Source organism: Citrobacter sp. KH_055_1, from assembly GCF_057838705.1.
Window position 1 is genome coordinate 2,240,117 of sequence record NZ_CM174473.1, and the last position, 57,671, is coordinate 2,297,787.

A 57,671-nucleotide genomic window follows, 5' to 3' on the forward strand; every position below is an offset into this window, starting at 1 on the left:
GGGGAATACCAGTCAACCCGATCGCCATTATCATTGACTTGCGGGATCGCCAGACAATCGGCCATGGCCTGCTGTTTTCGCAGACGAAGCGTTTCACGAATTTGCAATGCTGAATCAAAAACGGCCTGACCACCGCCGCCCACGGCCTGATAGTCATCCAAATTGCCGCTGCGCAAGAGAGTTTTTGCCACGTTGTTATCCCTTAGACTTCTTCACACATCTACTTTACGGCTTATAAACGCGAGCAAACGGTGGAAGAGAGGCAAAAAGGGGCGAATTTTCATGGCATAGAGCACGGGGAAAAATCTTGACGTTTTGAAAAAGACTTAAGGGAAATTATTTCACCGGTGCTGTCGAATTAATCAGCGAAAACCACCGGATAAGAATAACCTGATAGTGATTTGTTATTAGTCAGTTTTTGTCAGCTATGCTCTGATAATGAGATGAATAATAAAATAAGAAGGCATACAACAATGATTGCAAGGAAAACGTTGCTCGCGCTGGCGCTCAGCGCGGGATTACCAACCGGCGCTGTATTTGCTGCCAATACCGACACCCTTATCTACTGCTCTGAAGCGTCTCCCGAATCCTTTAACCCGCAAATCGCCAGCTCCGGTCCGTCGTTTGTGGCCAGTTCTCAGGTGCTGTATAACCGACTGATTAACTTTGATCCGGTGAAAAATACCCCGGTGCCGTCTCTGGCTACCGACTGGACGATATCCCCGGATGGCTTGACGTATACCTTTACCCTGCGTCAGGGCGTGAAGTTCAACAGCAATAAATTCTTCAAACCGACCCGTGATTTCAACGCGGATGACGTTCTGTTCTCGGTATTACGTCAGAAAGATGCCGATCATCCGTACCATAACGTCTCGCAGGGTAACTATGAGTACTTCAACGATGTCGGGTTGGACAAGCTGATCAAAGAGGTGAAGAAGGTTGATGATTATCATGTCCAGTTTGTGCTGAACGAACCTAATGCGGCGTTTCTGGCCGACTGGGGGATGGACTTCGCGTCCATTCTCTCTGCGGAATATGCCGACCAGATGCTGAAAAAAGGTACGCCGGAAAACGTCGATACCTGGCCGATTGGCACCGGACCTTACGTGCTGCAACAGTATAAGCAGGATTCACAGATCCGCTATCTGGCCAACCCGAACTACTGGGATGGTGACGTTCCGACCAAACACCTGATCTTCGCCATTACGCCAAACGTGCAAACGCGACTGGCAAAACTGCAAACCAATGAGTGCCAGATAATTCCCGCGCCTGCGCCGGTGCAGTTTGAGGAAATCAAGAAAAACAACGACCTGACGCTGCATTCGGTCGACGCACTGAACGTCGGTTATCTGGCGTTTAATACTGAGAAAAAACCGTTTGATAACGTATTGGTACGTCAGGCGCTGAATTACGCGACCGATAAAAAAGCGATCATTAACGCCGTCTTCTTAGGTTCAGGCACGGTGGCGAAATCACCGATTCCACCGAATATGCTGGGCTTCAACAACGATCTGAAAGACTACGATTTCGACCCGCAAAAAGCGAAAGAACTGCTGAAGAAAGCTGGGCTGGAGAACGGTTTTGAGGCGACGCTATGGTCGATGCCGGTTCAACGTCCGTACAACCCGAACTCCCGTCGGATCGCTGAGATGATCCAAAGTGACTGGGCGAAGGTTGGCGTGAAGGCGAAAATCGTTTCCTGGGAGTGGGGTGAGTACCTCTCCGGAATGCGTAAGGGCGAGCACGACACCGCGCTGTTTGGCTGGATGTCTGACAACGGCGATCCGGATAACTTCGCTGATGTCCTGCTGGGCTGCAACAGCATTAAAACCGGATCCAACGCCGCACGCTGGTGCGATAAAGCGTATAATGCGCTGGTGCAAAAGGCGAAACAGGTGAGCAAGCCGCAAGAACGTGCCGCGCTTTACCAGCAGTCGCAAGAGATTTTCTACCAGCAGGCGCCGTGGATCGCGCTGGCAAACGGCAAAACGTTTTATGCCACACGCAGTAACGTCAGCGGATACAGCGTTAGCCTGATGGGCAGTGATTTTTCAAAAGCTAAATTAAATTAATCAGTTAAGGAGAAAGTATGTCGCACCTGGATGAGGTCAGCGCCCGCGTCGACGCCGCCATTGAAGAGAGCGTCATTACGCATATGAACGAACTGCTGATTGCGCTCAGCGATGATGCAGAACTGAGCCGGGAAGATCGCTACACCCAGCAACAGCGTCTGCGCACGGCGATTGCGCATCATGGTCGTCAGTATAAAGAGGATATGGAGGCCCGCCGCGAGCAGCTCACCAAAGGTGGCACTATTCTCTGATATTTCCTTGCCGGATGGCGGTGCTCACACCTTATCCGGCCTACAGGCATATTCCGTTGGCCTGATAAGCAAAGCGCCATCAGGCAGTTAAAACGCGCGTCTGGCCACCAGCCAGGCGCCGATTACCAGCAACACCGCGCCACAAACTGGCCCCACCAGCGCACGCAGCGGTACGCCGTTGCTTCGCAAGATATCCAGTAGCAGACCGCCAATCAACTGACTGGCAACCAGCACCGCAATGGTGGTGGCAGCCCCCACATTTTGATAGCCGCTAATACTGGCGAAGACAAAAAACGAACCCAATAAACCGGGAATTAACGTCCACCAGCGTACGCTGGAAACCAGCTCACCAAACCCCGCCATACCTTGCTTAAACCACAGAATGCTGACAAACAGCACAATACCCACCAGCGAATTGAGCAGCATGGCAATCAGAATGGTTGAAGAGGTCTGAGTAATACGTACCATTAAGGTGTTCTGCACCACCAGACCGATGCCGGCGGCAATCAGAAAGGAGAGGGTTAGCGTCGAGTTCATCCGCGTGCGTCCGGATCGCTGCGATCGTCCAGTTGTAGCTGCATAAAGGTCAGATCCAGCCAGCGGCCAAACTTCGTCCCCACCTGCGGCATTTGCGCGGTTAAGACAAAACCGAGCGTGCTGTGCAGGTGCAACGATGCCTGATTCTGCGACTCAATGCCCGCGACCATCACATGCTTACCGCACCTGCGGGCCTCATCAATCAACCGGCTGAGTAATGCGCGCCCCAGGCCTTTGCCTTGATGATCCGGATGCACATACACCGAATGCTCAACGGTATGACGAAAACCATCAAAATTACGCCAGTCGCCGAAAGACGCATACCCGGTGACCACGTCATTCTCTTCACTCACCAGCACCGGATACCCCAGTATTTGCCGGGCTTCGTACCAGGAGATACGGTTTTCGGCATCGACAGTTTGATCGTTCCAGATAGCCGCCGTATGCAGCACCGCGTGATTATAGATTTCTGCAATGGCGGCGCAGTCTTCTTTACTGGCAAAGCGAATTGACATGTTGAACCTCTGGTATTGTTCACTATAGTATTACAATATGAATACTATTGAAGACAGCATAAATCAACGGATCGGTGCAAGAATTCGCATAGAACGGGAATCTCGCGGCTGGTCGCTGACGGAACTTGCCGAGCGCGCGGGCGTGTCGCGGGCCATGATCCATAAAATTGAGCGTGGCGAGAGTAGTCCAACGGCAACGCTGCTGGGGCGGCTTTCCGGGGCATTTGGCATCAGCATGTCAACGCTGATGGCGCGGGCTGAAATGCAGGAGGGCAAGCTGCTGCGCTTCGCCAACCAGCCAGTCTGGCACGATCCGCAAAGCCATTATCTGCGCCGCCACGTCTCCCCGCGCAGCGATCTGCCCATCGATCTGGTGCAGATAGAACTGCCAGCCGGGAGCGACATTCCCATGCCCGCTTCGTCCTACGTGCAGGCCAGACAGCTTATCTGGCTGCAGCAGGGGGAGTTAGTGTTTGTCGAAGGGGACACGCGCCACGAAATGAAGGCCGGTGATTGTCTGGAACTCGGCCCGCCGAATGACTGCCGATTTATTAATGAAACCGCGCAACCCTGTGTTTATCTGGTTGTGCGGTTAAACGCCGTCGGCAATTAATGTGAAAGCATCGCTAGCGCGGGGCGTCTACTATTGATGGATTCATGCCAAAAGCAGAGGAGAACATCAATGAGTCAACAACTGCAACGCAATCGCCGCTGGGTACTGGCTTCACGCCCCCATGGCGCTCCGGTACTCAGTAATTTCCATCTGGAAGAGGGTGCTGTCGCCACTCCTGGGGAAGGGCAAGTTTTACTGCGTAACGTGTATCTGTCTCTCGATCCCTATATGCGCGGTCGCATGAGCGATGAGCCTTCATATTCTCCCCCGGTGGAGATTGGCGCGGTGATGGTCGGCGGTACCGTCAGCCGGGTGATGGCATCAAATCATCCTGATTATCACGTTGGTGAATGGGTTCTGAGCTACAGCGGCTGGCAGGATTTCGACATTTCTGATGGTAGCGGGCTGGTAAAATTAGGCGATAACCCTGAACATCCATCCTGGGCGTTAGGTCTGTTGGGCATGCCGGGCTTTACCGCGTATATGGGGCTGCTGGATATCGGCCAACCTAAAGCCGGAGAGACGTTGGTGGTGGCAGCAGCCACCGGGCCGGTAGGCGCAACCGTCGGGCAAATTGGCAAACTCAAAGGGTGTCGGGTAGTCGGCGTGGCCGGTGGAGCGCAAAAATGCCGTCATGCCACCGAGGTGCTCGGCTTTGATCTTTGCCTCGATCACCATGCGCCTGATTTCGCGCAACAGCTGGCGCAGGCTTGTCCGCAGGGGATCGACATCTATTATGAAAACGTTGGCGGCAAAGTCTTCGACGCGGTGCTGCCGTTACTCAACACCTCTGCGCGCATTCCGGTGTGTGGGCTGGTCAGCGGTTATAACGCCACGGCGTTACCGGCAGGTCCCGACCGCTTACCGCTGCTGATGGCCACCATACTGAAAAAGCGCATCCGGATGCAGGGCTTTATTATTGGTCAGGATTACGGTCATCGCATTCATGAGTTCCAGCAGGAGATGGGACGCTGGGTCAAAGAAGGCAAAATCCAGTACCGGGAACAGATTACGGAGGGGCTGGAGAATGCTCCGGCAGCCTTTATTGGTCTGCTGACCGGGAAAAACTTTGGCAAGGTTGTGATCCGGCTCGCTGAAGATTAATCGCGAAAATCCGCTGTGCCGCTCTGTTTGTGAGCGGCACGTTAAGCATTTATGGAGAAAATAAGAAGGTTGTTGCCAGAAAGCGAATAAACACTCCACTTTGAGATAAATAATGATTACTATTCTCATTCTTAAAAAGGCAAAACCATGATTTTGCTGATTGAAGCATTGTGAAGCAGTAACAAATGAATTTATCAAAGGGAGTCGTCATGTCTTTACGTCATCTGTTTTCACCGCGTCTGCGTTATTCTTTACTGTTAGGTTCACTGCTTGTTGCATCCTCTTTTAGTACGCAGGCTGCGGAAGAACTGCTGCGCAAAGCGGTAGGCAAAGGCGCCTACGAAATGGCGTACAGCCAACAGGAAAACGCGCTGTGGCTTGCCACCTCCCAGAGTCGTAAGCTGGATAAGGGCGGGGTGGTTTACCGTCTCGATCCGATCACGCTGGAAGTGACTCAGGCGATTCATAACGACCTGAAACCGTTTGGCGCCACCATCAATAATGCGACACAGACCCTGTGGTTTGGTAATACTGTCAACAGTGCAGTCACCGCGATGGATGCTAAAACCGGCGACGTAAAAGGCCGTCTGGTACTGGATGCGCGTAAACGTTCGGAAGATGTCCGTCCGCTGCAGCCGCGTCAGCTGGTAGCCGATGACGCCACCAACACGGTCTACATCAGCGGGATTGGTAAAGAGAGCGTGATCTGGGTGGTCGACGGTGAAACCATCAAACTGAAAACCACCATTGCTAACACCGGTAAAATGAGCACCGGTCTGGCTGTCGACAGCAAGGCTAAACGCTTGTACACCACCAATGCTGACGGTGAGTTTATTACCATCGATACCGCAGACAATAAAATTCTCAGCCGCAAAAAGCTGCTGGATGACGGCAAAGAGCATTTCTTTATCAACCTGAGCCTGGATACCGCTGGTAACCGCGCGTTTATTACCGATTCTAAAGCGGCAGAAGTGCTGGTGATTGATACCCGTGACGGCAAAGTACTGGCGAAAGTCGCCGCGCCGGAATCTCTGGCTGTGCTGTTCAACCCTGCGCGCAATGAAGCCTACGTGACGCATCGTCAGGCCGGTAAGGTCAGCGTGATTGACGCGAAAAGCTATAAAGTCGTCAAAACATTCGACACCCCGACGTTCCCGAACAGCCTGGCGCTCTCCGCTGATGGCAAAACCCTGTATGTTAGCGTGAAACAAAAATCTTCACGTGAGCAGGAAGCCACACAGCCGGATGATGTGATTCGCATCGCGCTGTAATTTACCCGGAGGGGGAAACCCCTCCTGTTATTTATCCATACCCCACGATACGCCTCGTTACACCCCATCGCTGGCCTGATAAACATCAGGGACTTACACTAGGTCCTTATCGGCTCATTGCATAACACAGGAATATCATGAAAAAGCCATTTATCTGCCTTTGCGCAGGCGTAATGCTGTTTACTCTGGCAGGTTGTTCAACGGATTACGTCATGACCACGAAAAGTGGGCAAACTATCGTCACCCAGGGCAAACCGCAGTTGGATAAAGACACCGGGATGACCAGCTATACCGATCAGGATGGCAACGCGCGGGAAATTAACAGCAATGATGTTGCGCAGTTAATCGAAGCCAACTAAGAAAGCAGGCCTGACGGGGATACGCTGTCAGGCCTGAATGCGATTACGGCGCGGTGCGCTGGATTTCCGCCACGCGTTTACGCACGCCAAACCATCCGGCAACCAGCAGAATAGCAATCAACGGTAACGACGCGATGGTGTAGGTGCCGTTCGGATAATCAAAGGCCATCAGCACCAGCACGCTTAGCAGGAACAGCAACGTTAACCATGAGGTAAACGGCGCGCCCGGTAGCTTGAAGCTGACGTCTGCCGCTTTGCCGTCTTTAATGGCCCGACGCAAACGCATCTGGCACACCACGATAAATCCCCACGACGCAATAATTCCTAACGACGCGAAGTTCAGCACGATCTCAAACACCTGCGAAGGCACCAGATAGTTGAGGAAAACGCCGACCACATACACCACCAGCGTGGCGAGGATCCCAGCCCATGGGACCTGCTGACGGCTCATTTTCGCCATAAATTTGGGGGCTGAACCGCCCATCGACATCGAACGTAAAATTCGCCCGGTGCAATACAACCCCGAGTTGAGGCTGGAAAGGGCGGCGGTCAGCACCACAATGTTCATGATACTGCCGATATACGGCACGCCGAGTTTCGAGAAGAAGGTCACAAACGGACTTTGGCCCGCTTGATAGGCGTTCCATGGCAGCAGCAGCACCAGCAGTACGACGGAGCCAACGTAGAAAAGGCCAATGCGCCAAATCACGCTGTTGATCGCTTTTGGCACCATGGTTTGCGGATCTTTGCATTCTCCGGCGGCCGTACCCACCAGTTCAATAGAGGCAAAAGCAAAGACCACACCTTGTACCAGCACCAGCGCGGGTAACAGACCGTGCGGGAAGAAGCCACCGTTATCGGTGATCAGATGAAACCCGGTGGTGTTACCGTCCAGTGGTTGTCCGGTACCTAAAAAGACCGTACCAACCACCAGAAAAATCACGATTGCCAACACTTTGACCAGCGCAAACCAGAACTCCATCTCGGCGAACCATTTCACGCCAATCATGTTCATGGTACCAACAATCGCCAGCGCACCAAGGGCAAACACCCACTGTGGCACATCGCCAAACGCCCCCCAGTAGTGCATGTACAGCGCGACAGCAGTGATATCGACGATCCCGGTCATCGCCCAGTTGATAAAGTACATCCAGCCAGCCACATAGGCCGCTTTCTCTCCCAGGAACTCACGGGCGTAGGAGACAAAACTGCCGCTGGAAGGGCGGTGCAGAACCAGTTCTCCGAGCGCACGAAGAATAAAGAATGAAAAAATACCGCATACCAGATACACCAGCGCTAAAGCGGGTCCAGCCATTTGTAAACGTGCCCCGGCCCCTAAAAACAACCCGGTACCAATCGCGCCGCCGATGGCGATCATCTGTACCTGTCGGTTGCCCATCGCTTTGTGATACCCCTCTTCGTGAGCATTCAGCCAGCGTCGTTTCGCCGCATGTTGTTCTGCGGCTTGCGTGTTGTGTGTGTTCATTGCGTTTCCTGTTGGCCTGACAAATTAACAAAATCCTTTTTGCCGCCCGTGCAGCGGCGAAAACAGCGTTACCCTTCATTGTGTTAGAGGGGAAAACTGTCGGCCGAGCATCCTACAGTCAATTAATCAGTGACGCAAAGCCTGCATTATGCCGATACGCCAAAGACCTGAACGGCCTGCTGCAGTCGTGAGGAACGCTGAGTTAAATCGGCGGTGGCATCAGTGACACGTTCCACCATCTCGGCGTTAGTGTGGGTCATGGTGCCGACGCGTGAAATCGAGTCATTGATCAGATCCAGCGCCTGGGTTTGTTCCCGCGTCGCGAGGCTGATGTCTTTAATCATCATCGACATCTGCAATACGTCACCGATCATGCCCGTGAGATGCGTTTCCGTCTGCTCCACCATTTTTACGCCGGAGTTGACGTTCGCGACGTTCTTCTCAATTAGCTGCTTGATCTCTTTGGCGGCTGAGGCGGAGTGCTGCGCCAGGTTGCGTACTTCCGCCGCCACAACGGCAAAACCACGACCGGACTCCCCGGCGCGTGCGGCCTCGACGGCAGCATTCAGCGCCAGAATATTGGTCTGAAAGGCGATACTGTCGATAACACCGATGATGTCGACGATCTGACTGTTATCACGCGAGATAGCCTGCATCATGCCGATGGTCTGTTTCATGATATCGCCGCCTTCCGTCGCGTTGACGCTGGTTTTATCGGCCATGGTCATCGTTTGTGCGGCGGTATCGGCGGTTTGTTGCACCGCGCTGCCAATTTCTTCAATGGCGGCAGCGGTTTGCTGCAGGTCAGCGGAGGTTTCTTCGGAACGTGTATGCAGTGCAACGCCTTCTTTTGATACCCGTTGACTGATTTCGCGGATCCCGGCGATTTGTGTACTGACATCATCCACCAGAGAATTTAGATTCAGCCCGGATTGATTAACCAGTCGCATCAGCATCCCGATTTCATCTACGCGATTTAAATGACAGTTATCGGGTTTACGGCCGGAGACAACCTTTTTCATTTGACTGAGCAGCGTATTAACTGGCTGACAAATTTGGCACTTAAGGTAAATACCAAATAGCAGAAATAGCACGATCATTCCGCCAGCCTGAATAAATGAATTCACCGGTGCGAGTGTTAATAATACGCAGAGCAGGGCTACTACCCCTAAAGCATAATTGACGCGCTGACTTATGCTTAACCATTTAAACGCAGAGGTCCATGCCAGTATGCCACGACGAATAATAATGCCTTTAAAAAGTCGGAAACCTTTAAATTGCTGGCTATTTATTTTTTCATACAGCTGCTCACTCTGGGCTATTTCTTCTCGTGATGGAACGGTACGCACAGAGATGTAGCCGGTTAATTTTTCGCGGTGCCAGACGGGGGTGACATTGGCGCGAACCCAGTAATGGTCACCATTTTCCCGGCGATTTTTCACCATCCCGGTCCAGCTGTCACCCTGCTGGAGAGTGTGCCACATGTCGGCGAAGGCGGCAGAGGGCATATCGGGATGGCGAATAATATTGTGGGGTTCGCCCATGAGCTGGGTTTCATTAAAGCCGCTGGCTTCAATAAAAGCCGTGTTGGCATAGGTAATATGGCTCTCTTTATCCGTCGTCGACAGCAGCGTCGCTTTCGCGTTAAGTGTGTGCTCAACTTGTGTAACGGGCATGTTACTTTTCATAGCGGTCCCTGGTGGTATGTTCAAGTCATACAAAAATCCCCGGAATAATACCAGGGGATATTAAAAAGCTGTTTTAAACCATTTTTAATAAGAAACGCTGCATTCTCTACTAATCATTAGCCTGACGAAAGTATTTCAAATAAAATTTTTGTTGTATGCAGTTTGTTAATGGTCATAAATATGAAACAATAAATACAAGTGTATAACCTAAAGAGATGCTTCAGCTGACTTAAATTAAATTCAGCATAAATATAGTGCGCAAAAATAAAACTACCGCAAAATGATATTGTTGGGTTTCTGGCATAAACAGTAACCCTATTATATTTTGTAGGGTATGTTTTTTCTGCTTCTTATACCTGCCCAGGAGAGACCTTACCCGTAGTAGAAGTAAGGTTGGTTAGCGATTTTTTAGCTGAGTAAATGTGAATTAAATGTTTCTGAATGGTTGTTTGATAATTTAATAATGACGACATGTTAACAATCGTGAGCCTGTAACATGTCATATCGCCTGAGTATTCTCGATAAAAGCCCCGTAGGGGAAACCGAAACTGCTGCCATTGCGCTTGCCCGTACGCTACAGCTGGCACAGCAGGCAGAGGCGTGGGGATACCACCGCTTTTGGATAGCGGAGCATCACAATACGCCGCAGCTAGCCAGTCCGTCACCGGAGCTGGTGATCGCCTGGATCCTTGGCCAAACACAACGTATCCGCGTTGGCTCTGGTGGCGTTATGCTGCAACATTACAGCCCGTATAAAGTAGCGGAAAACTTCAATTTACTGGCATCACTGGCCCCAGGGCGCGTTGATCTCGGCGTGGGGAAAGCCCCAGGCGGTCTACCGCTGTCAACGCAGGCGCTCCAGCAGGGGCTACATCAGAGTGAAAAGGGCAGCTTTGCCGAGCAGCTTTCGCAGCTCGATGCCTGGCTGGCATTGACCGGGACGGAAACCGGGCACGCGGTATTTCCGACGCCGATCCCGCCCTCTCCGCCGCAAAGATTCGTGTTGGGGGCCAGCGTGCCAAGCGCACAGTTGGCGGCCGAGTCTGACTGGAATTTCATCTTTGCCGCGCACCTGAACGGTGATCCGGCGCTGCTACGCGATGTTCTGACTTACTGGCAAGCCAGCAGTGTGCGCCCGACGATTGTCGCCGTGCAGGTGATTGTGGCGAACAATCCGGAGACTGCCGCGCAATTGGCGGAGAACGTACAAATATGGGGCGTTGAGCTGGAAGATGGTCAACGCGTGACGGTGGCCAGTGAAGAGCAGGCGTTGGCATTCGCCGCACAGGCGGGTAGCGTGCCACGAAAAATTGCCCGTCGAGCGCAGGCGTTGTTGCACGGAACGGCCGAAGATGTGGCCGCAAAGCTGAACAGCCTGCACGCGCAGTACGGCATTGATGAATTTATTATCGATACCCCGCTAGCAGAAGGTCATGCGCGTCTGACATCGCTGCATTTGTTGGCGCAGGCCCATTCCGCTGTGGAGGTCGTCTGATGTCATTGGCCTCGACGCTTATCGGCTGGCGCCGTGAACTGCACCAGTATCCGGAGCTGTCCTTACAGGAGGTGGCGACTACAGCACGTATTCGCGACTGGTTGCGTGCTGCCGACGTCAACATTTTGCCCTTTGAACTGAGCACCGGTCTGGTGGCTGAGGTTGGGCGAGGAGACGATGTTATCGCCCTGCGGGCCGATATCGACGCCTTACCGATAGAAGAGAATGCCGATGTGGCGTTTCGCTCCGTTACGCCGGGGGTCATGCACGCCTGCGGACACGACGTGCATACCAGCGTCATGCTCGGTGCTGCGCTGTTGTTGAAACAGCAAGAAAGCGCATTACCGGGGCGGGTTCGTATCCTGTTTCAGCCTGCGGAAGAAAACTTTGGTGGCGCGAAAGCGTTAATCCGCGCCGGGGCGCTACAAAACGTAGCGGCGATTTTCGGTATGCACAACGAGCCTGGCTTACCAGTGGGTGAGTTTGCCACGCGTGGCGGCGCATTTTATGCCAACGTCGATCGTGTCGTGCTGCGTATCCATGGCAAAGGCGCACATGCCGCTCGGCCACATGAAGGCAAAGATGCCATTCTGCTTGCCAGCCAACTGGTGACGGTGTTGCAAGGCGTGGCCAGCCGGGAGGTTAACACGCTGGATTCAGTGGTGTTGAGCGTGACCCGTATTCAGGGCGGCAACACGTGGAACGTGCTGCCAGAATCCGTTGAGCTGGAAGGGACGCTCAGAACCCATCGCACAGTCGTTCAGCAGCAGGTCAAATCACGGGTGAATGACATCGCCGCCGGATTTGCCCACGCCTTTGGCGCACAAATTGATGTTATCTGGCACGCGGGCCCCACGGCGCTGGTCAACGATTCGCGCTGGGCAGAGATTGCCACCGAGGTGGCAAAAACCTCCGGGTACACGACGCACTATGCCGATCTGCATATGGGGGGAGAGGATTTTGCCGTCTATCTGCAAAATACGCCCGGGGCATTTGTCAGTATTGGCAGCGCCAGCGAATACGGATTACACCATCCGGGATTTAATCCTGACGAACGATTAATTGAACCCGCCGCGCAGTACTTTACGCATTTAGCGAAAACGGCATTCACACACCTTTAATTTTACCTGTTGGGTAGGGGGTACTATGGCTAAAAAAAGGCAATTACGGTTGGGCACTATTCTGCATGGTGCCTCCGGAAATATGTCAGCATGGCGTCATCCGGCAGCACTTGCCGATGCCAGTATTAATTTTGAGTTTGTCAAAGACACTGCATTAATTGCCGAGAAAGGCAAACTGGATTTTATTTTTGTTGCCGATGGTTTGTATATCAATGAGAAATCCATCCCACATTTTTTAAATCGCTTTGAACCGCTAACGGTATTGTCGGCACTGGCGAGCATCACCAACAATCTGGGACTGGTGGGCACGGTTTCAACGTCATACAGCGAACCGTTTACCACCGCGAGACAGTTTGCCAGCCTCGATCATCTCAGCCAGGGGCGCGCTGGATGGAATGTGGTGACATCGCCCCTGGAAGGTTCAGCAAAGAACTATTCGCGCGCGCAGCACCCGGAACATGCTCAACGCTACCGTATTGCCGATGAATATTTGCAGGTGGTCAAAGGGTTGTGGGATTCGTGGGAAGAGGATGCGTTTACCCGCAATAAAACGAGCGGTGAATTCTTTAATCCGCAGAAACTGCATACGCTCAATCATCATGGCGATTATTTCCAGGTTGCCGGCCCCTTAAATATTGCCCGTACACCACAAGGACGGCCGATTATATTTCAGGCTGGCGCTTCTGAGGATGGCAAGAAATTAGCAGCAACACACGCTGACGCCATTTTCACCCATCAGGAATCACTGTCAGAGGCCAAAGCTTTTTATCAGGATGTGAAAAGCCAGTTAGAAATAGCGGGGCGGGGTGACGATGACCTGCATATTTTCCAGGGCGTCAGCGTCATTGTGGGTGACAGCGAGCAGGATGCTGAACAGCAATATCAAACCACCGCAGCGCTGGTTTCCATTAACGACGCGCTGAATTACCTCGGCCGCTATTTTGAACATCACGATTTCGCGCAATATTCCCTTGATGCGCCGTTCCCGGAGCTCGGCGATCTCGGGCAAAACAGTTTTCGCAGCACCACCGATGAAATCAAGCGCAATGCACGTGAGCGCGGGTTAACCCTGCGCCAGGCTGCGCTGGAAGCGGCCAGCCCACGCCCCCGCTTTAGCGGTACGCCGGAACAGGTGGCTGACGGCCTGCAGCAGTGGTTCGATGAGAGAGCCGCCGACGGATTTATCATTCAGAGCGGCACGCCGGACACCTTCCCACGCTTTGTTGAACAGGTGATCCCGTTACTTCAGGCGCGCGGTCTGTTCCGTCTTGACTACCCCGGCACGACTTTGCGTGCCAGCCTTGGCTTAGCGACACCTGCCAATCAATTCACACAATAAGAGACAAATACGATGCAGAAAAAATCATTACTTTTGGCGCTGTCCCTGGCTTTCAGCGCTTCCGTCTGGGCAAACGATGTCACCATCAACGGCACGGGCGTAAGCCTGGAGGCCAATAAAACGCCGATTAACACGGTGAAAAACGCGCAGGCGATCGCGCAGTTGCCCGCCAGGCTGCAGCTGGCCGTACCGGGTAAATTCACGGTGGCGATTGCCGGACTGAGCCAGCCGCCGCTGACGGTGTTTGCAGATGACAATAAAACGCTGATCGGCAGCGAGGCGGATATCGCCCGTCTGGTGGCCGACAGTCTGGGGCTGGAGCTGAACGTGGTGCCAACGTCATGGGAAGACTGGCCGTTGGGCGTAGCTTCCGGCAAATATGATGCTGCGATCAGCAATATTACCGTCACCAAAGCGCGCAAAGAAAAGTTCGACTTCGCCACGTATCGTAAAGATTCACTCGGTTTTTACGTCAAAACCGGCAGTAAGTTGACCAAAATTGAACAGGCAAAAGATATCGCCGGGCTGCGCATTATTGTCGGCTCCGGGACCAACCAGGAAGCCATTCTTCTGGCATGGAATGAAGAGAACCTGAAGAAAGGGTTACCGGCGTTTACGCCAGTCTATACCAAGGATGATGCCGCCCAGACGCTGGCGCTACAGTCAGGCCGCGCCGATGCCTATTTTGGCCCTAACGTTATCGGCGCGTGGAAAGCAGCGCTCAATGGAAAAACGCAACTCGTGGGTAGCGTCGACGGTGGTTGGCCAAAGGCCGCGCATATCGCCGTAACGCTGAAAAAAGACAGCGGATTGGTACAGCCGGTGCAAACCGCGCTTAACGGTGTGATCGCCAACGGTGACTACGACAAAGTCTTGAATCGCTGGGGAGAGGGGGTGGAACGCATTCCACAATCTGAAATCAACCCGGCCGGTTTAGGCGACTAAGGAGGTAACGTGAGCGATCAATTCCGCGTGGTCTCGCCGGAGGCGGCAGAACTGCAGCCGATTCTGAACGGTCTGTTTGCTGAATATGCCGCGCGCTATGGCGATTATTTTTCCCGTGATGCTGAAGTTGAATTGACTGAATGGTATCTGGCGCCGCAGGGGATCTTTGTGGTGCTGGAGCGCGACGGCGAGATTATCGCCACCGGGGCCTACAAACCTTACGACAAAGACACGGCTGAGATTAAACGCATCTGGACCCAAAGCACCCTGCGTAAGCAGGGGCTGGCGGCGCACGTGGTACAGGAACTGGAACGACGGGCGCTACTGGCGGGCTACAGCCGTATCTACCTGACGACAGGGTTTCGCCAACCGGAGGCCGTTCAGCTCTATTTGCGTCAGGGGTACGATCCACAATTTGATATTGCACGTAACCCGGAAGAGTACAGCCTGCCGCCGTTTGACGGTCGGCTGCGCTTTACCAAACTGTTGACCATCGCAGGTCAGGCAAAAATTGCCTGAGGAGAAAAAATGAAAACGACGGAAACCATCAAAGTCGTCCCGGCACGCTATCCGATGCGCACGGCAGGTGCGATAGTCGCGCTGTTTGTGCTGGCGGTGATTATCCAGTCGGTGGCGTTTAATCCGCGTTGGGAGTGGGGCGTGTTTGCCCGCTGGTTCTTCGACCCGGTGATTTTGTCCGGTCTGGGGCAAACGTTGCTGCTGACCCTTATCGGCACACTGTTGAGTGTGGTGTTCGGTGGATTGCTGGCACTGGCACGTCTCTCATCATCGTGGCTGCTGAATAGCCTGGCCTGGGGATACATCTGGCTGTTTCGCTCGCTGCCGCTGATCGTGGTGCTGATAATCTTATACAACTTCTCGTATCTGTACGACACGCTGACGATTGGCATTCCTTTCACCCACGTTCAGTGGGGCAGCTTCGCGACCATCAATGTACTGGGTCAGTTTTCTACCGCGGTAGTGGGTTTGACGCTGGTGCAAAGCGCCTATACCGCCGAGATTATTCGTGGCGGATTTCTCGGTGTCGATCACGGCCAGTATGAGGCTGCGGCAGCGCTGGGTTTACCTGCCTGGCGACGCACGCTGCGCATTATCCTGCCGCAGGCGCTGCGCACCATTTTGCCTGCCGGCTTCAATGAAATTATTAGCCTGGCGAAAGGCACGGCGATGGTTTACGTGCTGGCGATGCCGGAGCTGTTTTACACCATCCAGATGATCTACAACCGTACCCAGGAGGTGATCCCGTTGCTGATGGTTGGGGCGGTGTGGTATCTGGCGATCACCAGCGTTCTGTCGCTGATTCAACACCTGGTTGAACGCGCGCTGGCCCGCAGCGAACGGCGCTCAGCCATCAATACCACCCGCGTCAGCCGCGCAGTTAAAGGTCGCCGTCAACTTACGCCTCAGGAGGTCGTCCATGTCCCACTCGCCTGAAGGCCATATTTCCATTACTGGCGTCAGCAAGTCCTTCGGCCGCCATAAAGCGCTGGATGACGTGTCGCTGGAGATCCCGCCTGGTACGGTAACGGTTATTCTCGGGCCATCGGGTTCGGGAAAATCCACGTTACTGCGGGCAATCAACCATCTGGAGCGCGTCGATGAAGGCTTCATTCAGATCGACGGCGACTATATAGGTTATCGCCGACAGGGAGACAAACTGTATGAACTGAAAGAGGCGGATATTCTGCGCCAGCGCATTAATGTGGGCTATGTGTTTCAGAACTTTAATCTCTTCCCGCACTTAACGGTACTGGAGAACCTGATTGAAGCGCCAGTGGTTCACGGACTCGCGTCACGGAAATCCGCTACCGAGCGGGCATTAACCCTGCTGGATGCGGTAGGCTTGCGGCATAAAGCCGATGCCTGGTCACGCCATTTATCTGGCGGGCAGCAGCAGCGTATCGCCATCGCTCGTGCGCTGGCGTTGAACCCGCGTGTGATGCTGTTTGATGAACCGACATCCGCGCTTGATCCTGAACTGGTGGGCGAAGTGCTGGATGTCATTAAAGGCCTGGCAAAGTCCGGTACCACGTTAGTGGTGGTGACGCACGAGATTGGTTTTGCCCGGGAGGTGGCGGATCAGGTAGTGTTTATGGTTGATGGTAAAATCGTCGAGCAGGGCAGCAGCGAGCAGGTACTGAATCATCCGCGTCATACGCGCACGCAGCAGTTTTTGTCGAAGGTGCTGTGAACCGGGACGCGCTATGTGCCGCGGGAAAATGGCTAACCTCGATGCAGCGAGCGCTGAGCAAATCCTAGCCGTAAAAAAACGCTGTTCCGCAGGAGTGCAAGTCCCGGAACAGCGGGCGAAATATCGCCATACGGTTAAATCACGCGACGGACGGCGTCAGGGTAATCCGATCCAACGGTCCGACGACAAACAGATACGAACACAGCCCAATCAGCCCCATCGAGCCGACGTATAAAATGGCGTAATCAAACGACTGGGTATTGGCAAGGATGACGCCGATAACCAGTGGGGTGATGATACTGGCCATGTTGCCGCACATATTGAACACACCTCCGGCAATGCCCAACACTTCTTTTGGTGAGGTATCGCTGAGTACGCACCAGCCCAGATTGCCAAAACCTTTGGCGAAAAATGCCAGGCTCATGGCGGCAATCACCACAAATTCTGAAGAGGTGTAGTTGGCGATAACAATCACGCAGGAAAGCAGCATCCCGCAGATGACCGGCAGCTTGCGGGCAACCGTCAGGCTGTAGCCGCGTTTCAATAACCAGTCAGAGAATACGCCACCTAACAATCCACCGATAAAACCGGCAATCGCAGGAATACTGGCGACAAACCCGACCTTGAGAATCGACATTCCCTTAGCCTGGTACAGATAAGTCGGAAACCAGGTCAGGAAGAACCAGGTAATGGATGTGACACAGAACTGCCCGATATAAACACCGATCATCATCCTGTTGACGCAAACGCTTTTAATCTGCGCAAAGGTGATTTTTTGTGGTTCTTTCTTATTTCCCAACGATGGTTCGCCACCGCCATCACGAATGTAGTCAAGTTCCTGCTGGTTAACTTTCGGGTGATGCATCGGATCTCTGATCTTAACCAGCCAGAATATACCCAGAATAACGCCAATTGCCCCGATATAATAAAAGACAAAATGCCAGCTCAAATTATGCAATATGATGGTCATCAGCGGCGTAATAATGCCTAGCGAGATATATTGCGCTGCCTGATAAACCGAGGTGACAAACCCGCGCTCGTTATTAGGAAACCACTGTACACTCAGGCGACTGTTGGCGGGGAAGGCGGGGGCTTCGATAGCGCCCATCATCAGACGTAAGATAATCAATACGATCAGCGGACTGGCGTACAGATAAATGGTGCCCTGAAACATGGTCACCAGCGACCAGCCGATCAGCGCGCAGCCGTACACCAGGCGAGAGCCGTAGCGGTCCAGTAACCAGCCGCCTGGCAATTGCATAATGACGTATGAAATACCAAATGCAGAAAAGGCCAGCCCCATTGCTTCAGGGTCAAAACCCAACTCTTTACTCATAATCGGTGCGACAACGGATAACGTTGCACGATCGGCATAATTAAATACGGTGGCCAGAAACAGAAATATCAAAATACTGTAACGCACTTTAGTGCGCTTTATTATTGTGTTCATCACCCACTCCTGTTATTAGGTTTGAGAGCGTTTCTGTAGGGAAAGAGGGCGGGTATTATTCCCCGCCAGATACGTTAAGGGCGCTTGCCAAATTCACAGCTTAACTGCGTCCAGCGGCGTGCCTGTTCGCTAATACTGAATCCCAGACCATGGCGATCTGAAACCCACATCCGACCATCGCGCAGTTCCAGTTGTTCATTGAATAACGGGTTCAGCCATTCAAAATGCTCCAGCCACGGTTCAAGTGGGTAAGCGGCGGACAGATGCAGGTGCACTTCCATGGCAAAGTGCGGAGCCAGCTTGCGCCCGTGTTTTGCCGCCAGGTCCATAATTTTAAGGAATGGAGAAATACCGCCCACGCGTGGGGCGTCGGGCTGCACAAAATCACTGGCGTTGCCGAGGATCAACTGCTCGTGCTCGCGGAAACTGGTCAGCATTTCGCCGGTGGCAATCGGTGTATCAAGCGCAGCAGCCAGTTGAGCGTGGCCTTCAATGTCATAGGCATCCAGCGGCTCTTCAATCCAGATCAGATTGAACTGTTCCATTTTGCGGCCCATGCGAATGGCGGTTTCCCGATCCCACTGCTGATTGGCGTCAACCATCAGCGGGAAGTCATCGCCCAGCGCTTCACGCACCGCGGTTAAGCGACGAATATCTTCGGCGCAGTTTGGCTGACCGACTTTCAGTTTGATGCCGCCAATGCCGTTTTCGCGGGAGATAACCACGTTTTTGAGCACCTGATCCAGCGGCGTATGCAGGAATCCTCCGGAGGTGTTATAGCACTGAACGGAGTCGCGATGTGCGCCCAGCAGTTTTGCCAGCGGCAGGCCCGCGCGCTTGGCCTTCATATCCCACAGGGCGATGTCGAGAGGGGAGATGGCCTGGACCGCCATCCCGCTGCGGCCAACGGAAGCGCCGGCCCACAGCAATTTGGTGTAGATCTTGTCTATATCGTTCGGATCTTCGCCAAGCAGATTATCGGCGATCTCTTTGGCATGCGCATAAATACCCTGACCGCCTGCGCGCTTCGAGTAGCTAAATCCCACCCCTTCAAATCCGTCACGGCTGCGGATCTCAGCGATGATAATGGCGACTTCAGTTAACGGTTTCTGGCGACCGGTGAGCACTTTAGCATCGCTGACTGGCGTTGCCAGCGGCAGAAAGGCCAGAGACAGTTTTACCCACTCAATACGGTCGCCTGTTTCAGCCGCTGTTTTTGCGTTGGCCGTTTTGGCATAAGTTACGGCATCGGAATTCGCACTTAGTGACATCTTGTTCTCTCCTGGTGGTTATAAAATGATTGCGCTAACATTTTTAATGATGGCGCAATCATTACGCCAGTAAATTGCTTCTGATTTGAACAATCGATCACAAATGCGGAGATAAAAGGGGCTGTTTTTATAAACAGCATCACATTCCAATGCATTGTGTGAAAATGCACAAATCATTATGATGGCGCTAACATTTCACATGGTGTTATTTCACTAAGCTGCTGTTTTCTCTGCGTTATGTACCAGGGATGCTGGCAATGGCTGAAATCATGATGAATAATGCACAAATCCATCGGCGATTTTTACAAAGGCATCAACCGTGAAAAATTCCAGACCTCCCCGCGCACCAACGCTGGAAGATGTTGCCCGCACCGCGGGATTATCGCCAATGACCGTAAGCAGGGCGCTGAATACCCCGCAAATGGTGCGCCCGAAAACAGTAGAAAAGGTGATGCAGGCCGTTCGCGCCACCGGATATATTCCCAACGCACTGGCGGGGGGGTTGGCCTCACGTCGCAGCAAACTGATTGCGGTAGTGGTCCCACAAATTAACAACAATATGTTTGTCGATACCATTCAGTCGCTGAGCGACGAACTGGCTGAACGTGGGTATCACATCTTGCTGTGCGTGGCTGGGTATACGCAGCAAACCGAAGCCGAGCTGGTAGCGACGCTGCTTTCTCGTCGACCGGACGGCGTGGTGCTCACGGGTATCCACCACACCGTTGAGCTGAAAAAAGTGATCCTCAACGCCGCCATCCCGGTGGTGGAAATCTGGGATTTGACGCCAACCCCCATCGATATGCTGGTGGGGTTCTCGCACGAAAAAGTTGGGCAGGCGGTGGCTGACTATCTCCTTGCAAAAGGTTATCGTCGCCCGGGCCTGTTATGGACCGCCGATCGCCGCGCAGGTCAGCGTAAACACGGACTCTGTGATGTGTTGAGTCGCCATGGCATTACCACGGTGCCGCAGGTGGATGTGCCGCTTCCGGCTTCGCTGGCGTTGGGACGCAGTGGCTTGACGCAGCTTTTTGCCGAAAGCGAATTTGATGTGATTGTCTGTAGCTCGGATACCCTCGCGCAGGGGGCAATTATGGAGGCGGAAAGCCGTGGTTTGGCGGTACCACACGATTTAGCAGTGGTGGGCTTTGGCGATCTTGATTTTGCCGCTAGCAATCGCCCGGCAATTACCACCGTCAGCGTAGACCGCCGCGCCATTGGACAGCGTGCCGCCTCGCTGCTCGCCGACAGAATTGAGCACATTCCTCGTGAAGACGATATTATCGATGTCGGATTTCATCTTATCGTACGCGAGTCCGCGTAAAGACAATAATAAGGAACCTGCTATGCCGCACGTTGATATTAAATGTTTTCCCCGCGATTTGAATGACGAACAAAAATCCGCGCTGGCGGCGGAGATTACCGAGGTGATCGTTCGCCATCTGCAAAGTAAAGACAGCTCGGTGAGCGTCGCGCTCAATGAGGTTGACCCAAAAGCCTGGCAGCAGGTGTGGGATAGGGAAATCGCACCGCACATGGATACGCTGATTAAAAAACCGGGTTACAGTATGTGAGAGAAAACGGGCGGATAATCCGCCCGTTGTACGTTATGTTTAAGGGGTAACGATATTGAACCAGAACTCGAATTTATCCATGTAGCCCAGCATAGAATCAAGTTTAGCGCCGTCACCGGTCACCTTCACATCGCCACTCTGTTCAGCCTGTTTCAGCGTCACTTCCTTAAGGATGATTTTGTTCAACGTGTCACGGTTGAGCGTGATAGTTGCGTCTGCGTCTTTGGCTTCAGAATTGGCGGTGTGGTTTAGCACGCCGTTTTCCAGCTCCAGCTTGTATTTACCGCCGTCGCTACCGAGGTCGATGTTGAATACCGATTTCGCGTCGCCCGCTTTCTGCCCGTTAATATGCACGGCCAGATAGTCAAAGAACATTTCTGGCGTCATCGCGCGGACGGTATCCGGGCTGGCGGTATTCGGGGTTGGCCCTTTGATCACGCCGTTACGCAACTCTTGTGCGCCGGTGAGGTAGAAGTTACGCCACGGTCCGGATTCAGCCTGGTAGCCTAATTGTTCCAGCGCATCGGCTTCCAGATTACGCGCGGCCTGGTTGTTCGGATCGGCAAACACCACTTTGCTCACGACCTGCGCCACCCAGCGGTAGTTACCCTGGTCATAGTCGGCTTTCGCTTTTTGCAAAATAGCATCGGCACCGCCCATATAGTCGACGAATTTCTTCGCGGCTTCTTCCGGTGGCAATTCATCAAGCGTTGCCGGGTTGCCGTCAAACCAGCCGAGATACAGCACGTAGGTGGCTTTCACATCGTGGCTAACAGAGCCATAGTAGCCCCGGTTGGCCCAGGTATGTGCCAGCGAGTCCGGCAGTTTAAAGTTCGCGGCGATCTCGTCACGGGTCAGACCTTCGTTGGCCATACGTAACGTTTGATCGTTGATGTAACGGTACAAGTCACGCTGGCTTTTCAGCAGTGTCATGACCTTGTCGTTACCCCAGGTTGGCCAGTGGTGCTGCGCCATCAGGATTTCAGCTTTGTCCCCCCAGCGCACAATCGCTTCGTTGATGTATTTTGACCACGGCAGCGGTTCACGGATTTTAGCGCCGCGCAGCGAGTAGGTGTTGTGCAGGGTATGGGTGACATCTTCGGCAGATTCAATCAGCTTTTTCTCTTCGATGTACCACAGCATTTCCGACGGGGCTTCAGAGCCTGGTGCCAACATGAAATCATAGGTCAGACCGTCGATAACTTCTTTTTGCCCATCTTTCTCAATGATATTGGTGGGTGCAATCAGAGTAACCGTGCCCGCAGAGGTGGTGGTGCCGAGTCCCGCGCCGACCTGGCCTTTGGCGTCCGGTTTTAGCAGGTTACCGTACATATAGCTGGCGCGACGGCTCATGACGTTACCGGCCATGATATTTTCTGCCACCGCGGCTTCCATAAAGCCAGCTGGCGCATAAATCTTCACCTTGCCCGCTTTCACGTCGGCTTCATCAACAACGCCGCGTACGCCGCCATAATGGTCAACGTGGCTGTGGGTGTAAATTACCGCTACAACCGGTTTGTTACCCCGGTTTTTAAAGTAAAGATCCATCCCTACTTTAGCTGTTTCAGCAGAGACCAGCGGATCAACCACGGTGATGCCTTCTTTACCTTCGATAATCGTCATGTTCGACAAATCGAGGTTACGGATCTGGTAGACGCCATCCGTTACTTCAAACAGTCCGCTGATGTTGATTAGCTGAGCCTGTCGCCACAGGCTTGGGTTAACCGAATCCGGTGATTTATCACCTTCTTTAATAAAGGCGTACTGTTGCGGGTTCCAGACCACGTTACCTTGCTCACCTTTAATCACCTCCTGAGGAATCGGGGCGATAAAGCCTTTATGGGCGTCAGTAAAGTCGGTGTTATCAGAGAAGGGCAGTTGATTGTATAGCGCATTGTTGGCCTGTTGCGTGGCGGCAGTGGCGTCTTTTGGCGCTTCAGCAGCCATAACAGGGACGGCAAACGATGTTAATAACCCAGCCAGGAGTAAACTTTGTGCGATTCTATTAAGTTGCATCGTAAATCCTCTCAGAGACTTCAGGACGTGCGGTGTCTACGGATAGCGTTTTGGTTAAATATTTGAATTAGAGCAAACTTAACTATAATTCACATGAATGAATCGGCAAGGTCACGGTGGCTGTTTTATCCAATTGTTTTTTTTGGAAGTTTTAAGAAAAAGTAGAATAAAAAAACGTGGATGACAGGGGGGCTGTCATCCGTTCCGATCACTCACCTGCAGTAATGCGTTTTCCGCTGGTGATAAAGGTGCCCGCACCGAGATGATGCAGGGTGTTGAGTTTGTCATCATCGAACTGCCAGCGTCCGTCGACAAAGACGCGATCGTCCGCTGCAGCGGAAACAACCTGGCCGAACAGGGTGTCATACTTCTCTTGCGCAGATGTTGCAGGCAGCAGGCGACACTCCATCCACGCCAGGCATTTAGCCTCTATCAGCGGTAAGCTCAGCACCGGACCTTTGACTACCGGAATACCGTAGCAGTTAAATTTATCTTCCACGCGACCAGAAACGCTGCCCACCGCGTAGGTCCAGTTAGTTGCCGCCACGCCGGGAATGACAATGCCAAACATGCCGCTACGTTCAATGAGTTCACGCGACCAGGCGGTCTTATCCACCACAATGGCAATACGCGGCGGGTCAAACTCAACGGGCATGGACCACGCCGCCGCCATCACATTTCGCCGCTGCGTATTTTCATCACGACTGGTTATCAAGACCGTTGGACCGTGATTTAACAGTCGGCTGGCATGGTGTAATTCAACCGGACGGAAATGACTCATGGTGGATCCTCAGTTGAGTGGATAGTGCACACAATTAATATAGATATTAACGGGATTAGCGATTTTGTCGCCCGGCATACGGCGGGAGCGCACAAAATCGACGGCGGAAAATGAAAAATGCGTTATAAGTACAACATTCAACGCACAGGGATCCGGTATGACGCCTTTTTTAACCGCTTATTTTTCCCGTATTGGCTGGTCAGGTACGGCTAACGTCAACATTGACACTTTGCAGGCGCTGCATTTACTGCACAACGGTGCGATTCCGTTTGAAAATCTCGATGTGCTGCTGCCGCGAGAAATGCAGCTCGACGCGCAGTCGCTGGAAGAGAAACTGGTGGGCGCGCGTCGCGGCGGCTATTGCTTTGAGCAGAATGGGGTATTTGAGCGTGCGCTGCGGGAGATTGGCTTTACCGTGCGCAGTTTACTTGGGCGGGTGGTGCTGGCAAATCCGCCCAGCTTGCCGCCGCGCACGCATCGACTGTTACTGGTCGAATTGCAAGGTGAAGCGTGGATTGCCGATGTTGGTTTTGGCGGACAAACGCTAACCGCGCCGATTCGTCTGCAGGCCGACATTGAACAGCAGACACCGCACGGTGAATATCGGCTGATTCGGGAAGACGAGGACTGGATCCTGCAGTTCCGTCATCATGAGCACTGGCAATCGATGTACCACTTCGATCTGGTCACTCAGCATCAGAGCGATCATCTGATAGGTAACTTCTGGTCCGCGCATTGGCCACAGTCGCATTTTCGCCATCACTTGCTGATGTGTCGTCATCTGCCAGACGGCGGTAAGCTGACCCTGACCAACTTCCATTTTACGCACTATGAAGCGGGCCATGCGGTAGAGCAGATTAACTTACCTGACGTCGCGAGCCTGTATGCCCTGTTACAGGACCGCTTTGGTCTGGGAGTTGATGATGCCAAACACGGCTTTACCGAGGCGGAACTGGCAACGGTGATGGCGGCGTTTGATACGCATCCGGAGGCGGGTAAATAGGGTGATGATTTGCCGGATAGCGACGCGATGCGTCTTATCCGGCCTACCGACTCAATTAAAATCTATCGCCCATTCGGCATGAAACAGGATCACCGCCGCACCGGTAATCGTCACTTTTTGCGGCTGATTGTCCTGGATTGCCACCGTCACCTCGACAATGCCGTCGCGTCCCAGCGCACGGCCTTGATGCCCCTGAACATGCAAGATTTTTCCGTCATGAGCCATTAGGTTGTGGTGCACCAGCCATGCGCCCATTGGACCATTGGCATTGCCGGTGACCGGATCCTCCACAATGCCAATCGCCGGTGAAAACATCCGACCATCAGTGGCATTTTCCCCTGATCGAATCTGAAACGGGAAGAAGCCGTTGCAGCCAATGTGCTGGCTGATCGCGATTAATGCCGACAGGTCCGGGGACAGGGCGTCGAGGTCGACCTCCGGTTTCAACGGGATCATCACTTTCGAATGCCCGGTCGAGGCAATCTGGAGCGGCAGTCCCGGCAGTATATCGTCTTCGGTCAGATGCAGGGCGGCGATGATGGCTGCACGCGTGGGTCCCTCCAGCGGCGGCTCAAAAGTCGGCGTACCCTGTTCCAGACTGATGCGATAGCCGTTATCTTCAGCATGAATATCAACGCGGTGACGCCCGGCCAACGACGTTTGCCAGACGGTCGTAGTGCCCAGTCCAAGCACGCTGGCGCGAACATAGTGTGCGGCGACGGTGGCGTGCCCACAGATAGGTACTTCGACCGTTGGCGTGAAATAGCGAATACGCACGTCACTGTCGTCGCTGGTGAGCAGAAAAGCGGTTTCAGAATGACGCAGTTCACGCGCAATCAGCTGCATCTGCGCCTCACTCAGTCCGTCAGCATGCAGCACAACGCCTGCGGAATTGCCGCGAAATGGGTGTGGAGTAAAGGCATCGACGTGGTAAACCTGTGGTTTCATTGGCGTTCTCCCTGGAGTGGAGAAGCATCATAACGTGCAAAATGCTGGATGGCGACGCTCTGCGTCTTATCCGGCCTACGGAATCTCCCTGTAGGCCGGATTTGGCAATACAACGCGAATTTATCGGCGAGAACGGACGATCTGGTTACGACGGGTGAAATATTCGACCGGCGCGCTCCACACGTGGACCAGACGGGTGAACGGGAACAGCAGGAAGATGGTCATCCCCAGAACCAGATGGACGCGGAAAATTAGCGCCACGCCATCCAGATGCGCAGACGCGCCGCCCTGGAAGGTCACCACCGACTGCGCCCAGCCCACCAGTTTCAGCATTTCACTGCCGTCCGGATGTTGTGCTGAGAACGGAATGGTGGTCAGACCGAGGATACACTGAACCAGCAGAACACACAGGATCAGAATATCAGCGGTAGAGGATGTCGCGCGAATTCGCGAATTCGTCAGACGACGAACCAGCAAACCCGCGCCGCCTACCAGCGTCAGCACGCCGCAAATCCCGCCCGCAATCATCGCCATTTGCTGCTTCACTGCGATAGGCAGGAACCAGGCGTACATCCAGTGCGGGGTTAACATGCCAAACAGATGGCCGAAGAAAATCCCCAAAATGCCGATGTGGAACAGGTTTGACCACAACACCATGCCGCGTTTGTCCAGCATCTGGCTGGAGGAGGCGCGCCAGGTGTACTGGCCGTAGTCGTAGCGTAGCCAGCTGCCGAGGATAAACACTGTCCCGCACAGATACGGGTAGATGTCGTAAAAAAAGACGTTCAGGTACTGTATCATTTCGGGCCTCCCGAGCTGACGTCAACATACTGTGGCGCCACGTCCTGGCTAAAGCGCCGTTGGTAGCTTTGCAACGGTGAACTGTCACAGGCGGTGGCGTTATCCTCAATGAACTTCACCTGTTCCTCTTCCCATACAGCGTCGAGCGCCTGGCGGGTATCGTCACGGGTTTCTGCGCCGACCTGCTTCGTGACACTGTCACTTGAAAGCGGACTGCCCGCCAGCATGAGAAGGGCGTCAAACAGCTGATACCATGGGGTATCACGCTGCTTTAAGCGCCCGCCAAGCAGCGCCAGTATCGGCGCGACATTTTGCAATCCCTCTTTAGCCTCTGCCTCCGGCAGCACGCTCAAATACTCCAGATACAGCGGCAGGTGATCAGGCAGCTCACGGCAGGCGAGCTGTAACCCGACCTTTTCGTACTGAGCCAGCAGGTCAACCATCGCCTGACCGCGATCGCGTGATTCCGCATGAACATGTTCAAACAGCAGCAGCGAGGTGGCGCGCCCCCGGTCAAACACCTCGCACCATTCGGCTTGCTTATCCAGCAGCGGGGCATTTAACAATTCGCGGGTGAATTCGCTCAGCATCGGTGCATCACTGGCGACCAGCGCCAGCGCATCGTCCTTACATTCCCACAGCAATTCATCCGGATACTCCATCAACAGCCCGATAACCTTGAGGATCTGCATTATTCACCCTCCGCTTTATCGCGCACTTCGGTGATGTCGATAGCATCAATGCGGCTGCTGTTGAACAGGTTGAATTTGGTATCTGAACCGTGGCAGCCATCGCCGAAGGTAAAGCCGCAGCCGTTTTTCTCCGGGAAGGCATCACGGGCCATTTCGCGGTGGCTGGTCGGGATCACGAAGCGGTCTTCGTAGTTGGCAATCGCCAGATAGCGATACATCTCTTCGACCTGCTCCACGCTCAACCCGACTTCGTCGATAGCGCGGGTATCGGTGACACCTTCAACGGTTTGCGAGCGCATGTAGTGGCGCATCGCCATCATACGTTTCAGCGCGCGCAGCACCGGGCCGGTATCGCCCGCGCTGAGCATGTTGGCGAGGTATTGCACTGGAATACGCAGCGATTCTACCGCGGGCAGGATATTGCCATTGTGCGGCAGGCCACCGGCGTCGGCGATCGACTGAATCGGTGACAACGGCGGCACATACCAGACCATTGGTAGGGTGCGATACTCCGGATGCAGCGGCAGAGCCAGCTTCCAGTCCATTGCCATTTTGTAGACCGGCGAGCGCTGGGCGGCGTCAATCACGTTTTGCGGAATACCCTGTTTCAGCGCTTCTTCAATGACCGCTGGATCGTTCGGGTTGAGGAACACGTCGCACTGGCGCTCGTAGAGATCGGTTTCATGCTCGGTGCTGGCCGCTTCTTCAATGCGGTCAGCGTCGTACAGCAGGACGCCGAGATAGCGAATGCGCCCGACGCAGGTTTCTGAACACACCGTCGGCTGGCCGGATTCAATGCGCGGATAGCAGAAAATACATTTTTCCGACTTGCCGCTCTTCCAGTTAAAGTAGATTTTCTTATACGGGCAACCGCTGATACACAAACGCCAGCCGCGGCATTTATCCTGGTCGATCAACACAATGCCGTCTTCTTCACGCTTGTAGATGGCACCGCTCGGGCAGGTCGCCACACAGCTCGGGTTCAGGCAGTGTTCACACAGGCGCGGCAGATACATCATGAAGGTGTTTTCGAACTGGCCGTACATCTCCTTTTGCATCTTCTCGAAGTTACGGTCGCGTGCGCGCTTAGAAAACTCGCCGCCGAGCAGTTCTTCCCAGTTTGGCCCCCAGATAATCTTGTCCATCCGTTTGCCATCAATCAGCGAACGCGGACGGGCGGTGGGCTGATGTTTGCCTTCCGGTGCGCTATGCAGATGCTGGTAATCGTAGGTGAACGGCTCGTAGTAATCATCAATTTGCGGGATCACCGGGTTGGCAAAAATTTTGGTGATCACGCCCATTTTGCCGCCCAGGCGCGGTCTGATTTTACCGTTAACGTCGCGAACCCAGCCGCCTTGCCACTCTTCCTGATCTTCCCAGTTTTTGGGGTAACCAATCCCCGGTTTGGTTTCGACGTTGTTAAACCATGCGTATTCCATACCTTCACGTCCGGTCCAGACGTTTTTACAGGTGACGGAGCAGGTGTGGCAGCCGATGCACTTATCCAGATTAAGAACCATGCCTACCTGTGAGCGTATTTTCATTTTTTCGCCTCCTGTACCTGATCGCGACCTTCATCATCCAGCCAGTCAATATTTTTCATTTTTCTAATCATGATGAATTCATCGCGGTTAGAGCCGACGGTGCCGTAGTAGTTAAAGCTGTAGGACAGCTGCGCATAGCCGCCGATCATGTGCGTCGGTTTCGGACACACGCGGGTCACTGAGTTGTGAATACCACCGCGCATGCCGGTAACTTCAGAACCGGGGATATTCATGATTCGCTCCTGCGCGTGATACATCATGGTCATTCCCGGCGGTACACGCTGGCTGACCACCGCACGGGCGGTCAACGCGCCGTTGGCATTGAAGGCTTCGATCCAGTCGTTATCCTCGATCCCCAGCTCTTTGGCGTCGGTTTCACTGATCCAGACAATCGGCCCGCCGCGCGACAGCGTCAGCATCAGCAGGTTTTCGCTGTACGTGGAGTGAATGCCCCATTTCTGGTGCGGCGTCAGGAAGTTCAGCGCTTTTTCCGGGAAGCCGTTCGGTGGAACCTCACGCATTTCCGTCACGCTACGGGTATCGATTGGCGGTCGATAAGCCACCAGGCTTTCGCCAAAGGCTCGCATCCACGCGTGATCCTGATACAGCTGCTGGCGACCGGACAGGGTGCGCCATGGGATCAGTTCGTGCACATTGGTATAGCCGGCGTTGTAGGAGACATGCTCGCTTTCAAGACCCGACCAGGTTGGGCTGGAGATGATTTTGCGCGGCTGTGCCTGAATATCGCGAAAACGAATCTTCTCGTCTTCTTTGTTCAGAGCCAGATGCGTGTGATCACGCCCGGTCATCGCCCCCAGGGCTTGCCAGGCTTTCACCGCCACCTGACCGTTGGTTTCCGGTGCCAGCGCGAGGATCACTTCAGACGCGTCCAACGCGGTGTCGATCAGCGGTCGGCCTTTCGCCGGGCCTTCTCGCTTGGTGTAGTTCAGCTTACCGAGGAAATCGACTTCAGCCTGGGTGTTCCACGAAATGCCTTTCCCGCCGTTACCCAGTTTATCCATTAGCGGACCGAGCGAGGTAAAGCGTTCGTAAGTGGCAGGGTAGTCGCGTTCGACAACCGTAATATTGGGCGCCGTTTTACCGGCAATGAGGTCACATTCACCCTTGCGCCAGTCCTGAATATCAAACGGCTGTGACAGCTCTGCCGGAGAGTCATGCTGGAGCGGTTGCAGCACCACATCGGTTTCCTGACCCAGATGCCCCACGCAGACCTCGGAGAACACTTTGGCAATGCCCTTGTAAATCTCCCAGTCGCTTTTGGATTCCCAGGCCGGATCAACCGCCGCTGACAGGGGGTGAATAAACGGATGCATATCCGAGGTATTCATGTCGTCTTTTTCATACCAGGTGGCGGTCGGCAACACGATATCGGAGAACAGGCAGGTGCTGGACATACGGAAATCAAGCGTGACCAGCAGGTCAAGCTTGCCTTCGATGGCCGCCGTTTGCCATTCCACCTCTTCAGGTTTAATGCCCTCGCTTTCGCCCAGTGCTTCACCCTGAATACCGCTTTCGGTACCCAGCAAATATTTGAGCATGTATTCATGCCCTTTGCCGGAGGAGCCAAGCAGGTTCGAACGCCAGACAAACAGGTTACGCGGGTGGTTACTGCCGTTGTCCGGTTGCTCACAGGCCATGCGGATATCACCGGACTTCAGCGCCTGCGCGGTGTATTCCGCTGGAGATAATCCCGCCTGTTCCGCTCGGGCTTTAACGGTTAATGGGTTCAGGTTGAGCTGTGGGGCAGAAGGCAGCCAGCCCATACGCTCGGCACGGACGTTGAAATCGATCAGATGTCCGGTAAATTTCGACGCGTCAGCCAGCGGAGAGAGCAACTCCTGGGCGGTGACTTTTTCATAGCGCCACTGGCTGGAATGGTTGTAGAAAAACGAGGTGCTGTTCATCTGACGCGGAGGGCGGTTCCAGTCCAGCGCAAAGGCCAACGGTAACCAGCCGGTCTGCGGGCGCAGTTTTTCCTGTCCGACATAGTGCGCCCAGCCGCCGCCGCTTTGACCGACACAGCCACAGAACACCAGGATGTTAATCATCCCACGGTAGTTCATGTCCATGTGGTACCAGTGGTTGACGCCTGCCCCGAGGATGATCATCGAACGACCATGGGTTTTGTGCGCGGTATCGGCAAATTCACGGGCAATTTGTTCAATATGACGGCGAGGCACGCCGGTGATTTGTTCGCCCCAGGCCGGGGTGTAGGCTTTAATCTCACTGTAATCACGGGCCGCGAGGTCATCATCGAGTCCGCGATCGAGCCCGTAATTCGCCAGGACTAAATCGTAAACGCTGACCACCGGACAACGGCGGCCATCAGCGAGGGTAAGGTGCTTAACCGGTAGTTTACGCACCAGCACCGGCTCCTGCTTCACGCTGCGAAAATGCGGATTTTCGTTACCACCAAAATAGGGGAACGCCACACCCGCCACCTCATCATGCTGGCCGAGTAACGACAGGGACAGTTCTGTTTCCGTGCCGGCAGCCAGCGACTCGAGGTTCCATTTGCCTTTTTCGCCCCAGCGAAAACCAATAGAACCATTCGGTACCACCAGTTCACCGGCGCTGTTGAAGGCCACGGTTTTCCATTCAGGGTTATTACTTTCACCCAGTCCGTCTACGAGGTCCGAGGCGCGCATCATCCGTCCTGGTACAAAGCTACCGTCTTCCCGGGCATCTAGCAGCACCAGCATCGGCATATCGGTATAACGGCGGCAATAGTTGATGAAGTAGTCGCTGGGCTTATCAAGGTGGAACTCTTTGAGGATAACGTGACCCATGGCCATCGCCAGCGCGCTGTCAGTGCCTTGCTTCGGTGCCAGCCACTGATCGCACAGCTTGGCAACTTCCGAGTAGTCCGGCGTAATAGCGATGGTCTTGGTGCCTTTATAGCGGACTTCGGTAAAGAAGTGAGCATCTGGCGTACGGGTCTGTGGAACGTTTGAGCCCCAGGCAATGATATAGCTGGAGTTATACCAGTCGGCGGATTCCGGCACGTCAGTCTGCTCGCCCCAGGTCATAGGTGAGGCTGGAGGCAAGTCACAGTACCAGTCATAGAAGCTCAGGCAGGTGCCGCCGAGCAGCGACAGATAGCGTGTCCCCGCTGCGTAGGAGACCATCGACATGGCAGGGATGGGGGAGAATCCGGCTACGCGATCCGGGCCGTAGGTTTTCACCGTCCAGACGTTAGCGGCGGCGATCAGTTGATTTAACTCTTTCCAGTTGGAACGGATAAATCCGCCACGTCCGCGTACCTGTTTGTAGCTCTGGCACTTTTGCGGATCGTGCATAATGGATTCCCACGCCAGCACCGGGTCGGGCTGGCGGGAAAGGGCGTCGCGCCACAGTTCGACCAGGCGTTTACGCACCAGCGGGTATTTCAGGCGGTTGGCGCTGTAAAGATACCAGGAATAGCTGGCACCGCGCGGGCATCCGCGAGGTTCATGGTTAGGCAGGTCCGGGCGGGTGCGTGGATAGTCAGTTTGCTGGGTTTCCCAGGTGACCAGGCCGTTTTTAACGTAGATTTTCCAGCTGCATGAGCCGGTACAGTTGACGCCGTGGGTCGAGCGGACAATTTTATCGAACTGCCAGCGTTGACGATAGCTGTCTTCCCAATCCCTATTGGTGTGCATGACTTGCCCGTGCCCGTCGGCAAACGTATCGCCCTTTTGTTTAAAGTAACGAAAGCGATCCAACAGTTTACTCATGACATTTCTCCTGCTCCTAATGGACGCTGCCTACGATCTGCAGGCCAAATAGTTGTTATTTTTTTTGTGATTTGCGGCCATAGACCAGCCAGGTCACCAGCACGCAGACGATGTAAAACACTAAAAATATTTTCATGGCGCCCACTGGTGATCCAGTCAGCGCCAGCGAGGTACCGAAGGCTTTCGGAATAAAGAAACCGCCCACTGCGCCAATGGCCGAGATAAAACCAAGGGCCGCTGCGGTGTCGGTTACCGCTTCGCGCTGGGCCTGTTCTTCCGTACCACCGTGCAATTTCACGCGGTAAATGGTTATTTTGCGAAAGATCACCGCAATCATCTGGAAAGTTGAGCCGCTGCCCAGACCGGCGGTCAGGAACAGTCCCATAAACACCAGGTAGAAGGCGGTGAAGTTTCCAGAACCCGAACCCGGCAAGGTGAGGAACAGCAGGCCGCTAAACAGTGCCATAAACATAAAGTTGATTAACGTCACCCGCACACCGCCAAACTTGTCCGAGATAACGCCGCCCGCTGAGCGCGCCAGTGCGCCGATAAACGGCCCAAAGAACGCCAGCTGCAGAATATTCACGTCAGGAAACTGGGTTTTGGCCAGCATGGCAAACCCGGCGGAAAAACCGATAAATGAACCGAAGGTGGCGAGATACAACAGGCTTAACAGCCACAGATGAAAACGCTTCAGTACCGGCAGCTGTGAGGCGATAGAGGCTTTGGAACTGGCGATATCGTTCATGCCGATGCCCGCTGCCAGAGTGGAGAGCAGCAGCAACGGCACCCAAATCCAGGCGGCGTTGGTCAATGACAGTAACGAACCATCAGGTTGTGGCACGCCCTGGACGCCGAGGAAGGTAAAAATAGGCAGAAAAATCACCAGTGGAGCGATCAATTGCATCACGCTGACACCCAGATTGCCGAGACCCCCGTTAACGCCGAGTGCGCTGCCTTGCTTCGCTTTCGGGAAGAAGAAGCTGATATTGCCCATGCTGGAGGCAAAGTTGGCTCCAGCAAAACCACACATCAGCGCAATAACGATAAATACGCCAAACGGAGTAGCTGTATTTTGCACCGCAAATCCGAGCCACAGGCACGGGATAACAAGAATCGCAGTGCTAAAAACCGTCCAGCGGCGGCCGCCAAATATAGGCACCATAAAGGAGTAGGGGACGCGTAATATTGCACCAGAAAGGGACGGTAATGCGGTTAATAAAAAAAGTTGATCGGTGGTGAAATTAAAACCAATTTTATTTAAGTTTACTGCTACGGCGCTAAATAGCATCCAGACACAGAACGCAAGAAGGAGACAACTAACTGATATCCAGAGGTTTTTTCGGGCAATATGCTTGCCTTTATTTTCCCAAAAGGCGGCATTTTCTGGTTTCCAGTCGGTTAAAAGATAACGATTATTTTTCTCATTTGAAGGTGACATATTATCCTCACATGCGCACGTCGTTCAAGAAATAAACGCATACAGAGCCGTACTGGCCCTGATTAGAAATTATTGAAAAGCGTTAAGAATATTGAATGAAAGGATAGATAAAAAAGCGCAATAGTGCGGAGTGAGTGGAGAATTAAGCGTTGCTTATGTGTTACTAATTGTAAATATAAAAGATACATTATTAATGTATCAATAACATTAACTAAACAGCTCCAGACGAATCATTCGATCCAGATGCCGTGTAAAGGCCGGATCCGCCATTTCTGACATCCCCAGCGCATACATACCGTCGAGGCCACACACGAGACCGATCAAGCGCCAGGCGACGTCGGCGGCATCCGGTTCGGCCAAAAACTCACCTTCTTGCTGGCCGCGAAGAATGATCGCCGTTGTTTCTTCATGCCACATGCGCATGGTCAGTAGGTAGGCGCTTTTGATTTCGGGGTCTTTGTCAGCCAGGATCTGCGCTTCTCGCCAGAGTTTAATGTACGGCTCAAACCCGCCGTCATCACTGCCAAGCATAGCGTGGAGTTGCTCGCGGAAGGTCGCACCTTCGCTGACCTGTTCCGCATCAAGCAGGGTACGAATCAGACGAACAAACGCCTGAGACTTAAGCTCACCGGCTGACGTGAAATGGTGATGCAGTTGGCCGGTCGCCACTTTAGCCTCGGTTGCAATGCGTCGTACCGTCATGGCGCTAAACCCTTCTTCCAGCGCGACGCGCATTGCCGCCTGCAGGATCACTTCCCGACGTTCATCCCGATTCAAATAGCTCATACATCCCCCTCTACCTACGTTGAAAGCAGTCTAACAAAAAGTTGGACATATGTTCAATTTTCCGTAGGATCGTTAAAGCTGGACATGTGTCCAGTTTAAGTTTTGTAGGGAGTTTTATGTTTCGTCAGTGGTTAACGTTAGTGATTATTGTGCTGGTCTACATCCCTGTTGCGATTGATGCAACGGTGCTGCACGTTGCCGCGCCCACGCTGAGTATGACGCTGGGTGCCAGTGGTAACGAGCTGCTGTGGATCATTGATATTTATTCCCTGGTGATGGCAGGGATGGTGCTGCCGATGGGGGCACTGGGCGATCGCATTGGCTTTAAACGCCTGCTGCTGCTGGGCGGAGGCCTGTTTGGTCTAGCCTCGCTGGCTGCAGCCTTTGCCCATACCGCCGGATGGCTTATCGCCACGCGCGCCGTGTTGGCAATTGGTGCGGCAATGATCGTCCCGGCGACGCTGGCCGGTATTCGTGCGACCTTTGCTGAACAGCGCCACCGTAATATGGCGCTTGGCGTCTGGGCGGCGGTCGGTTCCGGCGGGGCAGCATTTGGTCCGCTGGTTGGCGGTATGCTGCTGGAGCACTTCTATTGGGGTTCTGTATTCTTAATCAATGTGCCGATTGTGTTAGTGGTGATGGCATTGACCGCGCGTTACGTTCCGCGCCAAACCGGTCGTCGCGATCAGTCATTAAATTTCGGTCATGCGATTATGCTGATTGTCGCCATTCTGCTGCTGGTGTATAGCGCGAAAACGGCGCTGAAGGGACACACCGCGACGGGCGTGATTGTGCTGACGCTGTTGGTGGGCGCTTTACTGCTGGGGCAGTTCGTGCGCATCCAGCTTGCCGCATCGCGCCCGATGATCGATATGCGACTGTTTACCCATCGCATTATCTTAAGCGGCGTTGTCATGGCAATGACTGCGATGATAACCCTGGTAGGCTTTGAACTATTAATGGCCCAGGAACTGCAGTTTGTGCACGGATTAACACCGTATCAGGCGGGTCTCTTTATGCTGCCAGTGATGCTGGCCAGTGGATTCAGCGGGCCGATTGCCGGGATGCTGGTATCGCGCCTGGGACTACGTTGCGTGGCTACCGCGGGCATGGCGCTGAGTGCCGTCAGCTTCTATGGGCTGGCGATGACTGATTTTAGCACCCAGCAGATCCAGGCCTGGATATTAATGGCCCTGTTGGGCTTCAGTGCCGCCAGCGCGCTGTTAGCCTCCACGGCGGCCATTATGGCGGCGGCACCCGCAGAAAAAGCGGCCGCTGCCGGGGCTATCGAAACCATGGCCTACGAGTTGGGTGCGGGGCTGGGGATCGCGATTTTTGGTTTACTGCTAAGCCGCAGTTTTTCCGCGTCAATTCTGCCGCCTGCAGGACTTAACCCGCAGGAGCTTGAGCGCGCCTCATCATCGATGGGGGAAGCGGTACAGCTGGCGCACTCGCTTCCGCCCTCACTCAGTGAGGCGCTGTTGACGGCCGCCAGAGACGCCTTTACCTGGTCGCATAGCGTGGCATTGAGCAGCGCGGGCAGCATGCTGATCGTCCTGGCGGTAGGAATGTGGTTCAGTCTGGCAAAAGTGAAACAGCAATAACTAGTGGGCTAAATGGCAGGGGTAATCCATCTCTTCGACTTCTTTTCCACTCAGTCGAGCGTATTGCCCCGTCAGTCTCCAGAACGCAGGCTGTGTTTCGGTGTAGATCTCTGCCGCTAAAATCAGGCGGCGGCGGTCTACTTCGTTCAGTTCCAGCAATGTCCACGGAATAAAGTAGCGTTCGCTGTCGGTCAGCGTAAACCACAGCGGGCACCCGCAACCGGAACAGAAGAAACGTTCACCACGATTTGAAGAAGGAAAGTGCGAAGGTTCCGTAGATTCTGGCGACATCAGCGGATGACCGCTGGCTTCCAGATACATGGCGATGCCGCCAGACCACTTCTGGCACAGCGTGCAGTGGCAGGCATAGACATCAAGCATGTCGACGTTAACGGTAAAATGACTTTGTCCGCAAAGACAACGACCTGTGAACGTCTGCACGTCATACTCCTTATGACCGAGTCTACTTCAAGAGAAAAAGCCAGCCCGTAGAGGACTGGCTTTGTATTTCACTTACAACAAAATTAGAACTGGTAGTTCAGGCCAACAGCCACAACGTTGTCGGTGCTTACACCAGCAATACGTGTGAAGTTGTTGTCATCCAGCAGGTTGATTTTGTAATCAACGAAGGTGGACATGTTTTTGTTGAAGTAGTAGGTCGCACCCAGGTCTACGTATTCAACCAGATCCTGGTCGCCGAAGACGGCAATGTCTTTACCTTTGGATTTCAGGTAAGCGATGGACGGACGCAGACCGAAGTCGAACTGGTACTGAGCCACAGCTTCAAAGTTCTGCGCTTTCTCAGCGATACCGGCAACGTTGGAACCATAAGTGGTCATGTTGCGGGTTTCAGAGTATGTGGTTGCCAGGTAGATGTTGTTCGCATCATATTTCAGGCCAGCAGCCCATACTTCAGCGTTTTCACCATTAGCTTTGAAGATGTTGTTACGGTTGTTCTGCTCGTCGGTACGGTCAGATTTCGCATAGGTTGCACCTACACCGAAGCCTTCGTACTCATAAGTGGTAGACAGACCGAAACCGTCGCCATTCGCTTCTTGAACGTCGCTACGGTCATTTTTACCCTGGTACTGCGCGGCAAAGTTCAGACCTTCAACCAGACCGAAGAAGTCGGTGTTACGGTAGGTTGCAACGCCGGTAGCACGCTGGGTCATGAACACGTCAGTCTGGGTCCAGGTATCACCACCGAACTCAGGCAGAACGTCGGTCCATGCGCCGATGTCGTAAGCTACGCCGTAGTTACGGCCGTAGTCGAAAGAACCGTATTCAGCGAATTTCAGGCCAGCGAATGCCAGACGGGTTTTGTCTGCTTCGGAACCCTGACTTTCAGAACGGTTGCCTTTAAATTCGTATTCCCACTGGCCATAACCAACCAACTGGTCGTTGATCTGGGTTTCGCCTTTGAAGCCCATACGTGCGTAAGTTTTGTCGCCATCGCTGCCGTTGTCGTCAGAGAAGTAATGCTGAGCGTGAACTTTACCGTACAGATCCAGTTTGTTGCCGTCTTTGTTATATACCTCAGCTGCGTTTACCGCACCTGCTGCCAACAGGGAAGTCACTGCCACTGCAACTAATTTAAGTTTCATTCTAAATAATCCTTATAATTTTCTTCTTGGTGTGATTCCTAAACCATTGCTAAACGAAGGGGTTCGTCAATGGCGAACTATTTTTAAATGACCTTGTGGTATGAGTTCAATAATAAGTTTCATAATATTGCAGAATATTTGAAGTTGTGTGATCTAGATCTACTTAATACAACTGATTATATTAGTCGCAATATGTGATTTATCGATATGGGTATATTTACACAAGGAACTATTATGCTGACTATGGTTTAATTAGCGTTAATTGCTCATGTGTAATATATACATTTAGAGGGATATAGATAACCATGCAATACTTTCATGGGTTAATTAATTACCATATATTTAACATTTAATTAAACAAAATAAAACATAAAACACAAGCAGAATGAACAATAAATATCCATTAATGTGACGATAATATAACCGGATTTTGTTTTTAGGCTCCACCCGGCGTCTTTTTTCAGGCGCGGCGTGTTGCCAGCCAGCACAGCAAAGAGCCAGCACAGACCATCAGTGCACCTTGCCAGAACGAAAATGACAGCGGGGCGCTCAGCAGCACGGCGGCAAGTGCTGAAGAGAGGACCGGTGTGAAATAAGAGCCAACGGCCATAACCGTGACGTTCCCGTGCAGGATACCTATATTCCACGCCGCATAGGCAAATCCTAAGGTTAATGCGGCGGTAAACAGTTTAATGGTCACTGGCGTGCTGAACACCATCTCAGGTTGTGGCGTAATAAAATAATAAATCCACAAACTGGTGGCCGTCAGTAAAACGAACACGGTGATGCCGTTAAAGCCTTTTGCATATTTATTGGTCACAGTGCAATAGGTCGCCCAGATAAATGCGCCAAGAAAAGCGAGAAAATAACTGAGCGGGCTACTGGCGACGTTGCTGATAATTTCACCTAAGTTAAGTCCATTATCTCCACCTAATACCCAGCAAACGCCGGTCAATGCCACGATTAATCCGGGGATAACCAGCCAGGTTGTTTTTTGACCATTAAATAATATCGCAAACAATATGGTCAGGCTGGGCCAGAGATAATTAACCATACCGACCTCAATCGCCTGGTGGCGGGTGGCGGCATAGCCCAGCGCTAACGCTAAACATATTTCATAGCTAACGAACAGTACGCTGCCGGCGATTAAATAGCGAACAGGAAACTGACGGATATTCGGGAAGCCAACGGTGAATATTAGCAGCAGACCGCTTAAAGAAAAGATCATGGCAGCGCCGCCTGCAGGCCCCAGTCCCTCGCTAACGCCACGGATCAGCCCAACCATGGTGCTCCAGAGTATGATGGCGATAAGCCCAATCAACGTTGCTTTTTGTTTTGTCATTCGGTTTGTCTGTCCATAGTACTGGCAAAAAAATGGAGCTGAAATGTATAGCACTTTTAGGTCGTAGCACGCTAACGAATTAGCTTTTGGCTAACCCCTTGTGGGTATGAGGGTTAAACAAACTGCACTATTTAGTAGCGGAACCGTTTCGTTATTGATTTGACGCAAAAAATTTATGGATATAGCTGTTAGTTTCGTCGCGAAGTTGTACGCATCACCTTTCAAGCTGCCGCTTTAGTGCAACGAGAAGGTGCCAGTGTACGCATCCCTGCAAAAAAGAGGAAAGCAATGGACGTCAGCCGCAGACAATTCTTTAAAATCTGCGCGGGCGGTATGGCGGGAACAACAGTAGCCGCACTGGGTTTTGCACCCAAGATGGCTCTGGCTCAGGCGCGAAATTACAAGCTGATACGCGCGAAAGAGATCCGAAACACCTGCACATACTGTTCCGTAGGTTGCGGGCTATTAATGTATAGCCTGGGTGATGGAGCAAAAAATGCCAAAGAATCGATTTACCATATCGAGGGGGATCCGGATCATCCGGTGAGCCGTGGGGCATTATGTCCGAAGGGCGCAGGATTGCTGGACTACGTACACAGTGAAAACCGTTTACGTTATCCTGAATATCGCGCACCGGGTTCCGATAAATGGCAGCGCATTAGCTGGGATGAAGCATTCACCCGCATTGCAAAATTAATGAAAGCTGACCGTGACGCCAACTTCATTGAGAAGAATGAGCAGGGCGTAACGGTAAACCGCTGGCTTTCAACCGGGATGCTGTGCGCATCTGCGGCAAGTAATGAAACTGGCATGCTGACGCAAAAATTTGTGCGCTCACTCGGCATGCTGGCGGTAGATAACCAGGCGCGCGTCTGACACGGACCAACGGTAGCAAGTCTTGCTCCAACATTTGGTCGCGGTGCGATGACCAACCACTGGGTTGATATCAAAAACGCTAACGTCGTGATGGTGATGGGCGGTAACGCCGCTGAAGCACATCCGGTGGGATTCCGCTGGGCGATGGAAGCCAAGAACAACAATGATGCCACGCTGATTGTTGTCGATCCCCGTTTTACACGTACAGCCTCCGTCGCGGATATTTACGCGCCGATTCGTTCCGGTACGGACATTACGTTCCTTTCCGGTGTGTTGCTGTACCTGATTGAAAACAACAAAATTAACGCTGAATACGTTAAGCACTACACCAACGCCAGCCTGCTGGTGCGGGATGATTTTGCTTTCGAAGATGGTCTGTTCAGCGGCTACGACGCAGAAAAACGTCAATACGATAAATCGTCGTGGAACTACCAGTTCGATGAAAACGGCTATGCCAAACGCGATGAAACGCTGTCCCATCCGCGCTGTGTCTGGAACTTGCTGAAACAGCACGTTTCCCGCTATACGCCGGACGTGGTGGAAAACATCTGCGGTACGCCAAAAGCCGACTTCCTGAAAGTGTGTGAAGTGCTGGCCTCTACCAGCGCGGCCGATCGTACCACCACCTTCCTGTACGCACTGGGCTGGACTCAGCATACCGTGGGTGCGCAGAACATCCGCACCATGGCGATGATCCAGTTGCTGTTGGGTAACATGGGGATGGCCGGTGGCGGCGTCAACGCTTTGCGCGGTCACTCCAACATTCAGGGGTTAACCGACTTAGGTCTGCTGTCTACCAGCCTGCCGGGCTATCTGACGCTGCCGTCTGAGAAACAGACCGATCTGCAAACGTATCTGGCGGCGAATACGCCAAAAGCCACGCTGGCCGATCAGGTGAACTACTGGAGTAACTATCCTAAGTTCTTCGTTAGCCTGATGAAATCTTTCTACGGCGATGCGGCGCAGAAAGACAACGACTGGGGCTTTAACTGGCTGCCGAAGTGGGATCAGTCCTACGACGTCATTAAATACTTCAACATGATGGATAGCGGGAAAGTCACCGGCTACATCTGTCAGGGCTTTAACCCGGTTGCGTCCTTCCCGGACAAAAACAAAGTGGTGCAGTCTCTGAGCAAGCTGAAGTATCTGGTGGTTATCGATCCGCTGGTGACCGAAACCTCCACGTTCTGGCAAAACCACGGCGAATCGAACGATGTCGATCCATCGACTATCCAGACTGAAGTATTCCGTCTGCCATCAACCTGCTTTGCGGAAGAGGACGGCTCGATTGCCAACTCCGGACGTTGGCTGCAGTGGCACTGGAAAGGTCAGGATGCACCGGGCGAAGCGCGCAATGACGGCGAAATTTTGGCCGGTATTTACCATCGTCTGCGCAATATGTACCGCACCGAAGGCGGTAAAGGCGTAGAACCGGTACTGAAAATGAGCTGGAGCTACAAGCAGCCGGACGAACCGCATTCAGAAGAAGTGGCGAAAGAGAACAACGGCTATGCGCTGGAAGATCTCTATGATGCCAACGGCGTGCTGGTGGCGAAGAAAGGCCAGTTGCTGAATAGCTTTGCGCTACTGCGTGATGATGGTTCCACGGCATCTTCCTGCTGGATTTATACCGGTAGCTGGACCGAGCAGGGCAACCAGATGGCTAACCGCGATAACTCTGATCCGTCGGGACTGGGGAATACGCTGGGTTGGGCCTGGGCATGGCCATTGAACCGCCGCGTGCTGTATAACCGCGCATCGGTCGATCCGCAGGGTAAACCATGGGATCCGAAGCGCATGCTGATCAAGTGGAACGGAACGAAGTGGACGGGTAACGATATCCCGGACTTCAACAACGCACCGCCGGGCAGCGCGACCAATCCGTTTATCATGCAGCCAGAAGGTCTGGGTCGTCTGTTCGCCATCGACAAGCTGGCGGAAGGGCCGTTCCCGGAACACTACGAGCCGATGGAAACGCCGCTGGGCACCAACCCGCTGCACCCGAACGTCATCTCTAACCCGGCAGCGCGTCTGTACGAAGCGGATGCGTTACGTATGGGGAACAAGAATGACTTCCCATACGTTGGTACGACCTATCGTCTGACCGAACATTTCCACACCTGGACCAAGCACGCGTTGTTGAATGCGATTGCCCAGCCAGAGCAGTTTGTGGAAATCAGCGAAACGCTGGCGGCAGCGAAAGGGATTGCTAACGGCGATCACGTGAAAGTCAGCAGCAAGCGCGGATTCATTCGTGCGGTTGCGGTGGTGACGCGTCGTCTGCGCTCGCTGAACGTCAACGGTCAGCAGGTTGAGACGGTGGGGATCCCGATTCACTGGGGCTTTGAAGGAGTCGCGCGTAAAGGCTTTATCGCCAACACCCTGACGCCAAATGTCGGTGATGCAAACTCGCAAACGCCGGAATACAAAGCGTTTTTAGTTAACATCGAGAAGGCGTAAGGGAGGCGATCATATGTCTATGGAAACGCAGGACATCATTAAACGGTCCGCTACCAACTCCATCACGCCGCCTCCTCAGGCACGTGATTACAAAGCAGAAGTCGCGAAGCTGATCGACGTTTCCACCTGTATTGGCTGTAAGGCCTGTCAGGTGGCGTGTTCAGAGTGGAACGATATCCGTGATGAAGTCGGCCATTGCGTCGGGGTGTACGACAACCCGGCCGATCTCAGCGCCAAATCCTGGACGGTGATGCGTTTTACCGAAACCGAACAGAATGGCAAGCTGGAATGGCTGATTCGTAAAGACGGCTGTATGCACTGTGAAGATCCGGGCTGCCTGAAGGCGTGCCCCTCTGCCGGAGCCATCATCCAGTACGCCAACGGGATTGTCGATTTCCAGTCTGAGCATTGCATTGGCTGCGGTTATTGTATTGCCGGGTGTCCATTTAATATTCCGCGCCTCAATAAAGAGGATAACCGCGTGTATAAATGTACGCTGTGTGTGGATCGCGTGAGCGTCGGGCAGGAACCTGCCTGCGTGAAAACGTGTCCGACCGGGGCGATACATTTCGGCACCAAGCAAGAGATGCTGGAAATGGCCGAGCAGCGCGTGGAAAAACTGAAATCGCGCGGCTACGAACATGCCGGTGTCTACAACCCGCAGGGTGTGGGTGGAACGCACGTTATGTACGTCCTGCATCACGCCAACCAGCCGGAGTTGTACCACGGTTTGCCAAAAGATCCGCAGATAGATACTTCTATCAATCTGTGGAAAGGGGCACTGAAACCGCTGGCCGCCGCCGGATTTATCGCCACCTTCGCCGGGCTGATTTATCACTACATCGGTATTGGCCCGAACAAGGAAGTGGACGACGACGAGGAGGATCATCATGAGTAAGTCGAAAATGATTGTGCGCACGAAGTTTATCGACCGCGCCTGTCACTGGACAGTGGTGATCTGCTTCTTTCTGGTGTCGCTGTCGGGGATTTCGTTTTTCTTCCCGACGCTGCAATGGCTGACGCAGACCTTCGGTACACCGCAAATGGGCCGCATTTTGCACCCATTCTTCGGTCTGCTGATTTTCGTCGCGCTGATGTTCATGTTTGTGCGCTTTGTGCACCACAACATCCCGGATAAGAAAGATATTCCGTGGCTGAAAAACATTGTGGAAGTGCTGAAGGGCAATGAACACAAAGTGGCGGACGTCGGTAAGTACAACGCCGGACAAAAAATGATGTTCTGGTCGATCATGAGCATGATTTTTGTGCTGTTGATCACCGGGGTGATTATCTGGCGTCCGTACTTTGCGCAGTTCTTCCCAATGCAGGTTGTGCGTTACAGCCTGCTGATCCACGCTGCGGCGGGTATTATTTTGATGCACGCCATCCTCATCCATATGTACATGGCATTTTGGGTGAAAGGATCGATTAAAGGCATGGTCGAAGGGAAGGTCAGCCGCCGCTGGGCGAAGAAGCATCACCCACGCTGGTATCGCGAAGTCGAAAAAGCCGAAGCCAAAAAAGAGAACGAGCAAGGGCTGCAATAACCCATTGACGTTCTGCTGATAAAAATGGCGCTACCGATGTAGCGCCATTTTTTTGTCCATTAAAACCTGCCGGATAGCGCAGGTTTATCCAGCCTACAATACCGTTACTGTGCTACCAGTTTGCGCAGACGTGAGATATCCACGCTTTTTTGCGCTTCAGCCAGACTCCAGGCATTCTGCAGATTCAACCACATTTCGGGCGAACTGCCGATCACCACTGAAAGTTTGATCGCCATTTCCGGGGTTAATGCTGCCTTGCCCGTTAACAGTCGGCTCGCGGTTGAGGGGGCAATCTCCATTGCTCTGGCAAATTCGCGCAGGCTGACGTTTAACTCATCCAGCGCTTCCTGAATAATATCCCCCGGACGGGGATGATTAGCCATTTTCATCAATGATAGTCCTCGTAATCCAGTATATATGCATCGCCATTGACGAATTCAAACGTAATACGCCAGTTGCCTGAAACAGAAATCGACCAAACGCCGTCGCGATCGCCCGTTAACGCATGCAGTTTATAACCAGGCATATTGATATCTGTTACATGGCTCGCTGCATCAATAACGGCAAGTCGGTGCCGCAATCGCCGGACATGCTTCGCCGTCACGCCTGATGTTCGCCCCTGAAGAAACAAGTCGCGCAATCCTTTGTGTCTGAAGTTCATGATCATCCATACCTTCCTTGTTCCCTCAAGAGGAACACTATCATTAATGTTCCGCTGAACGCAACACTAATAGCCGAATTTTGCCAAAGTGTGCAGCGAGTGCGGTAAAAGGAAAAGCGGGCAGGGGGATAAATGGAAAGCGGCGCGCAAGATTCGCCAGACGGCGACATAATGCCGCCATCCGGCAACCGTTTTACTCCAGTAGTGAATTCAGATGCTCAATCTCCTTGCGCCATTGTGCCTGCAACTGCGGTTTTTGATGTTTGGTTTTGCGTGCCAGGTCATCAGACAGCCGCAGCTCCAGCTCGAGAAGTTTCTCCAGTATTTCGTCGCCATGATGATGAGGATCAGGAACAACCTCTGCCACCGTTTTGCTCGCCGCTAGCTCACTGGCGGTTTCCTGAATGCGGGCGTTAATCGCTTCCAGGTCGTGCCATTCGCTAAGTTCACCCTCATCAATAAACCAGAAGCGGTTGCAGCTTTGGCGGATAAGCTGACGGTCATGACTGACCAGCAGCACGCCGCCGCTGAAGTGTTGCAGCGTGTGCGCCAGCGCTTCTTTGCCTTCCATATCCAGATGGTTGGTCGGCTCGTCGAGCATCAACAGGCTGTAGCGGGCAAGCGTCAGCCCGATAAACAGCAGGCGCGAACGTTCGCCGCCGCTTAAGGTGCTGACCCGTTGAGCGTGGCGGACCCACGGGAACCCCGCGCTAATCAGTGCCATTTTGCGCACATCCGGCTGCGGGGCAAACGGCTCGAGAGCCTCGAACAACGAATCGTTATCCGCAAGCTGGTTGAGCGACTGGTCGTAATACCCCAGCGTCACCCGCGGGTGCAGCACCAGCGATGTCGAGGTCATTTGCGTCTGATATTGCTGCCAGATAAGCTTTAATAGCGACGATTTTCCACAGCCGTTACGCCCGACAATCGCCACGCGATCGCCGCTTTTGATGCGAATACCGGCAATGGAAAACAGCGTTGCCGCATCCGCTGCCGGAGAGACGGGGAGGTCTGTCATTTCCAGCAAGCGGTCAGCACGCAGGGCATCGCCATTCAATGTTAGTGACCACTGACTTCCGGCGGTGACATCCGTCTGGTCATCCTTCAGGCGCTGCACTTGTTTTTCCATCTGTTTGGCTTTGCGAGACAAATCTTCGTTGTCGTAGACCCGTCCCCAGGTGGCCAGACGTTTGGCGCTGGCAGTAACGCGATCGATTTCCTTTTGTTCTGCCTTATGGCGCAAGGCATCGCTGGCATCTCTGTCCATCAACGCTTGGCGCGCCGCACTACAGGGGAGATCGAACGCATGCAGGGAATGATCCCGGAGGATCCACGTTCCGTGCGTCACTGCATCCAGCAATTGTGGATCGTGAGACACCACCACAAAACTGCCGGACCAGCGCTGTAAAAACTGCTCCAGCCACAGCAATGTGGGCAAATCCAGATGGTTACCCGGTTCATCCAGCAACAGCAGGTCGGGATTGCGCATCAGCGCGCGGGCCAGCAGCAGGCGCGTGTGCTGGCCGCCGCTCAGCGTTTGTGCGGTGAGGTGCAAATTCTCCGGCGTAAAGCCCATTTCTGCGAGTAGTGACTCAACCCGCCATTGCTGACCCGCGCGTTCATGCTCGGGAAGTTGTGCCAGTACGGCTTCCTGGAGTGTTAGCGGCAGGATCTCATCCGGCAAATGCTGTTCTACGCGCGCAAGATGACAGTGATGTGCCTGGGCAATGGATCCGCTGGTGGGAGAAATCGTGCCATCCAGCAGTTTTAACAGCGTGCTTTTGCCGCAGCCGTTGTAGCCGATAAGCCCAATGCGGTCGCCTTTTTTCAGGGTAAAAGTGAGATCGTCGAATAGCGTGCCAAATGCCGTATCAACGTGTAAGGATTGTGCGGTTAGTAATGTGCTCATTGTTGCTTACTCAAGAGTTACAGACGTAAAAACGCCTCGTCAAACATCGCTGACGATAACCCGGTAAGCCCGAGAGAAGGGGATTTAGAAGTTAGCTTCGCTCAAGCAGAAGTTATCGCAGCACGATACCGATAACGCTTGAGCACTGGCGATCGCCAAAAGCATGTGAAACGATCAAACGTTCACAGTACAGCATAAGTATCCTCCTTAGTTTTTCCCGAATGTTAATCGATGGTGAAAGTGTAATCGCAAGTCGCTGAATTGTGCAAGTGTTGAACACCCGGCGGCAGGGCGCCGCCGGGTAAACCGTCAGATAGAGGTACGACGGTAGTCGCGATATTCTGCTTGCCAGAAATTCTCGTCAATCGCCTGCTGCAGGGCTTCAGCCGATGTTTTCACTGCCATGCCTTGCTGCTGGGCCATTTTACCTACGGCAAAGGCTATGGCGCGGGAAACGGTCTGAATATCCTTCAGTTCCGGTAATACCAGCCCTTCGCCGTTCAACACCAGCGGTGAATATTGTGCCAGCGTTTCGCTGGCCGACATCAGCATTTCATCAGTGATGCGCTTGGCGCCAGAGGCGATCACGCCAAGACCGATACCCGGGAAGATATAGGCGTTGTTACACTGGGCAATCGGGTAGATTTTATCTTTCCAGGCGACCGGGGCAAACGGGCTACCGGTAGCCACCAGCGCATTGCCTTCGGTCCAGGCAATAATATCCTGCGGTGTGGCTTCCACGCGCGATGTCGGGTTAGACAGCGGCATGACGATTGGGCGCGGACAGTGCTTGTGCATCTCGCGAATAATTTCTTCGGTAAACAGGCCCGTCTGACCGGAGACACCAATCAGAATGTCCGGCTTCACGTTGCGAACCACGTCGAGCAGAGACAGCACATCTTCTTTCGTATCCCAGTGCTGCAGGTTTTCGCGTTTTTGCACCAGTTTGGTCTGGAACGAGAGCAGGTTCGGCATTTTGTCGGTTAACAGACCAAAGCGGTCAACCATAAACACACGCTGACGCGCGGCCTCTTCGCTTAATCCTTCACGCTGGATCTGCGCGATGATCTGCTCGGCAATCCCGCAACCGGCGGACCCCGCACCAAGGAAGACAATATTTTGTTCGCTCAACTGGCTGCCCGCCGCGCGGCTGGCCGCAATCAGCGTCCCGACGGTAACCGCCGCCGTGCCCTGAATATCGTCATTAAACGAGCAAATTTCATCACGATAGCGGGTCAGCAACGGCATGGCGTTTTTCTGCGCGAAGTCTTCAAACTGCAGCAGCACTTCGGGCCAGCGATGTTTCACCGCCTGGATGAACTCATCAACAAATTCGTAGTATTCATCGTCGGTGATGCGCGGATTACGCCAGCCCATATACAGCGGATCGTTCAGCAACTGCTGATTGTTGGTACCGACATCCAGCACTACCGGCAGAGTGTAGGCCGGGCTGATGCCGCCACAGGCGGTGTACAGCGACAGTTTGCCGATAGGAATGCCCATCCCGCCGATCCCCTGGTCGCCAAGACCCAGAATACGTTCACCGTCGGTCACGACGATAACTTTGATATTGTGGTTCGGGACGTTTTGCAGGATATCGTCCATGTTATGGCGGTTCTGGTAGGAGATAAACACGCCGCGCGCGCGACGATAAATCTCGGAGAAACGCTCACAGGCGGCACCCACCGTCGGGGTATAGATAACCGGCATCATCTCATCAAGATGGTTTTGTACCAGTCGGTAAAACAGGGTTTCGTTGGTATCCTGAATGTTGCGCAGGTAGATATGTTTGTCGATTTCCGTTTTGAATCCCTGATATTGGATCCAGGCGCGTTCGGCCTGCTCTTCAATCGTCTCGACCACTTCCGGCAGTAACCCCAGCAGGTTGAAGTTACGGCGTTCTTCCACACTGAAAGCACTCCCTTTGTTCAGTAAGGGAAATTCCAGCAGTACCGGGCCAGCGTAAGGGATGTAAAGGGAACGCAGTTTGTTAGTTTCGTTTTCCATGTCACTCACTCTTTTTTGAATAACCCTCCCTGGCACTGTTTATGATCGTAGGTTGCCTTCCGCCAGGGAAACGGCCGAAGTATAAAGCATTGTGAATGGGTTAAGGGGTTTTATAAGCAAAAACACCACTGCGGTTGCAATGGTGTATATCATCATTATTCAGTATAACGTGCGGGGTATTACTTGGCGTCAGCGCGGCGTTTTCTTCCGGTAGGGTTGTTGACCACGCTGGTTTTGTCGCCTTCGGTTACGGTTTTACGTTGATTGGAGATTTTGTGGTCCAGTCCGAGAACATGACGGGCCTGACGGTTCGATTTCATTCTAACTCCTTAATCCTGTTACTGGTTTCAAGGGCGAGCCCGCGTAAGCGCGGACGAAATACAACCTGATTAACAGCCGGTGTCTAAAATAACGGCTTTCTGGATGGTCGGTCATTTCATCTGAAAGGTCAATGCTTAAGCAGTTAATACAGAACTATCCAATATGCGTCATGTGTTTCCCTCAGCGTCCTATACTTGTTACTCCGACGACAACACAGGAGAGCGGTAATGACTATCCATAAGAAAGGTCAGGCACACTGGGAAGGCGACATTAAACGCGGTAAAGGGACCGTGTCGACCGAAAGTGGCGTGTTGAACCAGCAGCCGTATGGGTTTAATACGCGATTTGAAGGTGCGAAAGGCACCAATCCTGAAGAGTTGATTGGCGCGGCTCATGCGGCCTGCTTCTCGATGGCGCTTTCGTTAATGCTGGGTGAGGCGGGCTTCACGCCAGACGCCATTGATACCACTGCCGATGTTTCTCTGGATAAGGTGGATGCGGGTTTTGCCATCACCAAAGTGGCGCTGCACAGTGACGTTTCCGTGCCCGGCATTGATGCCGCAACCTTTGACGGTATTATCCAGAAAGCGAAAGCCGGATGTCCGGTGTCACAGGTTCTGAACGCGGAAATTACGCTGGATTACCAGCTGAAGTCTTAACGATGATGTGCCGGATGCGAGAGCGCATCCGGCTGACATAACTTACTGCGCCACCCAACCGCCGTCCATATTCCACGCCACACCGCGCACCTGCGCCGCACCGTCTGAACATAAGAACAGCGCCAGCTCTCCCAGTTGTTCCGGGGTGACAAACTCGCGTGACGGTTGCTTCTCCGCGAGCAGAGCATCGCGCGCAACATCCGGCGCGGTGCCCTCGGCAATGCGCTTGTCGATCTGCTGTTGTACCAGCGGCGTCAGCACCCAGCCGGGACACAGTGCGTTACAGGTTATGCCGGTCTGCGCCGTCTCAAGTGCGGTGGTCTTGGTTAGCCCCACCACGCCGTGTTTAGCCGCGACATAGGCCGATTTTTCTTTTGACGCCACCAGCCCGTGCACAGAGGCGATATTAATGATGCGGCCCCAGTTGCGTTGACGCATGCCGGGCAGCGCCAGACGGGTAGTGTGAAAAACGGAGGACAGATTAATCGCGATGATCGCATTCCATTTATCGACCGGGAACGTCTCCAGCGGTGAAACATGCTGGATCCCGGCGTTGTTGACCAGAATATCCACGCCGCCGAACTCGCTGTCGGCGTAGCGCATCATCTCGGTAATTTGCGCTGCATCGCTGAGATCCGCCCCGTGATACCCCGGTGTTTTGCCATACTTCGCCACGGCATCTTTTGCCGCTTCAGCATCACCAAAGCCGTTAAGAATCAGAGTGGCGCCGGCTTTCGCCAGCACCTGCGCAATGCCTAATCCAATACCGCTGGTGGAGCCGGTAACCAGGGCCACTTTTCCCGTTAAGTTCATGATGATTCTCCTTAAACAATGCCGGTGGTGTAGAAGACGCCGATCACAAACAGAACGGCCAGACTTTTGATTATGGTGATGGCGAAGATCCCGCCATATGCCTGACGGTGACTGAGACCGGTGATGGCCAGCAGCGTGATTACCGCCCCGTTATGCGGCAGAGTATCCATGCCACCACTGGCCATAGAGGCCACGCGGTGAAAGACTTCCAGTGGAATGTTGGCGGCATGTGCGGCGGCGATAAAGGTGTCGGACATTGCCGCCAGCGCAATACTCATCCCGCCGGATGCTGAACCGGTGATCCCGGCCAGAGTGGTGATGCTGATGGCTTCGTTGAGCAACGGGTCGGGAATGGCCGCTAGCGCTTTTGACAGCACCAGGAAGCCCGGCAACGCGGCGATCACTGCGCCAAAACCGTATTCTGAAGCGGTATTCATTGCCGCGAGGATCGCACCGCCCACCGCCGTTCGGCTGCCTTCCGCCAGGCGACCTTTTATATTGCGAAAACCAAAAATCACGACCAGCAGGATCCCGGCAATCAGCGCGGCTTCCACCGCCCAGATAGCGGTAATTTTGCCGACTTCAGTGGTAATCGGTTTGGCAAGACCCGGTAGCTCCAGTTGATGAGTCGAGCCATAAAACACCGGGATCCAGCGGGTGAACAACAGGTTAAACACCCCCACCAGAATCAGCGGCGAAATCGCAATAATCGGGTTTGGCAGATTAATATTATCCGGCGTTTCCGGTTCGTTAAGCAGTTCGGTGCCATAGCCCTCGTTCTTTGCCTGCGCTTTTCGGCGCTGACGCTCAAGGTAAATCAGGCCGACAAAGATAATAAACAGCGAGCCTATCAGCCCCAGCCAGGGCGCGGCCCAGGCGTTGGTGCCAAAGAAGCTGGTCGGGATAATGTTCTGGATCTGCGGTGTACCGGGCAGTGCATCCATGGTGAAAGAGAAGGCGCCCAGCGCCACGGTTGCCGGGATCAGTCGCTTCGGAATGTTGCTCTGACGGAACAGCTCAGCGGCAAACGGATACACCGCAAACGCCACCACGAACAGCGAGACACCGCCGTAAGTCAGCAGCGCGCACACCAGCACGATCACCGGAATGGCGTGACGCCGCCCGAGGATGTTGATGGCGGCGGCGACGATTGAACGGGAAAAACCCGATAATTCGATTAACTTGCCAAACACTGCACCCAGTAAGAACACCGGGAAGTACAGCTTCACAAAACCGACCATTTTTTCCATAAACAGGCCGGTAAAGGCAGGACCGACGGCGCTGGGTTCAGTCAGCAAAACAGCACCTAATGCCGCGATGGGGGCAAACAGGATGACGCTGTATCCGCGATAGGCTGCCAGCATCAGCAGGCCCAGCGCGGCCAGGGCGATTAATACACTCATCATGACTCCTCAATATCATTGTTATAGTGGGGTACAGAAAGAGAAGTTACGGTTTCAGGGCAAAACGCAGCTGATGCTCTCTGCGTTGCTGGATGTATTCCTTGCGCGAATCATCCCAGTGATAAAACCCCTGACCACTGCGTAAACCGGTTTCACCGCGAGCAACCTTGTCGGCGACCAGCGACATCATGTCGCTGCCGGTGGCGAGTGTTGGAAGCAGATGGCGACAAATATCCTGCACCGTGGCAAGTCCGGTCATGTCCGCCGCTTCCAGCGGACCGACCATCGCGTAACGGCGGCCCAGCGACGCACGCATCACCTGGTCTACCACCTCGGCGCTGGCAATACCGCTTTTGACGATATGCAGCGCTTCACGCAGCAGGGCAAACTGCAGGCGGTTGCCGACAAAGCCCGGTGCGGCGCGATCGAGCACCACCGCCTCAAGCTGCATCGCGACCAGCCATTGCTGCAATTCACTGAGATATTCAGGTTTGGTTGCTGTGCCCGGCACGATTTCAACCAGCGGAATAAAGTGCGGTGGATTCCAGAAATGTGCGATCAGCAACCGCTCCGGGTGCGCGAGTTTTTCCGCCAACGCATCCGGCGGCAGGCCACTGGTGTTGCTGGCGATAATCGCTTCGGGTGAGATAACGGCTTCCAGCTGTGCGTACAGCGCGTGCTTCAGCTCTAGCCGTTCCGGGATCGCTTCGATTAATAATCCAGACGCGGCGATATCCGCCAGAGAGGTTGTGCCGTGCAGTCGCGTGAGAACCGATGCTTTATCTGCGGCGGCAAACTGGTCGGTGACAATCAGCTCGTCCAGAATACTGCTGGCAACAGCCGTTATCTCGGCAATACGGTTGCTGTCGGTATCAAACAGCCAGATAGGATGACCAAAACGGGCAAAGTGGGTCGCGATGCCGATGCCCATTAGCCCGGCGCCCAGTACGCTAATGTGATTAGTCTGCATAGTGTGCTCCTGTTGGACGTTCCACCGTTAGCGCCACGCCATGGCCACCACCCACACACAGCGTGGCCAGCCCTTTGGCCACATTGCGCCGCGCCATTTCATGTAGCAAGGTAACCAGAATGCGGCAACCTGAGGTCCCGATTGGGTGGCCCAGCGCAATTGCACCGCCGTTAACGTTAACCTTGCTGCTGTCCCAATTCAGCGATTCGCCGACCGCCAGCGCCTGGGCGGCAAAGGCTTCGTTGGCTTCGATCAGATCAACGTCATCCAGCGTCCACCCGGCGCGCTTCAGGCACTTCAGCGAGGCTTCCACCGGGCCGATCCCCATAATGGCTGGATCAACGCCCGAGACGGCGTAACCGGTGATTTTTGCCAACACCGGAAGGTTTAATTCAGCGGCTTTGGCGGCACTCATTACCATTACTGCCGCCGCACCGTCGTTTAGGGAAGACGCATTGCCCGCCGTCACCGTGCCGTTGCCGGGACGAAATGCCGGTTTCAACTGCGCCAGTTTTTCCGCCTGAGTCTCCGGGCGAGGTTGCTCATCACGCTCCACCACGCGCGGTGCTTTTTTCCCTTGCGGAACGCTAACTGGGGTGATTTCTGCGTTAAACCGACCGGCTTCGAGGGCGGCGGCCGCTTTTTGCTGGGAGTGCAGGGCGAAGGCATCCTGTTGCTCGCGACTGATGGCGAATTTATCCGCCAGATTTTCGGCGGTAATACCCATATGGTAGTCGTTGAACGCATCCCACAGCCCGTCATGCACCACGCTGTCTTTCAGGCTGGTATGACCCAGACGTAATCCTGCGCGGGCACCGTCGAGAAAATAGGGTGCATTGCTCATGCTTTCCTGACCGCCGGCAATCACGATGTCCGCATCGCCGCAGCGAATGGCCTGCACCGCCAGATGAACCGCTTTTAGTCCTGAACCGCACAGTAAATTGAGGGTCATCGCTGGGGTGGTTACCGGCAAACCGGCACGAATTGCCGTCTGTCTGGCCGGATTCTGCCCACAGCCGGTCGTTAAAACCTGACCTAAAATCACGTCGTCTATCTGTTCTGGTGCAACCCCGGTCTTTTCCAGTAGAGCGCGAATGACCGTTGTCCCTAACTCAACGGCAGAAAGCGGGGCAAGGGCACCATGAAAACTGCCAATTGGCGTGCGCGTTGCTGCGACAATAACAACATCCATCATGGTCAGATCCTTAGTTGAAGTGCATTTCGGGGACATGATCGGGAACGATCAGCTTGCCGGCGGTTCTGGCAACAATGTCGTCCACGCTGACGCCCGGCGCCCGTTCGCGCAGAATGAACGCGCCGTCGGCAATTTCCAGCAGCGCCAGGTCGGTCAGCACGCGCTTGATACAGGCCACGCCGGTCAAGGGCAGAGTGCAACTGGGAAGCAGTTTGGACTCACCGCTTTTCGAGGCGTGCGTCATCACAACGATGATGTTTTCAGCGCCAGCGACCAGATCCATCGCGCCGCCCATACCTTTCACCATTTTTCCGGGGATCATCCACGAGGCGATATTGCCATTGGTGTCCACTTCGAATGCGCCAAGAACCGTCAGGTCGACGTGGCCGCCGCGGATCATGGCGAAGGATTGTGCGGAGTCGAAAATTGCCGCGCCTTTACGCGCCGTCACGGTTTGCTTACCGGCGTTGATCATGTCGGCATCAATGTCGTCCTCGGTAGGGAACGGCCCCATACCAAGCAAACCGTTCTCTGATTGCAGCATCACGTCCATGCCGTCGGGGATATAATTGGCCACCAGGGTCGGGATACCGATACCGAGGTTGACGTAATAACCGTCGCGCAGCTCGCGAGCGACACGCATCGCCATTTGTTCACGCGTTAACATGGTCAGGCTCCTTGATGGCGTAGGGTGCGTTGTTCAATACGTTTTTCGAACTGCCCCTGAATAATGCGATTGACGAAAATTCCGGGGGTGTGAATAGCGGCGGGATCCAGCTCGCCGGGAGGGACAATTTCTTCCACTTCGACTACCGTGATGCGTCCGGCTGCTGCCATCAGTGGGTTAAAGTTTTGTGCGGTATGGCGGTAGATGACGTTGCCGTACCAGTCGGCTTTCCAGCCTTTGACCAGCGCGAAATCACCGGTAATCGCCTGCTCCATGATGTAAGGCCGGCCGGCAAACTCGCGCACCTCTTTGCCTTCGGCGACGGGGGTTCCGTACCCGGTGGCGGTGAAGAAGGCGGGAATGCCCGCACCACCGGCTCGTAGCTGCTCCGCCAGCGTGCCCTGTGGCGTCAGAATGGCTTCCAGCTCTCCGCTCAGCACCTGCTTTTCGAACAGGGCATTTTCACCGACATAGGACGCCACCACTTTGCGTACCTGGCGTGCTTCCAGCAGCACGCCGAGGCCAAACCCGTCCACGCCGCAGTTGTTCGACACCACGGTCAGTCCCTGAACGTTCCGACGGCGCACTTCTGCAATCAAATTCTCAGGAATACCGCATAAGCCAAAACCGCCTGCCAGCAGCGTCATGTTGTCAGTCAGCCCTTCCAACGCCTGTTGATACGTGGCGACCCGTTTATCCAGTCCAGCCATACACTTGCCCCTCCAGTTGTTCCTGGCGACATCATTAGGGGTGAAAAATGATTTGTTAATTTTAAATTTGTGACTCACTCATTGGGTTTTTTTATCAATTTAATGTTAATTAAAGGTATTCAACAAGTTAAAGGAATGAGTAATGAGAATGAGCATCAAACAGTTACGCGCGTTTTTAGCGGTAGCTCACACTCTGAATTTTGCTCATGCCAGTGAACGGCTGAATATGTCGCAACCCGCGTTAAGCCTGGCGATCAAAGGACTGGAAGAGTCGTTAGGGGGCGCTTTACTGTTAAGAACCACCCGCAAGGTGACCCTGACGCAGGAGGGCGAAACGCTGCTGACCATGGGGCGACAGCTGCTTGCCGACTGGGAAAATACCGAAGAAGCCATGCGCCAGCGCTTTACACTGCAACGTGGCAAAATTTCGATTGCTGCGATGCCGTCATTTGCCGCGAATGTGCTGCCGCCGGTGCTCAAGACCTTTCGCGACAGCTATGCCGGTGTCAATGTCACGGTGCACGACGTAATTAACGAGCAGGTGATTGAAATGGTCAGCGAAGGGCGGGTCGAGATGGGGATTGCCTTTGAACCGGACTACTCCGGACACCTGCATTTTACCCCGCTCGGGATGGATCGTTTTATCGCCATCGTCCCTCCGACCAGTCGTCTGGCTGGCCGGGAACGCATCGCATGGAAGGACTTGCTGACGCTGGATTTTATTACCTTGCAACGTCCCTCTGCCGTACGTCTGATGCTGGAAGAGCAACTGGTACAAAGCGGCCATGCGCTGGAAGTGGCGCTGGAGAGTCACCAGTTGGTGACCATTGGACGCCTGGTGGCGAATGGTTTAGGCGGCAGTGCCGTGCCTGCATTGTGCCGCACACAGATGACCGAACTTGGCGCAACCTGTATTGAGCTGGACGGCCCGGTTATCCAGCGTCGTATTGGGATCCTGCGTTCCTCGCATCATAAGTTGTCGACTGCATCCGAAATGCTGGTGGATGCGCTGAAAAAGGCATATTGCGCCTGATACACCAGGCACACTACGCCCGTGAGGTCAGATTTCGCTAACTGCCCGCCAGCAGCGGACTTCACTCCCGGTCTCGTTTTTCAATAATGCCTGTTTCTTCTCACATCCCTGAGTCGCCAGTGGGCAGCGATCGCGGAAATAACATCCCTGCGGTAGGGTTCGATTCCCCGGCAACTCGGTTTTACGTAACACCAGATCTTCCGCCAGCGGTGCACCGGTTTTAGGGACCGAGTCCAGCAACAGACGTGTATACGGGTGCGCGGGAGAGGTTAATACCTGCTGCGTGTCACCCAGCTCGACGATTTGCCCGAGGTACATTACCGCCACCCGGTCGCTCATATGCCGCACGACCGACACGTTATGCGAGATCAGCACATAGGTCAGGTTTCTGCGTGCCTGTAGCGCCACCAACAGGTTGAGGATTTGCGCCTGTACGGAAATATCCAGCGCCGAGGTGGGTTCATCAAGCACAATCACATCCGGCTCAGAGGACAACGCGCGGGCAATGGCAATGCGCTGGCGCTGCCCGCCGGAAAACGCGTGCGGCAGGCGGTCAAGGTATTCCGGACGAATCCCCACGTGTAACGCCAGCTCTTCCGCAAGGGCGCGGCGGTGACGTTCGGCGCTGCGCTTTTGGATCCACACTGGTTCGGTAATGATCCGCCACACCGGCAAGCGCGGATCCAACGACGAAAGTGGGTCCTGAAAGACCATTTGCATGCCGCTGTGTTTTTCTGTGCTGCGAGCGTATTGCCCCTGACTCGGCCTGAGCATCCCCATGAGCAGTTGAGCCAGCGTACTTTTGCCACAGCCAGACTCACCAACGATACCCAATGTT

At 53.8% G+C, this 57,671-nt stretch carries 51 protein-coding genes and 1 pseudogene (2 of these 52 running past the window's edge); 21 read left to right on the top strand and 31 right to left on the bottom strand.

The annotated features are described in order from the left end of the window. Positions 1-191, bottom strand: partial view of an SrfA family protein gene (locus AC3ITF_RS10410; protein ID WP_411509080.1) — the 5' end (the start) only. It extends 1,120 nt beyond the left edge of the window; the window shows 191 of its 1,311 coding nt (coding positions 1-191); its start codon is at positions 189-191; its stop codon lies off the left edge, out of view. A 282-nt stretch (positions 192-473) separates the two neighbouring features. Here AC3ITF_RS10410 and AC3ITF_RS10415 point away from each other — a divergent pair, with 282 nt between their 5' ends. Both AC3ITF_RS10415 and AC3ITF_RS10420 read left to right on the top strand, forming a co-directional pair. After that, positions 474-2,072 carry an ABC transporter substrate-binding protein gene (locus AC3ITF_RS10415; protein WP_411509079.1) on the top strand — a complete coding sequence of 533 codons (1,599 nt, stop codon included), beginning with the start codon at positions 474-476 and terminating at the stop codon, positions 2,070-2,072. 17 nt (positions 2,073-2,089) lie between these two features. Then, positions 2,090-2,323: a YdcY family protein gene (locus AC3ITF_RS10420; protein WP_096756992.1), complete on the top strand. Its 234-nt coding sequence runs from the start codon at positions 2,090-2,092 to the stop codon at positions 2,321-2,323. A gap of 87 nt (positions 2,324-2,410) precedes the next feature. On the opposite strand, the gene AC3ITF_RS10425 is transcribed toward AC3ITF_RS10420, so the two are convergent. Both AC3ITF_RS10425 and AC3ITF_RS10430 read right to left on the bottom strand, forming a co-directional pair. Next, positions 2,411-2,860, bottom strand: a complete 450-nt coding sequence (locus AC3ITF_RS10425) for a DMT family transporter (protein WP_096756993.1) — start codon at positions 2,858-2,860, stop codon at positions 2,411-2,413. Then, positions 2,857-3,375, bottom strand: coding sequence for a GNAT family N-acetyltransferase (locus AC3ITF_RS10430; RefSeq protein WP_146716849.1), 519 nt, complete (start codon positions 3,373-3,375; stop codon positions 2,857-2,859). The genes AC3ITF_RS10425 and AC3ITF_RS10430 overlap by 4 nt, the downstream gene beginning before the upstream one ends. Positions 3,376-3,412: 37 nt before the next feature. On the opposite strand from AC3ITF_RS10430, the gene AC3ITF_RS10435 reads away from it, so the two are divergent. The 4 genes from AC3ITF_RS10435 (at position 3,413) to AC3ITF_RS10450 (ending at position 6,722) form a co-directional block, all read left to right on the top strand. Then, complete coding sequence (locus AC3ITF_RS10435) at positions 3,413-3,988, top strand: helix-turn-helix domain-containing protein (protein WP_096756995.1); 576 nt, start codon at positions 3,413-3,415, stop codon at positions 3,986-3,988. A gap of 69 nt (positions 3,989-4,057) precedes the next feature. Further along, positions 4,058-5,092, top strand: a complete 1,035-nt coding sequence (locus tag AC3ITF_RS10440) for an NADP-dependent oxidoreductase (RefSeq protein WP_137400152.1) — start codon at positions 4,058-4,060, stop codon at positions 5,090-5,092. Between the two features lie 209 nt (positions 5,093-5,301). Beyond that, on the top strand, positions 5,302-6,363 hold the full coding sequence (yncE, locus tag AC3ITF_RS10445) for a 7-bladed beta-propeller protein YncE (RefSeq protein ID WP_489176395.1): 1,062 nt from the start codon (positions 5,302-5,304) through the stop codon (positions 6,361-6,363). Positions 6,364-6,500: 137 nt separating this feature from the next. After that, positions 6,501-6,722: a YgdI/YgdR family lipoprotein gene (locus tag AC3ITF_RS10450; protein WP_096756998.1), complete on the top strand. Its 222-nt coding sequence runs from the start codon at positions 6,501-6,503 to the stop codon at positions 6,720-6,722. A gap of 43 nt (positions 6,723-6,765) precedes the next feature. On the opposite strand, the gene ansP is transcribed toward AC3ITF_RS10450, so the two are convergent. Beyond that, positions 6,766-8,208 (bottom strand): L-asparagine permease, encoded by a 1,443-nt coding sequence (gene ansP / locus AC3ITF_RS10455; protein ID WP_146716848.1) that lies wholly within the window; start codon positions 8,206-8,208, stop codon positions 6,766-6,768. Positions 8,209-8,354: 146 nt separating this feature from the next. Beyond that, a complete protein-coding gene (locus AC3ITF_RS10460) occupies positions 8,355-9,896 on the bottom strand; it encodes a methyl-accepting chemotaxis protein (protein WP_115258464.1) in 1,542 nt (513 codons plus the stop codon). 496 nt (positions 9,897-10,392) lie between these two features. On the opposite strand from AC3ITF_RS10460, the gene AC3ITF_RS10465 reads away from it, so the two are divergent. The 6 genes and pseudogenes from AC3ITF_RS10465 (at position 10,393) to AC3ITF_RS10490 (ending at position 17,008) form a co-directional block, all read left to right on the top strand. Further along, complete coding sequence (locus AC3ITF_RS10465; RefSeq protein ID WP_153879580.1) at positions 10,393-11,391, top strand: MsnO8 family LLM class oxidoreductase; 999 nt, start codon at positions 10,393-10,395, stop codon at positions 11,389-11,391. Further along, on the top strand, positions 11,391-12,512 hold the full coding sequence (locus AC3ITF_RS10470; protein ID WP_115258466.1) for an amidohydrolase: 1,122 nt from the start codon (positions 11,391-11,393) through the stop codon (positions 12,510-12,512). The genes AC3ITF_RS10465 and AC3ITF_RS10470 overlap by 1 nt, the downstream gene beginning before the upstream one ends. 25 nt (positions 12,513-12,537) lie before the next feature. Then, positions 12,538-14,796 (top strand): annotated as a pseudogene (locus AC3ITF_RS10475) (NtaA/DmoA family FMN-dependent monooxygenase). A gap of 9 nt (positions 14,797-14,805) precedes the next feature. After that, positions 14,806-15,315, top strand: a complete 510-nt coding sequence (locus AC3ITF_RS10480; RefSeq protein WP_115258469.1) for a GNAT family N-acetyltransferase — start codon at positions 14,806-14,808, stop codon at positions 15,313-15,315. Between the two features lie 9 nt (positions 15,316-15,324). After that, on the top strand, positions 15,325-16,251 hold the full coding sequence (locus AC3ITF_RS10485) for an amino acid ABC transporter permease (protein WP_117342809.1): 927 nt from the start codon (positions 15,325-15,327) through the stop codon (positions 16,249-16,251). Then, positions 16,235-17,008, top strand: a complete 774-nt coding sequence (locus AC3ITF_RS10490) for an amino acid ABC transporter ATP-binding protein (protein ID WP_489176396.1) — start codon at positions 16,235-16,237, stop codon at positions 17,006-17,008. The genes AC3ITF_RS10485 and AC3ITF_RS10490 overlap by 17 nt, the downstream gene beginning before the upstream one ends. A 139-nt stretch (positions 17,009-17,147) precedes the next feature. Here the strand turns inward: AC3ITF_RS10490 and AC3ITF_RS10495 are convergent, their stop codons facing one another. Together AC3ITF_RS10495 and AC3ITF_RS10500 are read right to left on the bottom strand one after the other, a co-directional pair. Beyond that, positions 17,148-18,458 (bottom strand): MFS transporter, encoded by a 1,311-nt coding sequence (locus AC3ITF_RS10495; protein ID WP_135912025.1) that lies wholly within the window; start codon positions 18,456-18,458, stop codon positions 17,148-17,150. A 74-nt stretch (positions 18,459-18,532) separates the two neighbouring features. Continuing rightward, positions 18,533-19,729 (bottom strand): L-talarate/galactarate dehydratase, encoded by a 1,197-nt coding sequence (locus AC3ITF_RS10500; RefSeq protein ID WP_135912026.1) that lies wholly within the window; start codon positions 19,727-19,729, stop codon positions 18,533-18,535. Between the two features lie 388 nt (positions 19,730-20,117). Between AC3ITF_RS10500 and AC3ITF_RS10505 the strand changes: the two genes are divergently transcribed. Beyond that, positions 20,118-21,053, top strand: coding sequence for a LacI family DNA-binding transcriptional regulator (locus tag AC3ITF_RS10505; RefSeq protein WP_249421706.1), 936 nt, complete (start codon positions 20,118-20,120; stop codon positions 21,051-21,053). 22 nt (positions 21,054-21,075) lie between these two features. Beyond that, positions 21,076-21,303, top strand: coding sequence for a tautomerase PptA (gene pptA / locus AC3ITF_RS10510; protein WP_096757011.1), 228 nt, complete (start codon positions 21,076-21,078; stop codon positions 21,301-21,303). Between the two features lie 39 nt (positions 21,304-21,342). Here pptA and AC3ITF_RS10515 read toward each other — a convergent pair whose 3' ends face one another. Further along, entirely contained in the window at positions 21,343-23,319 is a 1,977-nt protein-coding gene (locus AC3ITF_RS10515; protein WP_137363323.1) for an alkyl/aryl-sulfatase, read from the bottom strand. 208 nt (positions 23,320-23,527) lie between these two features. Next, a complete protein-coding gene (locus tag AC3ITF_RS10520; RefSeq protein ID WP_117342803.1) occupies positions 23,528-24,100 on the bottom strand; it encodes a flavin reductase family protein in 573 nt (190 codons plus the stop codon). 157 nt (positions 24,101-24,257) lie between these two features. On the opposite strand from AC3ITF_RS10520, the gene nhoA reads away from it, so the two are divergent. Next, positions 24,258-25,103 (top strand): N-hydroxyarylamine O-acetyltransferase, encoded by an 846-nt coding sequence (gene nhoA / locus AC3ITF_RS10525; RefSeq protein ID WP_489176397.1) that lies wholly within the window; start codon positions 24,258-24,260, stop codon positions 25,101-25,103. A 51-nt stretch (positions 25,104-25,154) separates the two neighbouring features. Here the strand turns inward: nhoA and AC3ITF_RS10530 are convergent, their stop codons facing one another. From AC3ITF_RS10530 to AC3ITF_RS10560, 7 genes are all read right to left on the bottom strand, one after another. Further along, positions 25,155-26,051, bottom strand: a complete 897-nt coding sequence (locus tag AC3ITF_RS10530; RefSeq protein ID WP_489176398.1) for a PhzF family isomerase — start codon at positions 26,049-26,051, stop codon at positions 25,155-25,157. 120 nt (positions 26,052-26,171) lie between these two features. After that, positions 26,172-26,852, bottom strand: coding sequence for a respiratory nitrate reductase subunit gamma (narI, locus tag AC3ITF_RS10535; RefSeq protein ID WP_096757016.1), 681 nt, complete (start codon positions 26,850-26,852; stop codon positions 26,172-26,174). Beyond that, complete coding sequence (gene narW / locus AC3ITF_RS10540) at positions 26,849-27,544, bottom strand: nitrate reductase molybdenum cofactor assembly chaperone (protein WP_137363319.1); 696 nt, start codon at positions 27,542-27,544, stop codon at positions 26,849-26,851. Before narW ends, narI begins: the two co-directional genes overlap by 4 nt. Further along, positions 27,544-29,088, bottom strand: a complete 1,545-nt coding sequence (gene narH / locus AC3ITF_RS10545; protein WP_115258480.1) for a nitrate reductase subunit beta — start codon at positions 29,086-29,088, stop codon at positions 27,544-27,546. The genes narW and narH overlap by 1 nt, the downstream gene beginning before the upstream one ends. Continuing rightward, positions 29,085-32,825 (bottom strand): nitrate reductase subunit alpha, encoded by a 3,741-nt coding sequence (locus AC3ITF_RS10550; RefSeq protein ID WP_135912029.1) that lies wholly within the window; start codon positions 32,823-32,825, stop codon positions 29,085-29,087. Before AC3ITF_RS10550 ends, narH begins: the two co-directional genes overlap by 4 nt. A gap of 55 nt (positions 32,826-32,880) precedes the next feature. Next, positions 32,881-34,266, bottom strand: coding sequence for a NarK family nitrate/nitrite MFS transporter (locus AC3ITF_RS10555; protein WP_489176399.1), 1,386 nt, complete (start codon positions 34,264-34,266; stop codon positions 32,881-32,883). 207 nt (positions 34,267-34,473) lie between these two features. Next, positions 34,474-35,052 (bottom strand): TetR family transcriptional regulator, encoded by a 579-nt coding sequence (locus AC3ITF_RS10560; RefSeq protein WP_115258482.1) that lies wholly within the window; start codon positions 35,050-35,052, stop codon positions 34,474-34,476. Between the two features lie 116 nt (positions 35,053-35,168). On the opposite strand from AC3ITF_RS10560, the gene AC3ITF_RS10565 reads away from it, so the two are divergent. Further along, positions 35,169-36,656, top strand: a complete 1,488-nt coding sequence (locus AC3ITF_RS10565) for an MFS transporter (protein ID WP_489176400.1) — start codon at positions 35,169-35,171, stop codon at positions 36,654-36,656. Here the strand turns inward: AC3ITF_RS10565 and AC3ITF_RS10570 are convergent, their stop codons facing one another. From AC3ITF_RS10570 to yddG, 3 genes are all read right to left on the bottom strand, one after another. After that, a complete protein-coding gene (locus tag AC3ITF_RS10570; RefSeq protein ID WP_489176440.1) occupies positions 36,657-37,037 on the bottom strand; it encodes a GFA family protein in 381 nt (126 codons plus the stop codon). A 143-nt stretch (positions 37,038-37,180) separates the two neighbouring features. Then, positions 37,181-38,260, bottom strand: a complete 1,080-nt coding sequence (gene ompD / locus AC3ITF_RS10575; protein ID WP_115258483.1) for a porin OmpD — start codon at positions 38,258-38,260, stop codon at positions 37,181-37,183. Positions 38,261-38,720: 460 nt separating this feature from the next. Beyond that, the gene (gene yddG, locus AC3ITF_RS10580; RefSeq protein WP_117342800.1) at positions 38,721-39,602 is read right to left on the bottom strand and encodes an aromatic amino acid efflux DMT transporter YddG; all 882 of its coding nucleotides are present in this window, start codon (positions 39,600-39,602) and stop codon (positions 38,721-38,723) included. Positions 39,603-39,890: 288 nt separating this feature from the next. On the opposite strand from yddG, the gene fdnG reads away from it, so the two are divergent. From fdnG to fdnI, 3 genes are read left to right on the top strand one after another with little or no spacing between them, the layout of a single operon-like run. Continuing rightward, positions 39,891-42,938, top strand: a complete 3,048-nt coding sequence (fdnG, locus tag AC3ITF_RS10585) for a formate dehydrogenase-N subunit alpha (RefSeq protein WP_489176401.1) — start codon at positions 39,891-39,893, stop codon at positions 42,936-42,938. A gap of 13 nt (positions 42,939-42,951) precedes the next feature. Next, positions 42,952-43,836 (top strand): formate dehydrogenase N subunit beta, encoded by an 885-nt coding sequence (fdnH, locus tag AC3ITF_RS10590; RefSeq protein WP_115258486.1) that lies wholly within the window; start codon positions 42,952-42,954, stop codon positions 43,834-43,836. Beyond that, positions 43,829-44,485 (top strand): formate dehydrogenase-N subunit gamma, encoded by a 657-nt coding sequence (gene fdnI / locus AC3ITF_RS10595; RefSeq protein ID WP_096757031.1) that lies wholly within the window; start codon positions 43,829-43,831, stop codon positions 44,483-44,485. Before fdnH ends, fdnI begins: the two co-directional genes overlap by 8 nt. Before the next feature lie 104 nt (positions 44,486-44,589). Here fdnI and AC3ITF_RS10600 read toward each other — a convergent pair whose 3' ends face one another. From AC3ITF_RS10600 to sra, 5 genes are all read right to left on the bottom strand, one after another. Next, on the bottom strand, positions 44,590-44,874 hold the full coding sequence (locus AC3ITF_RS10600) for a HigA family addiction module antitoxin (protein WP_096757032.1): 285 nt from the start codon (positions 44,872-44,874) through the stop codon (positions 44,590-44,592). Continuing rightward, positions 44,874-45,152, bottom strand: coding sequence for a type II toxin-antitoxin system RelE/ParE family toxin (locus AC3ITF_RS10605; RefSeq protein ID WP_096757033.1), 279 nt, complete (start codon positions 45,150-45,152; stop codon positions 44,874-44,876). The genes AC3ITF_RS10600 and AC3ITF_RS10605 overlap by 1 nt, the downstream gene beginning before the upstream one ends. A gap of 187 nt (positions 45,153-45,339) precedes the next feature. Continuing rightward, positions 45,340-47,055 carry an ABC-F family ATP-binding cassette domain-containing protein gene (locus AC3ITF_RS10610; protein ID WP_489176402.1) on the bottom strand — a complete coding sequence of 572 codons (1,716 nt, stop codon included), beginning with the start codon at positions 47,053-47,055 and terminating at the stop codon, positions 45,340-45,342. Positions 47,056-47,364: 309 nt separating this feature from the next. Next, positions 47,365-49,062 carry a malate dehydrogenase gene (gene maeA / locus AC3ITF_RS10615; RefSeq protein ID WP_115258488.1) on the bottom strand — a complete coding sequence of 566 codons (1,698 nt, stop codon included), beginning with the start codon at positions 49,060-49,062 and terminating at the stop codon, positions 47,365-47,367. 179 nt (positions 49,063-49,241) lie between these two features. Beyond that, a complete protein-coding gene (gene sra, locus AC3ITF_RS10620; protein WP_096757036.1) occupies positions 49,242-49,382 on the bottom strand; it encodes a stationary-phase-induced ribosome-associated protein in 141 nt (46 codons plus the stop codon). Between the two features lie 228 nt (positions 49,383-49,610). Here sra and AC3ITF_RS10625 point away from each other — a divergent pair, with 228 nt between their 5' ends. Further along, complete coding sequence (locus AC3ITF_RS10625; protein ID WP_096757037.1) at positions 49,611-50,042, top strand: OsmC family protein; 432 nt, start codon at positions 49,611-49,613, stop codon at positions 50,040-50,042. 42 nt (positions 50,043-50,084) lie between these two features. On the opposite strand, the gene AC3ITF_RS10630 is transcribed toward AC3ITF_RS10625, so the two are convergent. Genes AC3ITF_RS10630 through AC3ITF_RS10655 form a run of 6 tightly spaced genes read right to left on the bottom strand, consistent with a single transcriptional unit; the run spans position 50,085 to position 55,800 of the window. Next, positions 50,085-50,855, bottom strand: a complete 771-nt coding sequence (locus AC3ITF_RS10630; RefSeq protein ID WP_096757038.1) for a 3-hydroxybutyrate dehydrogenase — start codon at positions 50,853-50,855, stop codon at positions 50,085-50,087. 11 nt (positions 50,856-50,866) lie between these two features. Then, positions 50,867-52,261 carry a GntP family permease gene (locus AC3ITF_RS10635; RefSeq protein ID WP_197970846.1) on the bottom strand — a complete coding sequence of 465 codons (1,395 nt, stop codon included), beginning with the start codon at positions 52,259-52,261 and terminating at the stop codon, positions 50,867-50,869. Between the two features lie 43 nt (positions 52,262-52,304). Next, on the bottom strand, positions 52,305-53,228 hold the full coding sequence (locus AC3ITF_RS10640; protein WP_181539617.1) for a 3-hydroxyacyl-CoA dehydrogenase family protein: 924 nt from the start codon (positions 53,226-53,228) through the stop codon (positions 52,305-52,307). Beyond that, the gene (locus AC3ITF_RS10645) at positions 53,218-54,423 is read right to left on the bottom strand and encodes an acetyl-CoA C-acetyltransferase (protein ID WP_115258491.1); all 1,206 of its coding nucleotides are present in this window, start codon (positions 54,421-54,423) and stop codon (positions 53,218-53,220) included. The genes AC3ITF_RS10640 and AC3ITF_RS10645 overlap by 11 nt, the downstream gene beginning before the upstream one ends. A 10-nt stretch (positions 54,424-54,433) precedes the next feature. Next, on the bottom strand, positions 54,434-55,090 hold the full coding sequence (locus AC3ITF_RS10650) for a CoA transferase subunit B (RefSeq protein ID WP_115258492.1): 657 nt from the start codon (positions 55,088-55,090) through the stop codon (positions 54,434-54,436). Between the two features lie 2 nt (positions 55,091-55,092). Continuing rightward, positions 55,093-55,800: a CoA transferase subunit A gene (locus AC3ITF_RS10655; protein ID WP_096757043.1), complete on the bottom strand. Its 708-nt coding sequence runs from the start codon at positions 55,798-55,800 to the stop codon at positions 55,093-55,095. A 142-nt stretch (positions 55,801-55,942) separates the two neighbouring features. Here AC3ITF_RS10655 and AC3ITF_RS10660 point away from each other — a divergent pair, with 142 nt between their 5' ends. Next, positions 55,943-56,833: a LysR family transcriptional regulator gene (locus AC3ITF_RS10660; protein WP_096757044.1), complete on the top strand. Its 891-nt coding sequence runs from the start codon at positions 55,943-55,945 to the stop codon at positions 56,831-56,833. 27 nt (positions 56,834-56,860) lie between these two features. Here AC3ITF_RS10660 and AC3ITF_RS10665 read toward each other — a convergent pair whose 3' ends face one another. Next, positions 56,861-57,671, bottom strand: partial view of an oligopeptide/dipeptide ABC transporter ATP-binding protein gene (locus AC3ITF_RS10665; protein ID WP_181820312.1) — the 3' portion only. The gene runs 128 nt beyond the window's last position; the window shows 811 of its 939 coding nt (coding positions 129-939); the start codon falls outside the window, past its right edge; it ends in the stop codon at positions 56,861-56,863.

Coding starts and splice junctions, on each gene's coding strand:
- AC3ITF_RS10415 (WP_411509079.1), top strand. CDS start 474: ATGATTGCAAGGAAAACGTTGCTCGCGCTGGCGCTCAGCGCGGGATTA.
- AC3ITF_RS10420 (WP_096756992.1), top strand. CDS start 2,090: ATGTCGCACCTGGATGAGGTCAGCGCCCGCGTCGACGCCGCCATTGAA.
- AC3ITF_RS10425 (WP_096756993.1), bottom strand. CDS start 2,860: ATGAACTCGACGCTAACCCTCTCCTTTCTGATTGCCGCCGGCATCGGT.
- AC3ITF_RS10430 (WP_146716849.1), bottom strand. CDS start 3,375: ATGTCAATTCGCTTTGCCAGTAAAGAAGACTGCGCCGCCATTGCAGAA.
- AC3ITF_RS10435 (WP_096756995.1), top strand. CDS start 3,413: ATGAATACTATTGAAGACAGCATAAATCAACGGATCGGTGCAAGAATT.
- AC3ITF_RS10440 (WP_137400152.1), top strand. CDS start 4,058: ATGAGTCAACAACTGCAACGCAATCGCCGCTGGGTACTGGCTTCACGC.
- yncE (WP_489176395.1), top strand. CDS start 5,302: ATGTCTTTACGTCATCTGTTTTCACCGCGTCTGCGTTATTCTTTACTG.
- AC3ITF_RS10450 (WP_096756998.1), top strand. CDS start 6,501: ATGAAAAAGCCATTTATCTGCCTTTGCGCAGGCGTAATGCTGTTTACT.
- ansP (WP_146716848.1), bottom strand. CDS start 8,208: ATGAACACACACAACACGCAAGCCGCAGAACAACATGCGGCGAAACGA.
- AC3ITF_RS10460 (WP_115258464.1), bottom strand. CDS start 9,896: ATGAAAAGTAACATGCCCGTTACACAAGTTGAGCACACACTTAACGCG.
- AC3ITF_RS10465 (WP_153879580.1), top strand. CDS start 10,393: ATGTCATATCGCCTGAGTATTCTCGATAAAAGCCCCGTAGGGGAAACC.
- AC3ITF_RS10470 (WP_115258466.1), top strand. CDS start 11,391: ATGTCATTGGCCTCGACGCTTATCGGCTGGCGCCGTGAACTGCACCAG.
- AC3ITF_RS10485 (WP_117342809.1), top strand. CDS start 15,325: ATGAAAACGACGGAAACCATCAAAGTCGTCCCGGCACGCTATCCGATG.
- AC3ITF_RS10490 (WP_489176396.1), top strand. CDS start 16,235: ATGTCCCACTCGCCTGAAGGCCATATTTCCATTACTGGCGTCAGCAAG.
- AC3ITF_RS10495 (WP_135912025.1), bottom strand. CDS start 18,458: ATGAACACAATAATAAAGCGCACTAAAGTGCGTTACAGTATTTTGATA.
- AC3ITF_RS10500 (WP_135912026.1), bottom strand. CDS start 19,729: ATGTCACTAAGTGCGAATTCCGATGCCGTAACTTATGCCAAAACGGCC.
- AC3ITF_RS10505 (WP_249421706.1), top strand. CDS start 20,118: ATGACCGTAAGCAGGGCGCTGAATACCCCGCAAATGGTGCGCCCGAAA.
- pptA (WP_096757011.1), top strand. CDS start 21,076: ATGCCGCACGTTGATATTAAATGTTTTCCCCGCGATTTGAATGACGAA.
- AC3ITF_RS10515 (WP_137363323.1), bottom strand. CDS start 23,319: ATGCAACTTAATAGAATCGCACAAAGTTTACTCCTGGCTGGGTTATTA.
- AC3ITF_RS10520 (WP_117342803.1), bottom strand. CDS start 24,100: ATGAGTCATTTCCGTCCGGTTGAATTACACCATGCCAGCCGACTGTTA.
- nhoA (WP_489176397.1), top strand. CDS start 24,258: ATGACGCCTTTTTTAACCGCTTATTTTTCCCGTATTGGCTGGTCAGGT.
- AC3ITF_RS10530 (WP_489176398.1), bottom strand. CDS start 26,051: ATGAAACCACAGGTTTACCACGTCGATGCCTTTACTCCACACCCATTT.
- narI (WP_096757016.1), bottom strand. CDS start 26,852: ATGATACAGTACCTGAACGTCTTTTTTTACGACATCTACCCGTATCTG.
- narW (WP_137363319.1), bottom strand. CDS start 27,544: ATGCAGATCCTCAAGGTTATCGGGCTGTTGATGGAGTATCCGGATGAA.
- narH (WP_115258480.1), bottom strand. CDS start 29,088: ATGAAAATACGCTCACAGGTAGGCATGGTTCTTAATCTGGATAAGTGC.
- AC3ITF_RS10550 (WP_135912029.1), bottom strand. CDS start 32,825: ATGAGTAAACTGTTGGATCGCTTTCGTTACTTTAAACAAAAGGGCGAT.
- AC3ITF_RS10555 (WP_489176399.1), bottom strand. CDS start 34,266: ATGTCACCTTCAAATGAGAAAAATAATCGTTATCTTTTAACCGACTGG.
- AC3ITF_RS10560 (WP_115258482.1), bottom strand. CDS start 35,052: ATGAGCTATTTGAATCGGGATGAACGTCGGGAAGTGATCCTGCAGGCG.
- AC3ITF_RS10565 (WP_489176400.1), top strand. CDS start 35,169: ATGTTTCGTCAGTGGTTAACGTTAGTGATTATTGTGCTGGTCTACATC.
- AC3ITF_RS10570 (WP_489176440.1), bottom strand. CDS start 37,037: ATGCTTGATGTCTATGCCTGCCACTGCACGCTGTGCCAGAAGTGGTCT.
- ompD (WP_115258483.1), bottom strand. CDS start 38,260: ATGAAACTTAAATTAGTTGCAGTGGCAGTGACTTCCCTGTTGGCAGCA.
- yddG (WP_117342800.1), bottom strand. CDS start 39,602: ATGACAAAACAAAAAGCAACGTTGATTGGGCTTATCGCCATCATACTC.
- fdnH (WP_115258486.1), top strand. CDS start 42,952: ATGTCTATGGAAACGCAGGACATCATTAAACGGTCCGCTACCAACTCC.
- fdnI (WP_096757031.1), top strand. CDS start 43,829: ATGAGTAAGTCGAAAATGATTGTGCGCACGAAGTTTATCGACCGCGCC.
- AC3ITF_RS10600 (WP_096757032.1), bottom strand. CDS start 44,874: ATGAAAATGGCTAATCATCCCCGTCCGGGGGATATTATTCAGGAAGCG.
- AC3ITF_RS10605 (WP_096757033.1), bottom strand. CDS start 45,152: ATGATCATGAACTTCAGACACAAAGGATTGCGCGACTTGTTTCTTCAG.
- AC3ITF_RS10610 (WP_489176402.1), bottom strand. CDS start 47,055: ATGAGCACATTACTAACCGCACAATCCTTACACGTTGATACGGCATTT.
- maeA (WP_115258488.1), bottom strand. CDS start 49,062: ATGGAAAACGAAACTAACAAACTGCGTTCCCTTTACATCCCTTACGCT.
- sra (WP_096757036.1), bottom strand. CDS start 49,382: ATGAAATCGAACCGTCAGGCCCGTCATGTTCTCGGACTGGACCACAAA.
- AC3ITF_RS10625 (WP_096757037.1), top strand. CDS start 49,611: ATGACTATCCATAAGAAAGGTCAGGCACACTGGGAAGGCGACATTAAA.
- AC3ITF_RS10630 (WP_096757038.1), bottom strand. CDS start 50,855: ATGAACTTAACGGGAAAAGTGGCCCTGGTTACCGGCTCCACCAGCGGT.
- AC3ITF_RS10635 (WP_197970846.1), bottom strand. CDS start 52,261: ATGATGAGTGTATTAATCGCCCTGGCCGCGCTGGGCCTGCTGATGCTG.
- AC3ITF_RS10640 (WP_181539617.1), bottom strand. CDS start 53,228: ATGCAGACTAATCACATTAGCGTACTGGGCGCCGGGCTAATGGGCATC.
- AC3ITF_RS10645 (WP_115258491.1), bottom strand. CDS start 54,423: ATGATGGATGTTGTTATTGTCGCAGCAACGCGCACGCCAATTGGCAGT.
- AC3ITF_RS10650 (WP_115258492.1), bottom strand. CDS start 55,090: ATGTTAACGCGTGAACAAATGGCGATGCGTGTCGCTCGCGAGCTGCGC.
- AC3ITF_RS10655 (WP_096757043.1), bottom strand. CDS start 55,800: ATGGCTGGACTGGATAAACGGGTCGCCACGTATCAACAGGCGTTGGAA.
- AC3ITF_RS10660 (WP_096757044.1), top strand. CDS start 55,943: ATGAGAATGAGCATCAAACAGTTACGCGCGTTTTTAGCGGTAGCTCAC.